The organism is Rhizobium sp. 05L429 (genome assembly GCF_056397645.1).
The window spans coordinates 1-57671 of sequence record NZ_JBFTNV010000037.1 but is presented as its reverse complement, the minus strand read 5'-3'; the positions used below and the strand labels follow the sequence as shown (position 1 = coordinate 57671).

Annotated in this window: 47 protein-coding genes and 3 pseudogenes (1 of these 50 running past the window's edge); 22 read left to right on the top strand and 28 right to left on the bottom strand. The window is 61.6% G+C overall.

Annotation, left to right across the window (positions count from 1 at the left end):
• From AC1DNW_RS29465 to AC1DNW_RS29440, 6 genes are all read right to left on the bottom strand, one after another.
• Nucleotides 1–594, bottom strand: partial view of an ATP-binding protein gene (locus AC1DNW_RS29465; protein WP_113299454.1) — the 5' portion only. 921 nt of this gene lie to the left of the window's left edge; only the first 594 of its 1515 coding nucleotides appear in the window; its start codon is at nucleotides 592–594; its stop codon lies off the left edge, out of view.
• Nucleotides 595–703: 109 nt separating this feature from the next.
• A complete protein-coding gene (locus AC1DNW_RS29460) occupies nucleotides 704–1879 on the bottom strand; it encodes an MFS transporter (protein ID WP_113310676.1) in 1176 nt (391 codons plus the stop codon).
• Nucleotides 1880–1978: 99 nt separating this feature from the next.
• Nucleotides 1979–2779 (bottom strand): glutamate racemase, encoded by an 801-nt coding sequence (murI, locus tag AC1DNW_RS29455; protein WP_477855244.1) that lies wholly within the window; start codon nucleotides 2777–2779, stop codon nucleotides 1979–1981.
• A complete protein-coding gene (locus tag AC1DNW_RS29450) occupies nucleotides 2760–3590 on the bottom strand; it encodes an RNA methyltransferase (protein ID WP_113310678.1) in 831 nt (276 codons plus the stop codon). Before AC1DNW_RS29450 ends, murI begins: the two co-directional genes overlap by 20 nt.
• An 8-nt stretch (nucleotides 3591–3598) precedes the next feature.
• On the bottom strand, nucleotides 3599–5632 hold the full coding sequence (locus tag AC1DNW_RS29445; protein ID WP_113310679.1) for an FUSC family protein: 2034 nt from the start codon (nucleotides 5630–5632) through the stop codon (nucleotides 3599–3601).
• 134 nt (nucleotides 5633–5766) lie between these two features.
• Nucleotides 5767–6309 carry a hypothetical protein gene (locus tag AC1DNW_RS29440; protein WP_113310680.1) on the bottom strand — a complete coding sequence of 181 codons (543 nt, stop codon included), beginning with the start codon at nucleotides 6307–6309 and terminating at the stop codon, nucleotides 5767–5769.
• Nucleotides 6310–6499: 190 nt separating this feature from the next.
• Here AC1DNW_RS29440 and AC1DNW_RS29435 point away from each other — a divergent pair, with 190 nt between their 5' ends.
• Nucleotides 6500–7711, top strand: coding sequence for an NADP-dependent isocitrate dehydrogenase (locus AC1DNW_RS29435; RefSeq protein WP_113299460.1), 1212 nt, complete (start codon nucleotides 6500–6502; stop codon nucleotides 7709–7711).
• Nucleotides 7712–8159: 448 nt separating this feature from the next.
• Nucleotides 8160–8789, top strand: coding sequence for a glutathione S-transferase family protein (locus tag AC1DNW_RS29430; protein WP_477855243.1), 630 nt, complete (start codon nucleotides 8160–8162; stop codon nucleotides 8787–8789).
• A gap of 63 nt (nucleotides 8790–8852) precedes the next feature.
• Here AC1DNW_RS29430 and AC1DNW_RS29425 read toward each other — a convergent pair whose 3' ends face one another.
• The gene (locus AC1DNW_RS29425; protein WP_477855242.1) at nucleotides 8853–9704 is read right to left on the bottom strand and encodes an AraC family transcriptional regulator; all 852 of its coding nucleotides are present in this window, start codon (nucleotides 9702–9704) and stop codon (nucleotides 8853–8855) included.
• Between the two features lie 126 nt (nucleotides 9705–9830).
• Between AC1DNW_RS29425 and AC1DNW_RS29420 the strand changes: the two genes are divergently transcribed.
• Complete coding sequence (locus AC1DNW_RS29420) at nucleotides 9831–10463, top strand: LysE family translocator (protein ID WP_477855241.1); 633 nt, start codon at nucleotides 9831–9833, stop codon at nucleotides 10461–10463.
• Nucleotides 10464–10569: 106 nt separating this feature from the next.
• On the opposite strand, the gene alaS is transcribed toward AC1DNW_RS29420, so the two are convergent.
• Both alaS and recA read right to left on the bottom strand, forming a co-directional pair.
• On the bottom strand, nucleotides 10570–13224 hold the full coding sequence (gene alaS, locus AC1DNW_RS29415; RefSeq protein ID WP_477855240.1) for an alanine--tRNA ligase: 2655 nt from the start codon (nucleotides 13222–13224) through the stop codon (nucleotides 10570–10572).
• A 153-nt stretch (nucleotides 13225–13377) separates the two neighbouring features.
• Nucleotides 13378–14469 carry a recombinase RecA gene (gene recA, locus AC1DNW_RS29410; RefSeq protein WP_477855239.1) on the bottom strand — a complete coding sequence of 364 codons (1092 nt, stop codon included), beginning with the start codon at nucleotides 14467–14469 and terminating at the stop codon, nucleotides 13378–13380.
• A gap of 229 nt (nucleotides 14470–14698) precedes the next feature.
• Between recA and AC1DNW_RS29405 the strand changes: the two genes are divergently transcribed.
• The gene (locus tag AC1DNW_RS29405; RefSeq protein ID WP_113310684.1) at nucleotides 14699–15643 is read left to right on the top strand and encodes a carbohydrate kinase family protein; all 945 of its coding nucleotides are present in this window, start codon (nucleotides 14699–14701) and stop codon (nucleotides 15641–15643) included.
• A gap of 30 nt (nucleotides 15644–15673) precedes the next feature.
• On the top strand, nucleotides 15674–16600 hold the full coding sequence (locus tag AC1DNW_RS29400; RefSeq protein ID WP_113299467.1) for a pseudouridine-5'-phosphate glycosidase: 927 nt from the start codon (nucleotides 15674–15676) through the stop codon (nucleotides 16598–16600).
• 74 nt (nucleotides 16601–16674) lie between these two features.
• Here AC1DNW_RS29400 and cckA read toward each other — a convergent pair whose 3' ends face one another.
• The gene (gene cckA / locus AC1DNW_RS29395) at nucleotides 16675–19278 is read right to left on the bottom strand and encodes a cell cycle histidine kinase CckA (protein ID WP_113310685.1); all 2604 of its coding nucleotides are present in this window, start codon (nucleotides 19276–19278) and stop codon (nucleotides 16675–16677) included.
• A gap of 287 nt (nucleotides 19279–19565) precedes the next feature.
• Here cckA and AC1DNW_RS29390 point away from each other — a divergent pair, with 287 nt between their 5' ends.
• Nucleotides 19566–20693, top strand: coding sequence for a flagellar biosynthetic protein FliO (locus tag AC1DNW_RS29390; protein ID WP_477855238.1), 1128 nt, complete (start codon nucleotides 19566–19568; stop codon nucleotides 20691–20693).
• 96 nt (nucleotides 20694–20789) lie between these two features.
• Here the strand turns inward: AC1DNW_RS29390 and dksA are convergent, their stop codons facing one another.
• Nucleotides 20790–21209 (bottom strand): RNA polymerase-binding protein DksA, encoded by a 420-nt coding sequence (gene dksA, locus AC1DNW_RS29385; protein WP_113299470.1) that lies wholly within the window; start codon nucleotides 21207–21209, stop codon nucleotides 20790–20792.
• Between the two features lie 277 nt (nucleotides 21210–21486).
• Here dksA and AC1DNW_RS29380 point away from each other — a divergent pair, with 277 nt between their 5' ends.
• The 9 genes and pseudogenes from AC1DNW_RS29380 (at nucleotide 21487) to AC1DNW_RS29340 (ending at nucleotide 28682) form a co-directional block, all read left to right on the top strand.
• On the top strand, nucleotides 21487–21981 hold the full coding sequence (locus tag AC1DNW_RS29380) for a SixA phosphatase family protein (protein WP_113299471.1): 495 nt from the start codon (nucleotides 21487–21489) through the stop codon (nucleotides 21979–21981).
• A gap of 74 nt (nucleotides 21982–22055) precedes the next feature.
• On the top strand, nucleotides 22056–23531 hold the full coding sequence (locus tag AC1DNW_RS29375) for a YcjX family GTP-binding protein (protein WP_477855237.1): 1476 nt from the start codon (nucleotides 22056–22058) through the stop codon (nucleotides 23529–23531).
• Nucleotides 23528–24607, top strand: coding sequence for a TIGR01620 family protein (locus AC1DNW_RS29370; RefSeq protein ID WP_113310688.1), 1080 nt, complete (start codon nucleotides 23528–23530; stop codon nucleotides 24605–24607). Before AC1DNW_RS29375 ends, AC1DNW_RS29370 begins: the two co-directional genes overlap by 4 nt.
• Before the next feature lie 212 nt (nucleotides 24608–24819).
• Complete coding sequence (locus AC1DNW_RS29365; RefSeq protein ID WP_113299474.1) at nucleotides 24820–25371, top strand: hypothetical protein; 552 nt, start codon at nucleotides 24820–24822, stop codon at nucleotides 25369–25371.
• A gap of 135 nt (nucleotides 25372–25506) precedes the next feature.
• On the top strand, nucleotides 25507–26130 hold the full coding sequence (locus AC1DNW_RS29360) for a flavodoxin family protein (protein ID WP_113310689.1): 624 nt from the start codon (nucleotides 25507–25509) through the stop codon (nucleotides 26128–26130).
• A gap of 318 nt (nucleotides 26131–26448) precedes the next feature.
• On the top strand, nucleotides 26449–27618 hold the full coding sequence (locus tag AC1DNW_RS29355) for a zinc-dependent alcohol dehydrogenase (RefSeq protein ID WP_477855236.1): 1170 nt from the start codon (nucleotides 26449–26451) through the stop codon (nucleotides 27616–27618).
• An 11-nt stretch (nucleotides 27619–27629) separates the two neighbouring features.
• Nucleotides 27630–27743: pseudogene (locus AC1DNW_RS29350) on the top strand (SDR family NAD(P)-dependent oxidoreductase); the annotation flags it as partial.
• 126 nt (nucleotides 27744–27869) lie between these two features.
• Nucleotides 27870–28085, top strand: a pseudogene (locus AC1DNW_RS29345) (hypothetical protein); the annotation flags it as partial.
• A 21-nt stretch (nucleotides 28086–28106) separates the two neighbouring features.
• Entirely contained in the window at nucleotides 28107–28682 is a 576-nt protein-coding gene (locus tag AC1DNW_RS29340) for a cysteine hydrolase family protein (RefSeq protein ID WP_113312279.1), read from the top strand.
• Nucleotides 28683–28699: 17 nt separating this feature from the next.
• Here AC1DNW_RS29340 and AC1DNW_RS29335 read toward each other — a convergent pair whose 3' ends face one another.
• The 5 genes from AC1DNW_RS29335 to folP form a co-directional block, all read right to left on the bottom strand.
• On the bottom strand, nucleotides 28700–29143 hold the full coding sequence (locus tag AC1DNW_RS29335; RefSeq protein WP_113301133.1) for a DUF421 domain-containing protein: 444 nt from the start codon (nucleotides 29141–29143) through the stop codon (nucleotides 28700–28702).
• Between the two features lie 7 nt (nucleotides 29144–29150).
• A complete protein-coding gene (locus AC1DNW_RS29330; RefSeq protein ID WP_477855235.1) occupies nucleotides 29151–29645 on the bottom strand; it encodes a hypothetical protein in 495 nt (164 codons plus the stop codon).
• 177 nt (nucleotides 29646–29822) lie between these two features.
• Nucleotides 29823–30350: a 2-amino-4-hydroxy-6-hydroxymethyldihydropteridine diphosphokinase gene (gene folK / locus AC1DNW_RS29325; RefSeq protein WP_477855234.1), complete on the bottom strand. Its 528-nt coding sequence runs from the start codon at nucleotides 30348–30350 to the stop codon at nucleotides 29823–29825.
• Nucleotides 30331–30699 (bottom strand): dihydroneopterin aldolase, encoded by a 369-nt coding sequence (gene folB / locus AC1DNW_RS29320; protein ID WP_113301130.1) that lies wholly within the window; start codon nucleotides 30697–30699, stop codon nucleotides 30331–30333. The genes folK and folB overlap by 20 nt, the downstream gene beginning before the upstream one ends.
• A gap of 133 nt (nucleotides 30700–30832) precedes the next feature.
• Complete coding sequence (gene folP, locus AC1DNW_RS29315) at nucleotides 30833–31726, bottom strand: dihydropteroate synthase (protein WP_113312277.1); 894 nt, start codon at nucleotides 31724–31726, stop codon at nucleotides 30833–30835.
• A gap of 102 nt (nucleotides 31727–31828) precedes the next feature.
• Between folP and AC1DNW_RS29310 the strand changes: the two genes are divergently transcribed.
• Complete coding sequence (locus AC1DNW_RS29310; protein ID WP_113301128.1) at nucleotides 31829–32458, top strand: DUF922 domain-containing protein; 630 nt, start codon at nucleotides 31829–31831, stop codon at nucleotides 32456–32458.
• 311 nt (nucleotides 32459–32769) lie between these two features.
• On the opposite strand, the gene AC1DNW_RS29305 is transcribed toward AC1DNW_RS29310, so the two are convergent.
• Nucleotides 32770–33090 (bottom strand): 2Fe-2S iron-sulfur cluster-binding protein, encoded by a 321-nt coding sequence (locus AC1DNW_RS29305; RefSeq protein WP_477855233.1) that lies wholly within the window; start codon nucleotides 33088–33090, stop codon nucleotides 32770–32772.
• Between the two features lie 202 nt (nucleotides 33091–33292).
• Nucleotides 33293–33664, bottom strand: a complete 372-nt coding sequence (locus AC1DNW_RS29300) for an Hpt domain-containing protein (protein WP_113301127.1) — start codon at nucleotides 33662–33664, stop codon at nucleotides 33293–33295.
• A 463-nt stretch (nucleotides 33665–34127) separates the two neighbouring features.
• On the opposite strand from AC1DNW_RS29300, the gene AC1DNW_RS29295 reads away from it, so the two are divergent.
• Nucleotides 34128–41126, top strand: a complete 6999-nt coding sequence (locus AC1DNW_RS29295; RefSeq protein ID WP_477855232.1) for an apolipoprotein A-IV repeat region-like domain-containing protein — start codon at nucleotides 34128–34130, stop codon at nucleotides 41124–41126.
• Between the two features lie 205 nt (nucleotides 41127–41331).
• The gene (locus AC1DNW_RS29290; protein ID WP_113312144.1) at nucleotides 41332–42198 is read left to right on the top strand and encodes a D-alanyl-D-alanine carboxypeptidase family protein; all 867 of its coding nucleotides are present in this window, start codon (nucleotides 41332–41334) and stop codon (nucleotides 42196–42198) included.
• Between the two features lie 62 nt (nucleotides 42199–42260).
• Here AC1DNW_RS29290 and AC1DNW_RS29285 read toward each other — a convergent pair whose 3' ends face one another.
• The 5 genes and pseudogenes from AC1DNW_RS29285 to AC1DNW_RS29265 form a co-directional block, all read right to left on the bottom strand.
• On the bottom strand, nucleotides 42261–42722 hold the full coding sequence (locus tag AC1DNW_RS29285; RefSeq protein ID WP_162748655.1) for a hypothetical protein: 462 nt from the start codon (nucleotides 42720–42722) through the stop codon (nucleotides 42261–42263).
• A 24-nt stretch (nucleotides 42723–42746) separates the two neighbouring features.
• Nucleotides 42747–43361, bottom strand: a complete 615-nt coding sequence (locus AC1DNW_RS29280) for an ABC-type transport auxiliary lipoprotein family protein (RefSeq protein ID WP_113312146.1) — start codon at nucleotides 43359–43361, stop codon at nucleotides 42747–42749.
• 23 nt (nucleotides 43362–43384) lie between these two features.
• Nucleotides 43385–44755, bottom strand: coding sequence for an MCE family protein (locus AC1DNW_RS29275; protein WP_477855231.1), 1371 nt, complete (start codon nucleotides 44753–44755; stop codon nucleotides 43385–43387).
• A 9-nt stretch (nucleotides 44756–44764) separates the two neighbouring features.
• Nucleotides 44765–45628 carry an ABC transporter ATP-binding protein gene (locus AC1DNW_RS29270; RefSeq protein WP_477855230.1) on the bottom strand — a complete coding sequence of 288 codons (864 nt, stop codon included), beginning with the start codon at nucleotides 45626–45628 and terminating at the stop codon, nucleotides 44765–44767.
• 4 nt (nucleotides 45629–45632) lie between these two features.
• A pseudogene (locus tag AC1DNW_RS29265) lies at nucleotides 45633–46799 on the bottom strand (MlaE family lipid ABC transporter permease subunit); the annotation flags it as partial.
• Nucleotides 46800–46901: 102 nt separating this feature from the next.
• On the opposite strand from AC1DNW_RS29265, the gene dgcA reads away from it, so the two are divergent.
• On the top strand, nucleotides 46902–47885 hold the full coding sequence (dgcA, locus tag AC1DNW_RS29260; protein ID WP_113312149.1) for an N-acetyl-D-Glu racemase DgcA: 984 nt from the start codon (nucleotides 46902–46904) through the stop codon (nucleotides 47883–47885).
• Here dgcA and AC1DNW_RS29255 read toward each other — a convergent pair.
• Together AC1DNW_RS29255 and AC1DNW_RS29250 are read right to left on the bottom strand one after the other, a co-directional pair.
• A complete protein-coding gene (locus tag AC1DNW_RS29255; RefSeq protein ID WP_477855229.1) occupies nucleotides 47837–49057 on the bottom strand; it encodes an MFS transporter in 1221 nt (406 codons plus the stop codon). The two genes, dgcA and AC1DNW_RS29255, sit on opposite strands and share 49 nt — an antisense overlap.
• A 199-nt stretch (nucleotides 49058–49256) precedes the next feature.
• Entirely contained in the window at nucleotides 49257–50069 is an 813-nt protein-coding gene (locus AC1DNW_RS29250; protein WP_477855228.1) for a UDP-2,3-diacylglucosamine diphosphatase, read from the bottom strand.
• A gap of 295 nt (nucleotides 50070–50364) precedes the next feature.
• Here AC1DNW_RS29250 and AC1DNW_RS29245 point away from each other — a divergent pair, with 295 nt between their 5' ends.
• On the top strand, nucleotides 50365–52689 hold the full coding sequence (locus AC1DNW_RS29245) for an NADP-dependent malic enzyme (RefSeq protein WP_477855227.1): 2325 nt from the start codon (nucleotides 50365–50367) through the stop codon (nucleotides 52687–52689).
• A 42-nt stretch (nucleotides 52690–52731) separates the two neighbouring features.
• Here AC1DNW_RS29245 and AC1DNW_RS29240 read toward each other — a convergent pair whose 3' ends face one another.
• Entirely contained in the window at nucleotides 52732–53265 is a 534-nt protein-coding gene (locus AC1DNW_RS29240; protein WP_477855226.1) for a ribonuclease H family protein, read from the bottom strand.
• A gap of 198 nt (nucleotides 53266–53463) precedes the next feature.
• On the opposite strand from AC1DNW_RS29240, the gene AC1DNW_RS29235 reads away from it, so the two are divergent.
• Entirely contained in the window at nucleotides 53464–54549 is a 1086-nt protein-coding gene (locus AC1DNW_RS29235; protein WP_477855225.1) for a DUF2865 domain-containing protein, read from the top strand.
• 30 nt (nucleotides 54550–54579) lie between these two features.
• Here the strand turns inward: AC1DNW_RS29235 and AC1DNW_RS29230 are convergent, their stop codons facing one another.
• Nucleotides 54580–55434: a LysR family transcriptional regulator gene (locus AC1DNW_RS29230; protein WP_113312152.1), complete on the bottom strand. Its 855-nt coding sequence runs from the start codon at nucleotides 55432–55434 to the stop codon at nucleotides 54580–54582.
• A gap of 134 nt (nucleotides 55435–55568) precedes the next feature.
• On the opposite strand from AC1DNW_RS29230, the gene AC1DNW_RS29225 reads away from it, so the two are divergent.
• Entirely contained in the window at nucleotides 55569–57113 is a 1545-nt protein-coding gene (locus tag AC1DNW_RS29225; protein ID WP_477855224.1) for an MFS transporter, read from the top strand.
• Between the two features lie 32 nt (nucleotides 57114–57145).
• Here AC1DNW_RS29225 and bluB read toward each other — a convergent pair.
• A partial coding sequence (gene bluB, locus AC1DNW_RS29220) for a 5,6-dimethylbenzimidazole synthase (RefSeq protein WP_477855223.1) occupies nucleotides 57146–57671 on the bottom strand: 526 nt, incomplete at its 5' end.

The window sequence follows — 57671 nt, the reverse complement described above, 5'->3', positions numbered from 1 at the left end:
CAGGAAGTTCGAGGCTTCGGCCGCGACGTTCTTCGCAAGCTTTGCAAGGCGCTGCGTGGCGATGACGCCCGCAAGCCCGCGTTTACGTCCGCGGCACATCAGGTTGGTCATGGCACCGAGCGAAGCCTTGCGCGCATCTTCCGACACATCGCCGGCGACCGAGGGCGCAAACATCTGCGCTTCGTCGACCACGACGAGAACAGGATACCAATATTCGCGATCGGCATCGAACATGCCGTTGAGGAAGGCGGCAGCTGCCCGCATCTGCTGCTCGATATCGAGACCTTCCAGCGTCAGAACGCAGGATACGCGGTGCTGGCGGATACGGTTGGCAATGCCGGCAAGCTCGGCCTCGGTGCGCTCACCGTCGACGACGACATGGCCGTAGCGGTCGGAGAGCGTGACGAAATCACCTTCGGGATCGATGATGACCTGTTGCACCCATTGGGCTGACTGTTCCAGCAGACGGCGGAGAAGATGCGACTTGCCGGAACCGGAATTGCCCTGCACGAGCAGACGCGTCGCCAGTAGCTCCTCGATATCGAGCGTCGCCGGAGCGCCGGACGCCAGTCCCATATCGATGCCAACCTGCACGTCCAATTCCCCTTACAAATTCCCGGCCCGTCTCTAGCAGATTCGCAGGCACTGTTGTCGTCAAACCGTCAAGAACCCACAGGGAAAGTCAACCTTGGGAAATAGCGCTTCACACCGCCTCGCGCTCGATAAGGTCGCCTGCCATCTCCGTCTGCGTCGGGATCAGCAAACGGGTGCAGAGCAGGCTGACGAAAAGCGGTACCAGCAAGACCGCAAGCCCCACACGCAAGCCCAGGAGTTCGCCGAGAAAGCCGATGATCGGCGGCCCGATGAGAAAACCGCTCAGGGCTGCGAAGGAAAGCGTCGCAACGCTTGAAGCGGGCGGGCGGTCGGTCAGCGAGGCAACTGCCGTCACCGCAAGCGGAAATCCGACCGAAACGCCGACACCGACTGCTGCAAAGCCCAGCAGGGCAAGCGGMGTCGCCGGCGCAAAGAGAACGACAAGCATGCCGGCAAGCGAGGCGATGCCGCAGCCGCGGGCAATGGCAACCGCGCCGAAACGGCCTTTCATGTAATCACCGCTGAAGCGCCCCGCCGCAACCATGAAGGCAAAAACCGAATAACCAAGGCCGGTTTGCGCGCCCGCGGCATTCATGACATCGCGGAGGTATACCGCCGACCAATCGGCGATCGCACCCTCAGTCATCGTCACACCGAAGACGAAGGCGCAGATCCCGAGCAGGGCAAGACTGGGCGGCTTGAAGCCGGTCTTTACCTGCGAATTCTCCTCGTGGTGACTTTCAGGCAATTTCGGCAGGCGCAGGCTGGTAATCAGCCCGGCCGGCAGGACGACGATCGCCGTGATCAAGATCGACCAGTGCGGTGAAAGCCCGATGGCTATGGCACCAACACCGATCAGGCTGCCGACCATGATGCCGAGGCTCCAGAAGCCATGGCAGCGGCTCATGATGATCAGCCCCGTCGCCTTCTCCGTCACATCGGCCTCGACATTCATGCCGAGTTCTACCGTCGAGAGCGCGACCCCGACGATCATCAGGGCAAAGAATAGAAGCGTGGTGCTGGGCGCGAAGGCCGGCAGCGAAACCACCGCAAGAAAGAAGATGAAACCATAGATGATCGCCATACGCCCGCCGATGCGCGAGACGAGGCGGCCGGCAAACGGCAGGGTGATCAGCGTGCCGATCGGCAATCCCAGAAGTGCGACGGCGAGATCGGCGGTACCGAGTTCAAGCTTCGCCTGAATATCAGGAATGCGCGGCAACCAGGCGCCAAAGGCTATCGGTTGCAGAAAGAAGATCAGCATGACTAGTCTTTGCAGYGGCACAGCCCACCCCTTTGCATCTTGAGCACCAAACACCCGCTCGCGATTCCCCGCGGAGATCTTGCGCGATGAGACAGATGAAATAAAGCGCGCAGTGCCTTCTCAGGCGCTCAGCCCGAAACCTTGCATCAGCCGCCGGGTGGCAAAATCGGGATTGCCAGATGTAAAGACGGCAAAGTCGAAATTATCCGGGTGAACCGCATCGGCCACCTGCGGCACCAACGTGCGGGCGCGCCGCGCAATGGCTTCCGCCGGATCCAGCCAGTCCACCGGCCAAGGCGCCAGCCTGCGGAATAGATTGGCCATGAAGGGATAATGCGTGCAGGCGAGCACGACGATATCTGTCTTGCGCCCGTCCTTTTCGACGAAACACTGCTCGATTTCGGCCGTCACAGCCTCATCGGAAACGGTATCGCCCCGGATATAGGCTTCCGCCATACGCGCGAGGTTTTCGGAACCCACGAGCCGCACATGGCATTGCTGCGCGAAGGACTGGATAAGGTCACGCGTGTAGGCGCGCTTGACCGTGCCGGGGGTGGCCAACACCGAAACGAGGCCGGAGCGCGTGCGCTCGGCGGCAGGCTTGATGGCCGGCACCGTGCCGACGAAGGTCATCTGCGGAAAGGCGGCGCGCAAGTCTGCGCCCACAAGCGTAAAGGCCGTGTTGCAGGCGATCACGCAGACTTCCGGGTCGTAGTCTTCGAGCAGCTTGGCGAAGAGCCCGATGATCCGCTCCTTCAATGCCTGCTCTTCCCAGCMGCCATAGGGAAAGCCGGCATCGTCGGCAATGTAGATGAAGCCGCGCTCCGGCATCAGCACGCGCGCCTCGCGCAGCACGGTCAGCCCGCCTATGCCTGAATCGAAGACGAGGACGGGTTTCAGCTCATTCGTCGGCGCTGTCATCGGTCGGGGCACCCTTGCCGGATCGAGAAAAACCGCCCGCGCGCGGCTTGTCGCGCGAAAAGCGGTCGAGGGAGGAGATGACGCCGCGCARCACGCTGATTTCCTGTTCCGTGAAGGCCCGGCGAGAGAGGACAGCACGCAGGTTGTCGACCATTTTCGGCTTTTTCGAGGATGGGTGGAAATAGTTGCGTGAATCGAGCGCTTCCTCGAGCTGATCGAACAAGCCGAAGAGCTGCTCCTTGGTGGAGGGCCGCTGCTCGAGCGCCTGGAACGGCACGGCCTCCAGATCCTCCAGGCTCGATTTCATCCATTCATAGGACATCAGCAGCACGGCCTGGGCGATATTGAGCGAGGCGAAGGCCGGGTTGACCGGGAAGGTGACGATCTCGTCGGCAAGCGCCACTTCCTCGTTGGTCAGGCCCCAGCGCTCGCGCCCGAAGAGGATGCCGGTTGCTTCGCCCGCCCGGAACCGGCTGCGCAGAGTTTGCGCGGCAAAGACCGGAGCGCGCACCGGCTTGTAATTGTCGCGGCTTCGCGCCGTCGTCGCATAAACGAAGTTGAGGTCGGCAATCGCCTCTTCCAGCGTGGCGAAAACCTGAGTGCCCTCGATCACGTGATCGGCCTTGGAGGCTGCGGCCTGCGCCTTCTCGTTCGGCCAGCCGTCGCGCGGATTGACGAGGCGCAGATCGACAAGACCGAAATTCGCCATGGCGCGCGCCACCATGCCGATATTCTCGCCCATCTGCGGCTCGACCAGAATGATAACCGGCCCTTCGGCCAGAAGTTGACGCTCGCTGTTCGTGCCCGCCATCGTATTTCCTATTCCTGATTTACGGGCGCAATAGCTTTGCTGGCCGTAAACGGCAAGTCCCGCGTCTCTGCGGGATAGAGCCGCTCCAGCGTCGAGCCGATCATTTCGACGGCAAGCCGCGTGCCTTCCCGCCACAGCGGCAGGTGGCGGCCGGTCGGCCGCATCTGCTTGCGGATGACGAGGAAACATTCCGAGCCGCGTGGTGCAGCCGCGTCCAGAACGCCGATATCGTCAGCGATCCTGCGCTTCAGATCGTCGTCGACGGCATCGGCCGTGTGGTTGCGGGCCAGAATGCGCGACCAATAGGTGATCGAAAGGAAGATCGCCAATGTCTGGCGGATCTGTCCCGGCCTGGTGACAATGGACCAGGTGGAGCCGAGAGGGCGCGCGGCGAGCGTAATGTCGCGGTAGCAGGCATCGACCTTCTGCGAGATGACGATGAGTTCCGGCTGGCTCTTGTTCGATACGGCCGACAGCAGCTCCTTCAGGGTGTCGAACCACTTGGCGACCGCCGTATCGAGTGCCCCGCGCGTGCGTGCCGGCAGGACGAGGAAGGCAACCAGCGTTCCCGCGATCGCGCCGATGACCGTTTCCTCAAGTCGCAGTTTCAGGAGATCGAAGGTCAGGACACCCATCATGCCATAGACCAGGCAGAGCACGATCGAGATGAAGAAGGTCATCGTCGCATAGGAACTCTGCAGGAAGTAGAAGGCGAGGAAGACGCAGACGATCGAAACGGCAATGGCAATACCCATCTGGTGGGAAAGCAATGAGGCCAGCACCAGGCCGAAGGCGATGCCGAACAGCGTGCCGATCGAGCGCTGCAGCGCCTTGATGGCCGTGTCGCCGCGCGAATTGGTATTGCTGAAGACGAGGAAGGAAGCGAGCACCGCCCAGAACCAGCGCTCGCGCGACAGCGCCAGCCCGAGCGTCATGGCAATCGCCGCCGCCAGCGTGATCTGCAGGGCAGAACGCATCACCGGGTTCTTCAGCGAGAAATCGACTGCCGTGGGCGTGCTGACCTCCTCGACAGAGGCGATCTCGGCAAAATCCGTCCCGCGCCCGGTATCGATCGTTTCGATGAGCTGCCGGCGCGCCGCTCCGAGCCAGAGCAGTGCCCGCGCCGTCTCGCCCTGCGGCTGGCCTTCCATATCGGCGACTGCCTTTTCCTGCGCAGACAACACTGCCTTGTCATCCTCGATGACGGCATGGATGAGCACAAAGGATGGCGCACTTTGATAGCTCAGCACGATGGCGCTTTCAGCCGCCAAATGCGCATCGAATAACCGGATCGCCAGTTCCGCGGCCGGAGCGGAAGCGCCATCAAAAACGCCGCCCGGCGGGCGCGGAATGAAGCTCTCGGCCATCAGCACTACTTCTTTCAGCCGGTCTTCCAACTGGCGCAGTTCCTGCCGATCGGCCTCATCGACCTTTCCATCCGCTGCAAGGGCAGCGAGCTTGAAGAGGATCTGATTGATGCGGCCCCGCACGCTCTCCAGTGAACGCAGCAGGTCGCGCCGCCAATTGTCGGGCAGAAGCACCGCCCTCACCCAATGGCTAACAAGCGCCGAGACAACAGGGCCGATCAGGACGACAGGCAATTCCCCGATCGTCGGGTGGAAGTAGGAGCCCATGAAATAGGAGGTGAAAGCGAACATGCCGATCGCAAAGCCACGCGGGCCGTAAACGCGCGCCACCGAGGCGAGGAAAATCACCACGAGGAAGATGAAATCCGAGAGGACGCGATGCGATTCAAGCACGGCCGCAATGCCGACCACCAAGAGGCTCGCAAGACAGCCGAGCAGCCTTGTGATGAGCTGGCGCGTCGAGCCCTTGTCGCGCACGGCAACCCCGCCTTCGATCGACAGCACGATGCCGAGGCCAAAGGAGGCGATCGGCAGCGGCACGACAAGCATATGGATCAAAAGCAGGATCGCGAAGGACAGGACGATCGACAGCGTGACGCGCGAGCCCATGCGCAGGCGCGAAAGCGCCGGGTCGTTGGCGAGCAGCCAGTCTCGGAATTCAAATCCGGAAATCACCCTTGCCAGTCCTCATGCGCACCTGACGCGACGACACCCGAGAGCCAGATACCGTCGTCGCGGCAAAAATCAAATCACATCCGGCATCGCCAGCATGGTGATCCCTGGGCGTCACCGGTCGGCGATCCCCAGCTTCATTCGCCATTGGCGATCTGCACCATGGCTTCCTTCAGCGAGATCGGCCCCTGCCCCTCCTCGCCCTGGATCATGATGTCGTCGATGACGGCTTTGCTGTTCTCGTCGATCACCTCGAAACGCACGGTCGTGAGGGCATCCTTGTCGGGTGTGCCATCCATGCAGGTCGCCGCCTTGAATTTGACGGTCACTTCGGTCGTGCCGTTTGCCGGCTGGCCGCTTTCGATGGAAAGATCCTGCAGCGGGCAGGCATCCTGGCCGTTGACGATCACGTCGTAATCGAAGGGGGAGATGCCGTCTTCGTCGGCTGCCGGGTTCTGCGCAGCAGCCTTGTATTTGTCCCCAAAGTCCTTGCTGTAGAGCCGGTTTAGCGTGGCCTCGTCGAAAATATCGATCCAGTCGCTGTTGTCGCCCGCCCAGTTCTTCTGCGTGTCCTTCATGATCTCCTTGACCGGCGCGGTCGCGTCGGCGGCAGCCGAAACGCGCGGCAGGACAGACAGCGCGGCAATGAGGCCGGCGAACAGAACGGCGATCTTTTTCATGGCAAAATGTCCGGGACTCGGGGGCTTCTGTCGGCGAGACTAGCCATTTTCCCGCACTTGGCAATGGCGGCAAAAACGCATTTCGGCGGCCGTTATACTTTGCCTTCCCGGCTCACAATGCTATAGCGCTCCGGACCACATCACCCACCCGGGGACAGCCGTCCMTTTCCTAAGCTTACGAGGCAGATACATGAAGAAGATCAAGGTCGCCAATCCCGTCGCCGATCTCGACGGCGATGAAATGACTCGCATCATTTGGCAGCTCATCAAGGATAAGCTGATCCATCCGTATCTCGACCTCGACATCGATTACTTCGACCTCTCTGTCGAAAACCGCGACGCCACCAACGACCAGGTGACCGTCGACGCCGCCAACGCCATCAAGAAGTACGGCGTCGGCATCAAGTGCGCGACGATCACGCCGGACGAAGCGCGCGTCAAGGAATTCAACCTCAAGGAAATGTGGAAGAGCCCGAACGGCACGATCCGCAACATCCTCGGCGGCGTCATCTTCCGCGAGCCGATCATCTGCCGCAACGTTCCGCGCCTCGTTCCCGGCTGGACACAGCCGATCGTCGTCGGCCGTCACGCTTTCGGCGACCAGTACCGCGCAACCGACTTCAAGTTCCCCGGCAAGGGCAAGCTGACGATCAAGTTCGTCGGCGAAGATGGCACCGTCATCGAGAAGGAAGTCTTCAACGCACCGGGCGCCGGCGTCGCCATGGCCATGTACAACCTCGACGAGTCGATCCGCGAATTCGCCCGCGCCTCGATGATGTATGGCCTGATGCGCAAGTGGCCGGTCTACCTGTCGACCAAGAACACCATCCTCAAGGCMTATGACGGCCGCTTCAAGGACATCTTCGAAGAAGTCTTCGAAGCTGAATTCAAGGATCAGTTCAAGGAAGCCGGCATCACCTACGAACACCGCCTGATCGACGACATGGTCGCTTCCGCGCTGAAGTGGTCCGGCGGTTACGTCTGGGCCTGCAAGAACTATGACGGCGACGTCCAGTCCGACACGGTCGCTCAGGGCTTCGGCTCGCTCGGCCTGATGACCTCGGTCCTCTTGACGCCCGATGGCAAGACGGTTGAAGCCGAAGCCGCTCACGGCACGGTTACCCGCCACTACCGCCAGCACCAGAAGGGCCAGGAAACCTCGACGAACTCGATCGCTTCGATCTTCGCCTGGACCCGTGGCCTCGCGCACCGCGCCAAGCTCGACGACAATGCCGAACTCGCCAAGTTCGCTGCCACGCTCGAAAAGGTCTGCGTCGACACCGTCGAAGCCGGCTTCATGACCAAGGATCTGGCGCTGCTCATCGGCCCGGATCAGCCGTGGCTCTCCACCACCGCATTCCTCGACAAGATCGACCAGAACCTGCAGGCCGCGATGGCCTGAGCCCTGCTCGGATGAACGATCGAAAAACCCGGCCTCTGCGCCGGGTTTTTTGTTGTCTGTCAGGTGTCGGCCTTGGCGTCTAAATTAGCAGATGCTTTAAGAATTAAGCCTCGCGTAAGTTGCAATGGCTATCAATTCGCTCGCCTAGGCATGGAGGTTCTGATGGCCAAGAAGAGTTTTGTCCCCGAATTCCTGCAACTTGTAAGGCTCCTTGCGCGACGCGAGGGGCAGGATATGATTGTTTTTTATCTTGATCTTGCTTTGCTTGAGACCCAGACCCAACATTACAATCAGCGTTGGCGATTGCCTTCCGGTCAGACTGCCGCCGGCGACGCACCGACATCGACCGAGATCATCCGCCGTGCTGCTCTGAAGACGCCGCCTGCACCAAAGGTTGAAATCTCCCGCGCCAATGCTACGAAAAGAGCATGGGAAAGAGGAGAACAGGATGACCGAGGAAATCACCTTCTACACCAACCCGATGTCGCGCGGCCGGATAGCGCGGTGGATGCTGGAAGAAACCGGCGTACCCTATCGTACCGAAATCCTGACATTCGGCGGGACGATGAAGGAGCCGGACTATCTGTCCGTCAACCCGATGGGCAAGGTACCGGCCATCCGTCACAGGACGACGATCGTGACGGAATGCGCGGCGATCTGTGCGTATCTTGCGGACACGTTTCCGCAGGCAGGGCTCGGCCCGCAGCCCGATGAACGGGCCGATTATTACCGCTGGATGTTTTTCGCCGCCGGGCCGCTGGAAGCTTCCGTTACGCTGAAGGCGCTCGGCTTCGAAATCCCGCAGGAGCGGCTGCGCATGGCTGGCTGCGGTTCCTTCGGCGATGTCATGGGTACGCTGGAAAAGGCGGTTTCGGCCGMCTCTCCCTATATCGCCGGCAAGCGCTTCACGGCGGCTGATGTCTATGTCGGCTCGCATGTCGGCTGGGGCCTTGCCTTCGGTGGCATCGAGAAGCGCCAGGTTTTCGTCGACTATTTCGGCCGCCTTGCCGGACGCGATGCCTACAAGCGGGCAACCGCGCTGGATGACGAGGCGGCGAAAGCCATGCAGGCGGCCTGAAAGCAATTCCAGCAAAACTGTGCAGCGGTTTTGCGTCCGGAATTGCGTAGGAAAAAAGCCAAATCAGGCGAGAGGCATATAGATATCAGTCCGTAGCTCGGTCGGCGCGACTTCGCGCGGATTGTTGAGATACTCCTCGAACATGACCTTGTCGCGGATCTGTCGACCCGAGGCTGGCAGCCACTGGGCGTAGAGCCACTGGTAGGCCTTGTACATATCGGCATAAGGCCCCTTGTGGTGCAGCACGGCGTAGTCACCGCCTTCCACCATGCGCCGCTCCAGCGGGGTGTTTGCCGTCGTCTCTTCACCTGCCGTGACACAGGCGACGGAGCGCAGCTTCTCGGCCTGCACGAGATCGGGATCATCGAGATAGACGCCGATCATTCGCATCTCGGGTTTTGCGAGCCCGCGGGCATACAATGTGCCGAACAGCGTCTCGAAGGCCTTGCCGATCTCCATATAGGAGCCGGTATGGGGAACGCCGACCAATTCGAGCGGCGGGATGGTTTTCAGGCTTACGTCAAACATGGCAGGTGCCTTTCCGGAGGTTGAGGGTTCGAAGACTGTATGGCTTCCCTCTTTCCGATAGCGTGCCGGCGGCATTCCATAGACCGCCTTGAAGATGCKGTTGAAGGATTGGAGATTGGGATAGCCTGATCGCTTCGCAATCTCGCTGACATCAAGGTCCGTGCGGACGATATCGCCCGCCGCGCGATGCAGCCGCAGCCGCTTGACGGTCGCCGCCAGCGTCTCGCCATAAATCGCCCGGTAGATCCTGTGCCAGTGATAGCTCGACAGGCAGGCGATCTCGGCCAGCCGCTCCATATCCAGATCCTCGTCCAGATGGTCGTGGATATAGGACGAAACCCGTCTCAGACGGTTCTCGTAGAGCGCCCAGGCCGTTTCACCCACCATGTCAAACCCTTTGCTGTTCGATCGGCCATAACAAAGCATAACCCGATTTGACAAATCCTGCGGACTTGAACCTTCGGCGAATCCGGCGTAGAGCGGAATTCCGGCTCAAACCCATGAGGAAGACTGATGCCGGATTTTTCCACATTGATACTTTTCGCCGCCGCAGCGCTGGTGCTGACCGCCACGCCCGGCCCCGACATGCTGCTGATCGCCTCGCGCAGCATCAGCCAGGGACGCGCTGGCGGATTTCTGACCTATGCGGGCATCTCACTCGGCACCTACTGCCACGCCCTTGCCACAGCTTTCGGGCTTTCCCAGCTCTTCATGACCGTACCTGCCGCCTTTGAAGCCGTACGCTGGGCCGGCTGCTGCTATCTGCTTTATCTCGCCTACAAGACCATCCGTTCGGAAGGCACAGCCTTTGCGCCGGCTGCGACGCTGAAGCGCCTGTCGGGCAGGCGCATCTTCTTCGCTGGCCTAGCAACCAACTCGCTCAATCCGAAAATGGCGCTCTTCGTCATCGCGCTATTTCCGCAATTCGTGAATGCAGAGAGCGGCTCCATGACCGCGCAGATGCTGGTGCTTGCCAGCGTCCTGAACGGCATCGGCCTCGTCGTGAATGGTGCCGTCATTATCCTCGGAAGCCAGATCCGTTCACGGCTTGGCTCGATGCGCCGTTTCCCGAAGCTGCCGCAATATGCGCTGGCAACTGTCTTTACCGGGCTCGCCTGCCGTCTCGCGCTGCAGACCAGAAACTGACCGCCCTGCAGTCACCTGTCTAAGCACGCGCGCCGAAGACAAAACCGGCTGCGAAATCCAGGATCTCGCAGCCGGTTCTGATGTCAAACTGTTGTCAGGCCAATGATCAGCCGGCGAGCGCAACCGCAACGGCCTCGAGCGCCTCGTCGGCCTTGGCTCCGTCAGGGCCGCCGGCCTGGGCCATATCCGGACGGCCGCCGCCGCCCTTGCCGCCGAGCGCGGCGGATGCGACGCGCACCAGATCGACGGCACTGAAGCGGCCGACGAGATCGGGCGTCACGGCGACGACCGCACTGGCCTTGCCATCTTCGGAAACGCCGATCAGCGTCACCACGCCGGAGCCGATGCTGGCCTTGCCGTCATCGGCGAGGCCCTTGAGATCCTTAGGGTCGACGCCAGCTATGGCCTTGCCGAGGAACTTGATGCCGGCAATCTCGCGCACGGCATCGGCAGAACCACCCTGCCCGCCGCCCATGGCGAGCTTGCGCTTGGCATCGGCCAGTTCCTTTTCCAGCTTGCGACGCTCATCGATCAGCGCCTCGACGCGCGTCAGCACTTCTGAAGGCTGCACCTTCAGCGATGCGGCGAGCGTCTTCACGCGGTCGTCCTGCTCGGCGAGATATTCGCGAGCCGATTCACCGGTCACCGCTTCGATACGGCGGACACCGGCACCAACGGCGCTTTCGCCGAGGATACGAATGAGGCCGATCTGGCCGGTCGCCGACACATGCGTTCCGCCACAGAGTTCGATCGAATAGGGCCTGTTGGCCTTGGCGCCATGCAGACCCGTGCCCATTGAAACGACACGCACTTCATCGCCGTATTTCTCGCCGAAGAGCGCCATCGCGCCTTCCTCGATCGCATCGTCGACGCTCATCAGGCGTGTCGTAACAGGCGCGTTCTGCAAAACGATCTCGTTGGCCATCTCCTCGACAACCTTCAGCTCMTCTGCCGACATCGGCTTCGGATGCGAGACGTCGAAACGCAGGCGCTCGGGCGCKACCAGCGAACCCTTCTGGGCGACATGGGTGCCGAGCACTTCGCGCAGAGCCTCATGCAGCAGGTGGGTCGCCGAGTGGTTGCCACGTAGCCGCGAACGGCGCGCATGATCGACCGTCAGCACGACCGCATCGCCGTCCTTGAACACGCCTTCGATGACCGTGCCCAGATGCACGAAAAGGCCTTCGCCCCGCTTCTGCGTATCTGAAATCTCGATCTTGCCATGGTCGGACGAGATCACGCCGGTATCGCCCATCTGGCCACCGGATTCACCGTAGAATGGTGTCTGGCTGACGACGATCTGCACCTTGTCGCCGGCCTTGGCCTCGGTCGCAACAGCGCCATCCTTGACGATCGCCTGCACCACGCCTTCAGCGGTTTCGGTGTCGTAGCCCAGGAATTCGGTCGCGCCGTGCTTTTCCTTGAGCTCGAACCAGACGGTCTCCGTCGCCTTCTCGCCGGAGCCGGCCCAGTGCGAGCGTGCCTCTGCCTTCTGGCGCTGCATCGCATCGGTGAAGCCGGAAATGTCGACGCCGATCTCGCGGGCGCGCAGCGCATCCTGCGTCAGGTCGAGCGGGAAGCCATAGGTGTCGTAGAGCTTGAAGGCGGTCTCACCGTCAAGCATATCGCCCTTGGAAAGGTCCGTGGTCGCGTCGGAGAGAAGCGAGAGGCCGCGCTCCAGCGTCTTGCGGAAGCGGTTTTCTTCGAGCTTCAGTGTTTCGGAGATCAGCGGCTCGGCGCGCACCAGTTCCGGATAGGCGCGGCCCATCTCCTGCACCAGCGTCGGCAGCAGCTTGTACATCAGCGGCTCCTTGGCGCCGAGAAGCTGCGCATGGCGCATGGCGCGGCGCATGATGCGGCGCAGCACATAGCCGCGGCCTTCATTAGACGGCAGAACGCCATCGGCGATCAGGAAGGCCGAGGAGCGCAGATGGTCGGCGATGACGCGGTGGCTGGCACTGCCCTCAGCCTTAGCGCCCATCGTATCCTCGATGGTGGCGATCAATGTGCGGAACAGGTCGGTGTCGAACACGCTCTGGACACCCTGGAGAACGGCGGCCATGCGCTCCAGGCCCATGCCGGTGTCGATCGACGGACGCGGCAGCGGATTGCGAACGCCGGGCTCGGTCTGTTCGAACTGCATGAAGACGAGGTTCCAGAACTCCAGGAACCGGTCACCATCCTCTTCCGGCGAGCCGGGAGGGCCGCCCCAGACATTCTCGCCCTGGTCGATGAAGATTTCCGAGCACGGGCCGCAGGGGCCGGTATCGCCCATCTGCCAGAAATTGTCAGAGGTCGGGATGCGGATGATCTTGTCGTCGGAAAAACCGGCGATCTTCTTCCACAGCGTCGCGGCTTCCTCGTCTTCGGAATAGACGGTCACCAGCAGACGGTTCTTCGGAAGGTCGAAGCCTTCGGTGACGAGCTTCCAGGCAAGCTCGATCGCATTCTCCTTGAAATAGTCGCCGAAGGAGAAATTGCCGAGCATTTCGAAGAAGGTCAGATGGCGCGCGGTATAGCCGACATTGTCGAGGTCGTTATGCTTGCCGCCGGCGCGCACGCATTTCTGCGAAGTCGTTGCCGTCGAATAGGGACGCTTTTCGAGACCGGTGAAGACGTTCTTGAACTGCACCATGCCGGCATTCGTAAACATCAGCGTCGGGTCGTTGCGCGGCACGAGCGGGCTCGATGAAACGATCTCATGGCCGTTCTTCTTGAAGTAGTCGAGGAAGGTCGACCGGATATCGTTCACACCGCTCATTTCATGCCCTTCGATGCTGCCAGCAGGCAGGTAAAACCAAATTCATCGGCTTTTATCGTTCGACCTTGCCACTGTCCAGCGAACAAACAAAACCGGCCGCATTCTCGTGAAGGAATGCGGCCGGTACGAATGTGCTTCAGTGGTCAGGGCGAATTACATGTCGCCGGMATCACCTGCATCGTCGCCGGCGTCAGGGCCGCCATTCTGTAGGAAGCGGTCGGCAATCAGGCCGGCGTTCTGGCGCAATGCCGTTTCGATCTCGCGGGCGAGATCCGGATTGTCGCGCAGGAAAGTCTTGGCGTTTTCGCGGCCCTGGCCGAGGCGCTGGCTGTTATAGGAGAACCAGGCGCCCGATTTCTCGACGATGCCGGCCTTGACGCCGAGATCGACGAGTTCGCCGGTCTTGGAGACGCCTTCGCCATACATAATGTCGAATTCGACCTGCTTGAAGGGAGGCGCCATCTTGTTCTTGACGACCTTGACGCGCGTCTGGTTGCCGATCACCTCTTCGCGCTCCTTGACCTGGCCGATGCGGCGGATGTCGAGGCGAACGGAGGCGTAGAACTTCAGCGCGTTACCACCAGTTGTCGTTTCCGGCGAACCGAACATGACGCCGATCTTCATGCGGATCTGGTTGATGAAGATCACCATGGTATTCGACTTGGAGATCGAAGCCGTCAGCTTGCGCAGCGCCTGGCTCATCAGGCGAGCCTGAAGGCCTGGCAGGCTGTCGCCCATTTCACCTTCGATTTCGGCGCGCGGCGTCAGTGCGGCGACCGAGTCGACGACGAGGACGTCGATGGCGCCGGAACGCACCAGCGTATCGGTGATTTCAAGCGCCTGCTCGCCTGTGTCCGGCTGGGAGATCAGGAGGTTCTGCAGATCGACGCCAAGCTTGCGGGCATAGACCGGATCGAGAGCGTGTTCGGCGTCGACGAAGGCGCAGATGCCGCCCTTCTTCTGGGCTTCGGCAATGGTCTGCAGAGCGAGCGTCGTCTTACCAGAGCTTTCCGGACCGTAGATTTCGACGATGCGGCCCTTCGGCAGGCCGCCGATGCCGAGCGCGATATCGAGGCTGAGCGAACCCGTGGAAACTGTTTCGATCTCGACGATGCTCTCGTTCGAACCGAGTTTCATGATCGAGCCCTTGCCGAACGACCGCTCGATCTGTGAGAGTGCCGCTTCGAGCGCCTTGCTTTTGTCCACCGATTTGTCCTCTACGAGCCGCAATGAATTCTGAGACATTCGATCCACCTTTAGGTTATTGACGCTGCTCAAGCAATGTCGCCGCTGATGCGAAGTTTGTACCTGATTTGTTCTTATTTCGCAATGGGGTTGCAAATAATTGAAAGAAAAAGGTAAAACGGCCTGTGTTCTATTTTTGTTTTATCGATGCAAAGCAACGGCTTAATAAGCCACCGGGGCTGAATGCGGGTATTTCGGAGCCTATTCGATTCGCTTTGGGAGAGCAGAAATGAGCGGCAAGATTCTCGTTCTCGGTGGCGCCCATATCGATCGTCGCGGCCGCATTGCCGGCGAGACGGCACCCGGCGCCAGCAACCCCGGGACATGGTTCGAGGAACCCGGCGGCGGTGGCTTCAATGCGGCCCGCAATCTGGCTCGACTCGGCTTCGACGTGACGATGATTTCGCCGCGCGGCGGCGACCCGATCGGCGAGACGGTGAGCGAGGCGGCCGACCTTGCGGGGATAGACGACCGMCCCTTCGTCTTCCTCGACCGCAAGACGCCGAGCTATACGGCGATCATTGAGAGGGACGGCAATCTGCTCATCGCGCTGGCGGATATGGAGCTCTACCGCTTCTTCGTGCCGCGGCGTCTGTCGATCCGCTGGGTGCGCGATGCCTTCGCCGCTACCGATTTCATTCTCTTCGACGCCAACCTGCCGGAGGAAACGGCAGCTGCGATCGTCGCAAGGGCAAAGGCGCTCGGCAAGCCGGTGGCGGCCATCGCCATCTCGCCGGCCAAGGTGGTGCGCCTCCTGCCCTGCCTCGACGGCATCGACTATCTCTTCCTCAACGAGGCCGAGGCTGCAGCCCTTGTCGGCCACCGGCCGGAGGATGCTGCCGCTTGGCCGTCCCTGCTCGGTGACATCGGCGTCAGCGGCGCGGTCGTCACCCGCGGCCAGCGCGAGCTCGTCGCCTTCAATGACCATCGTGCGCTCGTCCTACAGCCGCCGATCTCGGAGACAGTGGCCGATGTCACCGGCGCCGGAGATTCTCTGGCAGCCGGCACGCTCTCGGCCCTCATGCGTGGCCTGCCGCTGGAAGAAGCGGTGCGCCATGGCACGGCTGCAGCCGCCCTTACTGTCCAGTCACGGCACGCCGTGAACGAAAATCTCTCGCCGGATCTTATCCGCGACATGCTTTCGCTTGTCCCGGCGGCGAGAATTCTGCAATGAAGCGGCACCATCGATAAAGGGACACCGATCATGACCAAACCCATTTCGCCCCTGCTGCCGATCTCCTATTCGAAGGAAGTGGCCGCCGCCAAGCAGCGCGGCGCCCCGATCGTGGCGCTCGAATCGACCATCATCACGCATGGCATGCCCTACCCCGGCAATATCGAGATGGCGCGCAGCGTCGAATCGATCATCCGCGATCAGGGTGCGGTTCCCGCCACCATCGCTGTCATCCACGGCACACTTCATATTGGCCTTGAGGCCGCTGAGCTCGAGCAACTCGCCCAGGCGAAGGATGTCTTGAAGGTGTCGCGCGCCGATCTCGCCTTCGCCATCGCCGAGCGCCGCACGGGTGCGACGACGGTCGCCGCGACGATGATTGCGGCAGCGCGGGCCGGCATCAAGGTCTTTGCGACAGGCGGCATCGGCGGTGTCCATCGCGGTGCTGAAGAAACCTTCGATATCTCGGCTGATCTCGAAGAACTGGCCCGCACCGGCGTCATCGTCGTTTGCGCCGGCGCAAAGGCGATCCTCGATATTCCGAAGACGCTGGAAGTGCTGGAAACCCGCGGCGTGCCCGTCGTGACCTATGAGAGCGATGAATTCCCGGCCTTCTGGTCGCGCGCCTCGGGCATCCGCAGCCCGCTCACCCTGAACAGCCCGGCAGCGATCGCCAATTTCCAGACGACGCGCGAACAGCTCGGCATCGACGGCGGCATGCTGATCGCCAATCCGGTTCCGGAAGCCGACGAAATCGCCCGCGAGGAAATGGAAATCTACATCGAGCGCGCCCTCGACAGCGCCGAACGCGACGAAGTCACCGGCAAGGCGGTAACACCTTACCTGCTGAGCACGATCTTTGACCTGACGGACGGGCAGAGCTTGAAGACGAATATCGCGCTGGTGGAGAACAATGCGCGGCTTGCGGCTGAGATTGCCGTGGCGCTTGGAGAATAAGGATTGATGGGGCGGGCTAGACCCGCCCCGTTCCTGTAGACGTGTCGTGCCGGGGGACACCCCCCGCAAAAGCTTTAGCTATCCAGCGTTTCCTTCACTGCCACCGCCAGCTGCTTCAGCGAAAACGGCTTCGGCAGAAATCCGAACTTGGCCTCCGGCGGGAGGTTGCGGGCGAACGCATCCTCGGCATAGCCGGAAACGAAGATGAACTTCATATCCGGATATTTCTTGCGCAACTCGCGCAGCAGCGAAGGCCCGTCCATTTCCGGCATCACGACGTCGGAGACGACGATGTCGACCTTGCCTTCCAGCTCTTCCATGATTTCGAGGGCTTCGACGCCGGACCCAGCCTCGTGGACCGTATAGCCGCGCGTCTCCAGCATGCGCTTGCCGCCACGGCGCACCGCTTCCTCATCTTCCACGAGCAGGATGACAGCCGAGCCGGTCAGGTCTTCCGGCTGCTGGGGCTGGACCAGTTCGACAATCTGTGCGCCGCCGGCTGCAACTGCCTGATCAGCGGCTTCCCCTTCGGCCGCAACTGCCGGCTCGACGATATGGCGCGGCAGGAAGATGCGGAAGGTCGTGCCTTTGCCGACTTCCGATTCCGGCTGAATATAACCGCCGGACTGCTTGACGATGCCATAGACCATGGCAAGGCCGAGACCGGTGCCTTTGCCCACATCCTTGGTCGTGAAGAACGGCTCGAAGATCTTGTCCATGATCTCGGGCGCAATACCGGTGCCTGTATCGGTCACCTCGATCAGCACCATGTCTTCATGCGGCATGTAGGAATAGTTGAAGGCGGCGACCTCTGCGGCCGGTAGATTGCGGGTCCGCAGCGTCAGCGTGCCTCCATTGGGCATGGCGTCGCGGGCATTGACGCTGAGGTTGATCAGCACCTGCTCGAATTGCGAAAGATCGGTTTTGACCGGCCAGAGATCGCGGCCATATTCCACGTCGAGCTTGACGTTGGTGCCTGAAATCAGCCGGTCGACCAGCATGCGCAGGTCGCCGACGACATCGGTCAGGTTCAACACCGTCGGCCGCATCGTCTGCTTGCGCGAGAAGGCGAGAAGCTGGCGAACCAGCACCGCCGCGCGGTTGGCGTTGCGCTTGATCTCTATCAGGTCGGCGAAGCTCGCATCGGCAGGCCGCGCCTGTAAAAGCAGGTGGTCGGAGGACAGCAGGATTGCTGTCAGCACGTTGTTGAAATCGTGCGCGATGCCGCCGGCGAGCGTGCCGACCGCATTCATCTTCTGCGTCTGCGCCATCTGCGCTTCCAGTGCCTTCTGCTCGGTCACCTCGACGGCATAGACGATGGCCGCCTCCTCGGGCGCCTCGTCGCTCTGGTCGATGACGGCATTCACGTAGAAGCGGAAGAAACGCGCATCGTCCGTCGGCGTGCGGGAATCGATCGGCGCGATATCGCCCTGCCGGTCCTTGGCGGCGGCGAGTGCCGCGGCAAGCTGCGGCCGGTCGCTTTCCTGCACGATCGTTTCCATCAGCGCACCGCGCTCCAGGTCGTCACGCGAGACGATATTGGAGAAGAGCTTCAGGAAGGGCGCATTGGTGCGCAGGATCTTGCCATCGCCATTGACGGAGGCGATCGCCATCGGCGTGTTGTTGAAGAAGCGCGTAAAGCGCATGGCAGCCGCAGAAGCAGATTGTCCGTTCTCGCCGTCCTTGTCGCGCGTCAGCACGATCGTCCGGCTTTCACCGGGCGCCCCGTCGCGCATGGAGGTGACGCGGTGGATGATCTGCACCGGCAGGCTCTGGCCGTTCGTTTTGCGCAGGTCGAGTTCGAGCGTCACGGTCTTCTTGAAGCCCGGCTCGGCCTGCACGGACTGGATCAACGCCAGCCCCTCGCCCGCCACGAGATCGCCGATGTTCATCGAGCCCGGCATGAATTTGGTGAGGTCGAGGCCCAGCCATTCGGCAAGCGTCGCATTCAGATAGAAGATCTCGCCCTTGCGTCCGGCGGAGAAGAAGCCTGCCGGAGCGTGGTCGAGATAATCGATCGCGTTCTGCAATTCCTTGAAGAAGCGCTCCTGATCCTCGCGTTCGGCCGTGATATCGGTGATCTGCCAGATCTGCAGCGGCTTGCCGTCGCCCTCTTCCGGCGTCAAGAGACGAGCTTTCAGGCGGTACCAATGGGCGCCGGCGCTGCTTCCGGGGCCGACGGCACGCAGCAGGCGGAATTCCTCCCGGCCTTCGCGGCCTTCCCGCAGGCCGTTCACCAGCCGGTAGAGCGCCTCGTTCGATTCGCGGTGGCGCGACAGCAACGTCTCCAGCGTCTGCACCTCGGTCGCCTTGCGGGCGCCCGTCAGCGCCCCATAGGCGGCGTTGGCGTAGACGATGCGGCCCTTGTCGTCGGTGATCAGCGATCCATCGGGGTGGCTGTTCAAAAAGGCGCGCGCCAAGCTGTCGGACTGGCGCTGCGGCATCACCTCGATGAAGCCGATGACCGAGGATACCAGGAAGAAGATGCCGACCATGGCGAGCACGCCGAGACAGCCGAGCACCAGCTCGTTGCCGAGCGAATCCTTGAAGAAGACAAAGGCCGCGGCCGCCGCAATCAGCACGATCGCCAGCAGGATGATGCGTATTGCCGTGCCAGAACGCCCCCCACGATCCACAAGCGGCGCGTTATAGTCGTCGACCTGACGCGATTTCGTCATTTATTCCTCGCATGAGCCCTTCCGGCTGCGTGCGTACACCGATACGCAGCAGGAATCAGGCAGTCTATCCCTTCTTATCAACTTGCTGCGCCCTCAAAAACAGCAGGCTTTCATCAGACTGCTTGAATTCACAGGCAAACGCGCCAGTTTGCCCCTGACCCCGTTCTATCAAATAKGTTGCACAACACGAAATCGCGTTCGGCGGCGACTGGACAGACCCGCCAGCTCTTGCCTAAGGAGCGGAAAAGTCGTCTGTTGTGCCATAATGCGAAATGGAGTGAGTGCCTATGTTCGATGATGTTGTAGGAGCTTACGGTAGCCGCTTCCTGCTTGCAGCCGGCGGTGTCGGTATTGCCCTCATCCTGCTCATCGCCATCCTGTGGTTCATGCGCAACCGCGCGCCCTCGCCCTTCGTCCGTGGCGGCCGCAACCGCCAGCCGCGCCTTCAGGTTCTCGATGCCGCCGCTGTCGATGCTCGCCGCCGCCTGGTGCTCGTGCGCCGCGACAATGTCGAACATCTCGTCATGATCGGCGGCCCCACTGATATCGTCATCGAAAGCCGCATCCTGCCGGAACCCGAAGTCGAAACGGCTGCCGAGTTCCGCCCGCAGCCGGTCGAGGAACGCCCAGTCGTCCAGGAGCGGGCCGTCATCCAGCCGCGCCGCGAACCGCAGCAGCCGGTCGCCGCTTCCGTCGCGCCGGCTGTTGCTGCAAGCGCCGAACCCGATTTCGAAACCTATACACCGGCGCCGACACCTGCACCTGTCGTCATCGCTCCCCCAGTCATCGCCCCGCCGGCCGAGCCCATCCGCCAGCGGCCCGAACCCCTGGTCGCTCCGGCCGTTGCCCCGCCCATGTCCGCTCAGCAAATGTCCGCTCAGCAAACGCCGGGCCAGCCGATGTCCAGCCAGCCGGAACGTTCCGCTCCGCAGATGTCGGCTCCGCCCCTCACAGCCGAGCGTGACGGTCTGCAGCGCCCGCCACAGGTTCAGCCGCGCCAGCCCGAACGTCCCGTTCCGCAGCCGATGCCGGATGCGGCCAACGCCGCCGATATCCTCGATGCAGCCCGCCAGCGCGTGCTGCCGCAACAGCGCATCGAACCGGAGGTTTCCACGCCGCCCGTTTCGCGCGGTGCACCGGTCGCAACGGAAGACGGCGGCGCGCAATCGGCCGCCATCCGCCGGGATTTCCAGCGCGTCCTCGATGAGGAAATAACCGGTAATGTCGCCGCAGATCGCGTGGCTCCCGCGCCCAATGCGCAGCAGGCGCGCCCTGCACAGCAGCCCGTCTCCTCTCAGCCTGGATCAATGCCGCGCCGCGACCCCGAAATGGCACCGATCACGGGCGCTGATGCAGCACTTCAAAAGGAAGTTGCCCGCATCTTCGGCGAAATGAGCGTCAACCGAGACAAGTAAAGCCGCGGCCTAGGGGCCCGGAGCGAAGAGCGCCAAAACCAAAAAGGCACCGCGATCGTCTCGCGGTGCCTTTATTCTTTGCCGGTCTTGAAACGATTATTCGTCCCGGTAAACCTTTTCGCGGCGCTCGTGGCGTTCCTGCGCCTCGATCGACAGCGTGGCGATCGGGCGGGCGTCGAGACGCTTGAGGCCGATCGGTTCGCCGGTTTCCTCACAATAGCCGTAGGTGCCATCTTCAATGCGCTGCAGCGCTGCGTCGATCTTGGAGATCAGCTTTCTCTGACGGTCACGGGCGCGAAGTTCGATAGCCCGGTCGGTTTCAGAGGATGCACGGTCTGCGAGGTCAGGATGGTTTGCGCTTTCTTCTGCCAGATGGTCGAGAGTTTCGCGCGCTTCTCTAAGGATGTCGTTTCTCCACGCGACCAGTTTGCCTCTGAAGTAAGCCCGCTGGTTCGTGTTCATGAACTCCTCGTCTTCCGAGGGAGCATAATTGCTAAGATCGATCTTCTCACTCAACGCGATTCTCCTGAAGAACATCTCATCTGGCCGGGTGTATATCCCAAGCGCTAGCCGTGATTCAAGCCAAAATAGACAGGTAAACAGATTTTTAAATCTGTCACAAATTTTAGCTAACAGTCTATTTTCCCATCATTATTCCGAACAACAATTTTTGCTTCGCCTTCAAAATGCCGTGTTGGGACCGTGCTTTTGCGCCGTTGGGAGCCTTCGGACGGTTGACGTTGCCGGATCGCAACCGCTACTGAAAAGGCTCCGTTAGAAGCTGGATTTGCCCATGGCCGCCCTCCTGCCTCCGCCCAACCGGATCTATCTCCTCCGTCATGCCGAAGCCGCGTGGGCCGAGCCCGGACAGCGCGATTTCGACCGCCCGCTGAACCAGAAGGGTTTCGGCGATGCCGAGATCGTCGCCGACCGCGCCGCCGACAAGGGCTACCGTCCGGACGTCCTGATCAGCTCGACCGCGCTTCGCTGCCGTGACACCGCCGAGGCCGTGCATCGCGCCATGGGCGAAACGCTCGACATGCGCTTCGTCGACACGCTCTACAACGCCTCGGTCGATACATATCTCGAAATCATCGATGCGCAGGATGCGGGCACCGTCATGCTCGTCGGCCACAACCCGACCATGGAGCAGGCCCTGCAGGCGCTGATCGGCCAAGAGGCGATGGTCGCCGCGTTGCCGACCGGCTTCCCGACCGCAGGTCTTGCCGTCATCGATCACGATGCGTCGGCCTCTATCTGGCGACTGGTCGATTTCGTTATCGATTAGAGCTTTTCGCGCCGCTTCTTTTTCAGGCAGCGGCCCTTCCCTATATTGCAGGCAGTGCCATCAGGGATTCCGATTTGCCGCCACGCCTGACATCCTTTGCCGACGATGCGCTGATCGCGCTGGACAATCTTGCAGACCGCGCCAGCGGTCTGGTCAATCCGACCATCCGGCTCGGCGTCACCGGACTTTCCCGTTCCGGCAAGACGGTCTTCATCTCCTCGCTGGTCCACAATCTCCTGCACGGTGGCCGCCTGCCGCTGTTCGAAGCGGTGCAGTCCGGTCGTGTTTCGGCTGTGCGTCTGGAGCCGCAGCCCGATGATGCCGTGCCGCGCTTCCAGTACGAGGATCATATCCGCGCGCTGGTGAAGGAGCGCATCTGGCCGGATTCCACCCGCGCGATTTCCGAGCTGCGCATCACGCTCGATTATCAAAGCGCCAGTTCCTGGACGCGCATGTTCTCGCCCGGCCGGCTGTCGATCGATATCGTCGATTATCCCGGCGAATGGCTGCTCGACCTGCCACTGCTCGGCAAGGACTTCCGTACCTTCAGCGAGGAAACGATCGCACTTGCCGCAACCGGCATCCGCGCCGAACTGTCGAGCGACTGGCTGGCCTTGACGAAGGTGACAGACATTACCGCCTCGGCCGATGAAATGGTGGCCCGCGACCTCGCAACCAGCTTTGCCGAGTACCTGAAGGCCTGCAAGGCCGACGAGCGCTCGCTTTCCACCCTGCCGCCCGGCCGCTTCCTGCTGCCTGGAGATCTCGATGGGTCGCCTGCCCTGACCTTCGCCCCGCTTGCCCTGCCCGCGGACGGAAAGCCGGAGCGAGGTTCCCTTTGGGCGATGATGGAGCGGCGCTACGAGGCCTATAAGTCCGTCGTCGTCAAACCCTTCTTCCGGGAGCATTTCGCAAGGCTCGACCGGCAGATCGTGCTGGTCGATGCGCTGCAGGCCATGAACCGCGGGCCTGAAGCCGTGCAGGATCTGGAACGGGCGCTGAMCGATGTGCTCGCCTGCTTCCGCCCCGGCAACAATTCCGTCCTCTCCTCGCTGCTTGGCCGTCGCATCGACCGCGTTCTGGTCGCCGCCACCAAGGCTGACCATCTGCACCACGAAAGCCACGACCGGCTGGATCGCCTGACGCGCCGTCTCGTCGACCGCGCCATCGACCGTATCGGCATGGCCGGCGCCGGCATCGATGTCATGGCGCTAGCCTCCGTGCGCGCCACGCGGGAGGCAACTGTGCGCCGCGACGGCAACGACCTGCCCGTCATCGTCGGAACACCCATCGCAGGCGAAAAGATTGCCGGCGAGATCTTCGACGGCGAGCGCAAGACGGCGATCTTCCCTGGCGATCTTCCGGAAAATCCCGAATCCCTGTTCGAGCGCATCGAGGCAGGCGACGCCTCGGTCGAGCTGCCCGACGTCAATGTCGTGCGCTTCCGCCCGCCGCAGCTCGAGGAAACCGGCGGCGGTATCAAACTCTCCGTGCCGCATATCCGCCTMGACCGCGCCATGCAGTTCCTGTTCGGAGACCGCCTCGCATGAGCAAGCCGCCGATCGACCAGCCCAATCATCCGCGCCGCGCGCCCGCCGCCTTCACCTACGAGGAAGAGAACTCCGCGCCCGAAGCCCCGCGCACGGAACGTCGCAAGCCCGCGAGCTTCACCGGTGAGGTGGTGCTGACGCCTGACGAGGAAGATCCCTTCCTCAATCCGGAACAGGATCTGAGCCCGCTGCCGGTCGCAGCACCACGCAAGCGCCGCACTTCGTTCGCCAGCATCGCCGCCGGCGCTTTCGGCATTCTTCTGTCGCTTGCCTTTGGCCTCTGGACCGATCGGTTGATCCGCGATCTCTTCAGTCGCGCCGACTGGCTGGGTTATACCGCGCTTGCTGTCTTGGCGATCGGCATCCTTGCCGTCATCGCTATCGTCATCCGGGAAACGGCGGGCATGATGCGGCTTGCCGCGGTGCAGATCATCAAGGCCGAAGCCGATGCCGCGATCGTTGAAACCCGGCCAGCGAAGGCTCGCGCGGTTATCGCTCGCCTGACGGGCCTTCTCGGCAACAAGCCCGAGACGGCAAAAGGTCGAGCCACGCTCAAGGAAACCGAGGGCGAGGTCATCGATCCCCCGCACCTGATTGCACTTGCCGAGCGCGAACTGCTCGCCCCGCTGGACCGGCGAGCTCGCGCGCTGATCGTCAACTCTGCAAAGCGCGTCTCGATCGTCACGGCCGTCAGCCCGCGCGCCATCGTCGACCTGCTCTATGTCCTCTATGAATCGGCGCGTCTCATCCGTGCCATGGCCGAGCTCTATGGCGGTCGTCCCGGCACGCTCGGCATGCTGAGATTGATGCGCGATGTTCTCGCCCACCTTGCGGTGACCGGCTCGATTGCCGTCGGCGACAGCCTCGTGCAGCAGGTGCTGGGCCACGGGCTTGCCTCGAAGCTCTCGGCCCGACTCGGCGAAGGCGTCATCAACGGGCTGATGACGGCGCGCATCGGCATTGCCGCCATGGATCTCTGCCGTCCGCTGACGTTCCGGGCGTTGAAACGGCCGGGAATCGGCGATTTCATCGGTGACCTGACGCCCTCGATGACCGCGCGCAATGGTAATTCCTAAGCAAGACGCCAGATTTTGACATATTCATGCCTTTTTGCTTTGGACGCAAAAAATTCAAGCGGATTCAATGTGCTAAAGGCGCGACCTCAGAATCCTTGCCTTGCGAAAGCCCCTGTATTCCCACGCATTTCGGCGCCTCGGAAAGAAAGCATTAACCATTCTCCGGCAAAACTTCGTGCCAGTTCCCGAGTGGTGTTTGCCAAGGAAAATCCATGTACTCGCGCAAGTTTCTTTTTGTATGCGGCCTGGCCGCCGCGGCATTGTCTCCGGTGGCAGACGTCACGTCCAATGCCTCTGCGGCGACCCGCGACAAGGCCTTCTTCGAATCCGTCTCCGGTACCTGGAAGGGTCCGGGCGAAATCGTCGCCGGCAAGTACAAGGGCACGAAATTCACGTGCAATCTTGTCGGATCGCCGGCCGATGATTCCCCCGCCGGCATCAAGCTCGACGGTACCTGCCGCGTCGGCGTCTTCAAGCAGCCGATGAGCGCCGTCATCTCGCAGTCCGGTTCCACCTACAAGGGCAAGTTCCTGGACGGCGCTGAAGGCAAGGGCCTCGATATCGTCTCCGGCGCCGTCACCAACGACACCGTCGTCGTCGGCATCAATCGCTCAAAGCTGAACGGCGCGATGATTGCCCGCGTTCGCGACGACAAGACCATGAACGTCACCGTTTCGGTCAAGGTCGAAAGCCAGATGATCCCTGTCATCGGCTTGACCCTGACCCGCCAGGTCGATGAAATGGCTGTCGGCTCGATCGAGTGAAGAAATTGCCATAAGTCTCTGATTATGAACAAGTTTTCATGAGGCGGCGGTTTTCCGCCGCTTTTGMGTTTCAGGCGTGGGGAACCATGAGCATCGTCCCAGGTTGTGTGCGAACGAACAACGTGGAGATCGATCGTGCCCCTCAAAGCCGTTGCCCTCAATGCCACCCTGAAATCGAGCGGCGGTGAGCCCTCCTCAACCGACCGGATGCTGTCGCTCATTGCCGAGGCAATGCGCAAGGAAGACGTCGAGACCGAAACGATCCGCCTCGCCGATCACAACATCCTGCCCGGTGTCACCTCCGATGAGGGACCGGGCGATGCGTGGCCCGATATTCGCAAGACGATCCTCGACGCCGATATCCTCATCCTCGGCACGCCCATCTGGATGGGCCAGCCCTGCAGTGTCGCAAAGCGCGCCTTGGAACGCATGGATGCATTTCTGGAAGAAAAAGATGAGCAAGGCCGCATGATCTCTTACGGACGGGTCGCGGCCGTCGCCGTTGTTGGCAATGAGGACGGTGCCCATCATGTCTCGGCGGAACTCTATCAGGCGCTGAACGATGTCGGCTTCACTATCCCCGCCAATGCTGTGGCTTACTGGGTGGGCGAAGCCATGGGCAGCACCAATTTCGTCGATCTCGACGAYGTGCCTGAAGTGGTCACGACGACGGTCGACACGCTGGCGCGCAACACGGTTCATCTGGCCGGGCTGCTCAAGGAGAAGCAGTATCCAGGCGAGGACGATAGCGGTAGCTGAATATTGGATCCGCCAAAAACACATGCGGCCGACAACATCCGAAGACATGAAAAAAGCCCGCTTTTGCGGGCTAATTTCGATTGTTTCAAAGGTTATCGGCTGTTTTTGTTGATCTGTTCGCCAGCCTTGACGTGATGTTCGTGTGAACGGCCTTGGTTTGCCACGATAGATTCTCCTTGAGGGATTTTGAGACAGCTTGACTGCCGTCTCGATAAAAGAACCTCCCGGCCCTTCATGGTCCTCACCTTAATATTTCGTGATTGCGTTGGGATCATTTCCGGCAGTGAGCAGTTCTACGACGGAGAAAAGGAGAATGTGATGAAGGCGCTCACTTGGCACGGCAAGCATGACATACGCTGCGAAAGCGTTCCCGATCCCGAGATCGAGGATGGCCGCGACGCGATTATCAAGGTCACGGCCTGTGCGATCTGCGGCTCCGATCTTCACCTCTTCAACGGCGTCATGCCCGACATGCACAGCGGCGATATCATGGGCCATGAGACGATGGGTGAGGTCGTCGCACTCGGCAAGGACAATAGCAATCTCAAGATCGGCGACCGCGTCGTCGTTCCCTTCACCATTTCCTGCGGCGAATGCTTCTTCTGCAAACGAGGCTTCTTTTCGGGCTGCGAACGCTCCAATCCCGATCCCGCCAAGGTCACAAAGATGTGGGGGAATTCCCCGGCCGGTCTGTTCGGCTATACGCATCTGCTTGGCGGCTATAGCGGAGGACAGGCGGAATATCTGCGCGTACCCTATGCCGATGTCGGCCCGATCAAGGTTCCGGACGGGCTGACGGACGAGCAGGTTCTCTTCCTGTCAGACATTTTCCCCACGGGCTATATGGCAGCGGATTTCTGCAACATCCAGCCGGGCGATACGATTGCCGTCTGGGGCTGCGGCCCGGTTGGTCAGATGGCGATCAAATCTGCTTTCATCCTCGGCGCCGAACGCGTCATCGCCGTCGATACCGTGCCGGAGCGGATGGCGCTTGCGCAGGCCTCCGGCGCCATCACCCTCGATTTCCACGATGAAGATATCTACGACAGGATCATGGAGCTGACGCAGGGACGCGGCGCCGACGCCTGCATCGATGCGGTCGGAACCGAGGCCGATGCCTCGGCAAGCTGGGATTCCCGCCTCGACCGCATCAAGGTGGCCACCTTCATGGGCACGGATAGGCCCCATGTCCTCCGTCAGGCGATCTATTGCTGCCGCAACTTCGGCACGGTCTCCATCGTCGGCGTCTATGGCGGCTTGCTTGACAAGATCCCGATGGGCTCGGCGATCAACCGCGGCCTGACTTTCAAGATGGCCCAGACACCGGTGCAGCGCTACCTGCCGCTGCTGATGGAGCGCATCCAGAAGGGCGAGATCGACCCGTCCTTCATCATCACCCACCGCGCATCGCTGGAGGATGGCCCTGACCTCTATAAGACCTTCCGCGACAAGCAGGACGGCTGCATCAAGGTTGTCCTCAAGCCATAAGGAGAAGCGACATGGCTGATATTGCTTCGATAAAGGCTTTCGCCGTCGTTACAGGGGCGTCCACCGGCATCGGTTTTGAACTTGCCAAATGCGCGGCGCTGGATGGCTCTGATGTCATCATCGCGCCGCCGTCACTCCCGCCGGGATCTTGGCCCATCAACATGCTAAAATGCCGGCCGGGCTCGCGTGTAAAGTGAGGCGTTTCCATCGCCAAGCAAGCAACGGAGATCAATGACATGAACGAGACCAACAAGGGTACGGAAACCAGGAGCCTGCGGATCGCCAAGGAATATCTGCGTCTCGGCGGACACCGCCGCTCCAAGATCGACGACAACATCACCACTGTACGCCAGTGGGAGAAGGATCCGCCCGAGGCCGAACGCTTCTGGCAAGAACAGGTGCAGTCGCTTTCTGCAACTGACCGCAAGCAGGTCGAGGATTTTCTGCCCAGCATCAATTCGCCCTGAATGCTTGAAGCTGCAGATTCCATGCCCGACAACTGGATCCATCTCTGCATCGATATGCAGAGGATGTTCGCGGAGCAGACGCCCTGGCATGTGCCATGGATGGCGACGGCGTCGCCACAGATCGTTGAACTCTCGGGACGGTATGCAGAGCGAACGGTTTTCACACGTTTCGTTCCCCCGCCGAACGCTGATGCCATGCCCGGCATGTGGAGGAACTATTACGAAAAATGGCCAATGATGACCGGCGAACAATTGCCGTCGGAACTTATGGATACCGTGGCCGATCTGAGGCCCTTCGCACCGCCTGCCCGCTTCTTCGACAAGCGAACTTATTCTCCCTGGATCGACGGGCGGCTACATGAAACCCTTGCGCGGGAAAAGGTCGAAGCCATCGCCATTACCGGCGGCGAGACCGATATTTGCGTGCTCGCCGCAGCCCTTGGCGCAATCGATCTCGGCTATCGCGTCATTCTGTTGAAAGACGCCGTTTGCAGCAGCGCGGACGAAACCCATGACGCTACCCTCGAATTGCTGGGCGGCCGCTTTTCGGTGCAGGTGGAGATTACCGACACAGATGCATTCCTCTCCGGTCTCTGACCTGCCTCTATCCCTTCTCACTCCTTCGGAATGATGCTGATGTTGCCGCTCACTTCGAGAATTGCAAACCGGATATCTTTGACACTTGCGATGCCCTGCTGTGTTCTTGCGGCCTGCATCACATCGTCTCTCTGAAGTCTCGAACCCTTGAGGGCAGCCTCGTCATAAACGCCGTTGGTAACGAGGACGGTTGGAGCGCCGTCGATCAGTCTGGCCGTCCGGCGCGACCAGCGCTTCAGGTAGGAAAGCGCGATGTCGGTCGTAAACAGCGTCAGGATCAGCAGTACGGAATTGGTGATCGAGAAATCGTCGCCCAGCATGGCCTGCTGTGTCGTTTCCGAAATCACCAGCACGATGACGAGATCGAAGGGTGTCATCTGCGCCAGCGTGCGCCGGCCCGACAGCCTGATAATCACCAGCAGGGTGAAATAGATAGCGACACCGCGAATGACTGCGTCCATTGGCACCTCAAGGCAAGATGAGGACCGAACGTTCGATGACGTCCTGGTCTATACCGATGTGGAAGGAATGCAGCCCCGGCTTCTGTGTATGAAGCCTCAGGATCACCTGGCTCGTCGCGCCAGGATCGGCGGGAAAGACATAGCCGATACGGCMGTTCTCGTAGTCTGCCGCTTTCTGCGGCGGGTCGATGCCTTCGACGGAGAAGATCGTCAGAAAGTCTGGATCGACAACGAGCCTGCGGTCCGAAGCCGACGGCGAAAAAAAGACGCGCAGTTCGTCGGGCGCATTCCAACGCGTGATGATCGGAAGCTCGAGGCTGCCGCCGGCAAGCTTCAATTCCTGCTGGGAGAGAAGCCCGCCGCGCCCAAGCGCTCCGAAAAGCGCGGCAACGAGAATGGCGGCAAAACCAAGCCACGCCCAACGCTGTGCACGCCAGACGCGCTGCTGGAAGCGAGTATGATCCTCGATACCTTCGGGAAGGCTGCTGCTCGTTTTCGGCATGTCAGTACCTGAACGAGCAGCCTTTCCGGCTGCTGTTGAATTGCCTCATGATGCCTCCGGCTCAGTCGCCATTCTGAGTTAGCGCGGCCGGTGCAGTCGGCAAGACGTTATGAACACAAGGAAAAGCTCCGGGCTTGCGGGCAGTTCAGGTCCAGCAGCTTGCGCTCAATAGCCCCTTCAAGTCTTGCGCCACCAGTCGCGGCTCTCGTCGGCGATCTCGATCCCCGCGATGTCGGCGCCGGCTAGCCAATCAGCAACCGTCCTCCCCCCGACCACCAGTTCGGGCGCGATATCCGCAAGCGGCATCAGCACGAAGCCCCGCTCCGTCATTCGTGGATGCGGCAGTTCCAACCGCGGCGCATCCTGCTCCACGCCTTCATAGGTCAGCACATCAATATCGAGCGTGCGTGGCCCCCAGCGCTCGATGCGCTCGCGCTTCATGTCCCGCTCGATCGAGAGGCAGAGATCGAGCAGTGCTTCCGGAGCAAGGCGTGTTTCCACCGCCGCGCAGGAGTTGAAGAAATAGGACTGGTCCGTCTTGCCCCAGGGCGGCGTGCGGTAAAGCCGCGAGACGGCGGCCACCCGGCAGTCCGCGTTGGCGTCCAGTACCGCAAGTGCTGACGCCATGGACTTGACCGGATCTCCGATATTGCCGCCGAGGCCGAGCGTTGCGAGACGGAATGGATTATCGGGCACGATGCTCAACTGTCACCTGCACGAAATCGAGCACGCCGGGGATCGGCGCATTCGGCTTGCGCACGGTGATCTTGGCCCTGATGATCTGCGGGAACTTCTTGCTGAGCCCCTTGGCGATATCGAGCGCCAGCGCCTCGATCAGGTAGCGCCGCTGGCCGACGACGATCCCCTCGATGATGGTGAAGGCGGTGCCGTAATGAACGGTCTCGTGTATGGAGTCGCTTTCGAGCGCGCTGCCCGCCTCCACCTCCAGCTCGGCATCCACGAAAAAGCGCTGGCCGAGGAACTCCTCCTCGTCATGCACGCCGTGGCGGGCGAAAAAGGCGCAGTTCTGCATCAGGATCGTATAGGTGCTCATGACGGCCTCCCCTAAAGCATGTCGTGCAAAAGTGTATAGCGGTTTGCGATGACGACATGCGAAACAAAGACTTAAAGCATGTCACGTAAAAGCGCGTAGCGGTCTTGCGATATCGACATGCGGAAACAAAGACTTAAAGCGTGGCAAGCGGATCTGAAGCATCGCGACACGCTTTGGAAGCGTCGTTCCGGGCGGCCAGCATAGCATCGGCCACGGCAAGCGCATCCCTGTTGATTGCGACATTGTGTACCCGGAAAACTGCCGCGCCTTGAATCCGCAGCAGCGCGCTAGTCGCGGCCGTCGCCGCATCGCGCTCCGCCGGTTCGCGGCCGGTGACCGCGCCGAGGAAGCGCTTGCGCGAGGTGCCGGCAAGAAGCGGCAGGCCGAAGCGGTGCAGTTCTTCGAAACGCGCCATCAGTTCCAGATTTTCACGCGGCGTCTCCTTGGCAAAGCCGAAGCCCGGATCGAGCACGATACGGTCACGCAGGACGCCGGCGGCAGAGGCGATCTCCAGCGAGCGATCGAGAAAGAAGACCTGGTCCTCGATGATATCGGCAAGCTTCTGCCGGTCGCGGCCGGTATGCATGATGCAGAGCCCTGCCCCGGTCTCGGCCGACAGCGCGGCAATGGCCGGCTCCTTCTGCAGGCCGAAGACGTCGTTGACGATATGGGCGCCGGCACCGATGGCAAGCCGCGCCGTTTCCTCGCGATAGGTATCGATGGAAATCAGTGCTTCAGTACGGCGGCTGAGCGCCTCGATGACGGGCAGGACACGCGCCTGCTCCTCCGCCGGACTGACGGAAGCCGCATCCGGTCGCGTCGACTCGCCGCCGATGTCGAGGATCTCGGCGCCGTCTGCGATTGCCTGCAGCGCGTGCTCGACGGCCCTGTCGACCGTCTGGTAACGCCCGCCGTCGGAGAAGGAATCCGGCGTCACGTTGACGATCGCCATGATCACCGAGCGTTTGTGAAGCTCGATCTCGCGATCATGGGCCACACGCCAGAAACTGCTATCGAGCTGCTTCACCAGTCTAATCCCGTCGCTAGCCAAAAAAGCCGCTATCCGATATTGCTCTTGCGGTGGCTATGCCCCAAGCTCCGCCAAACTTCAACACAGGTTCAGTTCAGAATGCCGCTTGCGTTGCGTTATATGCGCCTTCCCATCGCCCTTTCCATGATTGCCTTTTTGCTCTGCGGCCCCGCGGCTGCCGAAGTCGTTGCAACGAAAAGCTATTCCTATTTCAACATCAAGGGAAAGACGGCCGACGAGCTGGACGATGAACTGAGCCGCCGCGGCCCGACGGCGAACGGCTCTTCCGCCCGCCATCCCGGTGCTACCAAGATCCGCTTCGGCGGTGAGGCAACCTATATCCAGGAAAATGGCCGCTGCCGCGTCGGCAACGTCAAGGTCACCGTCCACACACAGATCATCATGCCGCGTTGGGCCAACCGCAAAGGCGCAAGCCGCGAGCTGTCGATGATCTGGGATGCGCTGTCGAGCGATATCAGGCGCCACGAGGAGCGCCATGCCGAGATCGCCCGAACCCAGGCGCGCGCCATGGAGCGCGAACTCAAGGCACTGCCTTGGCAGCGCAATTGCGAGGCGATGCAGGAACTCGTTTCGGAGAAGTCGGCTCGCGGAATAGAGGAGCATGACAAGCTGCAGGCCCGATTCGATCGCGTCGAGGCGGTCAATTTTCAGAATCGCATGCTGAGATTGCTCAACAACAGACTCAAGGGCAAAGGCGGCGAAAGATAAGCCCCTTTTGCCCTTAACACGAGCCGAGATCGTTAGCTGCACAATGAAACTTGTGCGAAACTTGTGCGCTTCCCAGCCTTTTATCGATCATTTTTCATTCTGGTGGACTCAACCGGAACGCGGTAATATGACTATATTCGAAAGTGCAGTAAGGCAGCTGGCTTTCGTGATTGTGTTCTCCTGGCGCGTTCCGAAGCCGCGGGTGTTCCTCCCTCATCCGTAGGTAATGCGCCCGCCTCGCCTCGCTCGCCTCTGGCGTGCGAGGCTTTCTTTTTGGCAAGAGCCCGACTTTTTCAGGAATATGAGAGTTTTTAAGCCTGCCGTTCCGGCACGTGCACGGTGAGGCCGTCATAGGCAGCCTTCATCCTGATCTGACAGGAAAGGCGTGAGGTCGGACGCACGTCAAAGGCGAAGTCCCGCATGTCCTCTTCCATCGCTTCCGGCGGACCGACAACCTCGGTCCACTGTTCGTCGACATAGACGTGACAGGTCGCACAGGCGCAGGCGCCGCCGCATTCGGCCTCGATGCCGGGAACGGAATTGCGGACAGCATTCTCCATCACGGTGGAACCTTGATCGACATCGAGATCGAAGCGCGTTCCGTCAAAGGCGACGATGGTAAGTTTGGGCATCAGGATTATTTCCGGTCTTTGTAGCAGGTGGGCGGATTTTTCTTCCGACAATTCGGCGCATCAGTCAACATTGCCGGATCGCCCGAGCCTCGCAGATTGGCCAGGACTGCGCCATTCTCTATGCGTCATGGGGGAAGTCGCAAAAAGACCCGCCGTTCCCTAATGGAACAGCGGGCCTAGGTTAGCCCCTACCTGCCCTGCCTTATCCGCGGCAGAGTTTCAGAATGAAATTTTCGGCGTCGACAATGGCCGCACCCAACGCAGCCATGGCGGTCGCGTCGCCATTGTTCTCTTCCACGGCTTCCGCAGACTGCGAAACCCGGAAGGCGCCGACGGAGCTTGCTGCACCCTTCAGGCGGTGTGCCGCTGCGCCCACCTTGGTTGCCTCGCCGCTTGCAATGTCCTGCAGGCAGGCGCGCGCCTGGCGCGCAAACATCTGGAGAACTTCGATTTCCACCGTCTTGTCGCCCATCGTCTGGCGCGCAAGATGGACAAGGTCGATCGGCCTGATCTTGGAGGGCGAAGGGCCCTTGGAATTATCAGGTGCTTCGAACGCAATACTCACTGCTGCCATTTGCCAATTCTCCGGTCTTATATCGCCCGCGGTTGCATCTGTTGTGCGGTCGGAGAATGGCGATCACGTTAAATTCCGGCGCATTCAGGGCGAAAATCTAACCGTATGGTTAACGTCCCTTAAATATCGCTAAAATATCGGCTTTTAGGCCGCTTCCAAAATTTAAAGGTGTTAACAACGGGTTAAGAGGGGTGGAAACGCAAGGGTTCATTAATTGTGTAGGCAGCCCAGATGTGTCACTACGATACTGTTGAGGCGGGCTCATGCCGCGCGCCTTTGCCGACAGAGTGGATAATGGTAGTGTTTTGATACCTTTCGTTTGAAAAATCGGCTATCTACTCTGAAATGACATGCTTATCCGTCCGTCCTGGATGGAAGGCTGGCACGGCAAAGGTTCTTTCCGGGCGAAGGCGGTGGCCCGGATGCGCTGCCGGTCTGGCCGGGAATTGCGAGGCATATCGGAATGGCGAATAACAAGTACAATGAATCGATAGAGGACAAGGCGTTCAAGGCATTGGACGAGGCGCTTCAGATCGATTTCGGCCAGGAGAACGTGCCGTCTCGCCGCGGTAACGCGCCCCACGCCCCGGAGGCTAATGTGACTGACCCATCCAATGCCCGTAATCAGTCCCAGGAAGAAGCACAACGCCGCCGAGGCCGCGCTGCCCGCACAGGCGACCAGCAGGCTCGGGCACCGGCCTTCGCCCCCGCTAATGATGCCAGCCGCAATTCACCCGCCTCGCTTCTGAAGTCGCTGGAAAACGGCTCCAGCCGCCCTGCCCTGCGCATGGCCACTTTCATTTCCATCCTGTGGGTCATCATCGGCCTCGGGCTGATGTTCATGCTCTATGGGCCGCAGATCTCGCAGATCCGCTCGCTGACCGATCTTGCCGCTCTACCGGGCGTGATCGCCGGCGTCGTCGGCATCATCGTGCCTGTCATGATGTTCTATGCCTTCGCCATCATGATCGCGCGCGCCCAGGAAATGCGCAACGCCGCCCGCTCCATGGCTGAAGTTGCGCTGCGCCTTTCCGAACCGGAAACCATCGCCTCCGAACGCATCATGACGGTCGGCCAGGCCGTGCGCCGCGAAGTCTCGGCGATGAACGAAGGCATCGAGCGCACCATTGCGCGGGCCTCCGAACTCGAAACGCTCGTGCATTCCGAAGTGAATGCGCTGGAACGTTCCTACGCGGATAACGAACTGCGCGTACGCGGCCTCGTCCACGAGCTCGGCTCCGAGCGCGAAGCGATCGTCAACCATGCCGACCGCATCCGCTCCTCCATCGCCGGCGTCCACGACCAGCTCAAGGAAGAGCTGTCGCTTGCGACAGAAGAGATCGCCATCCGCCTTGCGACCTCGGGCGAAGCCTTCGCCTCGCTGATCGATACGCGCGCTGCCGCGATCATGGAGAAGTCGGACAGCGCCATGCAGTCGCTCGGCACGCTTTTGGCCGCCAAGACCGATACGCTGCTCCATACGCTGACCGCGTCCGGCCTTGCGATTGGCAATGAATTCGACAACCGCCTCGACTCGCTGACCAACACGATCAACGAACATGGCGAGCGCCTGCTCACCCAGTTCGAGACGCGCGCCTCGACGATGGATGCGAGCACCGAGCGCCTGAATGCCGCGCTGCAGGAGCGCACCCAGCAGCTCAACGAAATCCTGATCACCCGCACGCGCGATATCAATCAGAGCCTGACATCGGGCGAACGCACCATCGGCGGCACGCTCGACGACGTGCTCTCCAGGCTGAACGCCGCGCTCGACGAAAAGGGTGCAAGTTTCCGCCAGAGCCTGCAATCGACGGCCGACGATGCCGTCATGGATCTCGACGTGCGCTCCGGCTTCTTCGAGGAACGTCTGCAGACGACCGTTGCCCAGCTTTCGACCGCCTTTGACGAACGCGTCTCCGAATTCACCGATGCCTTCGACAAGCGCGCCGGCTCGCTCGACACCAAGCTCATCGAAAGCCTCACCCGCATCAACGAGACGCTGTCGGGCAACGCCGATTCCATCGATAACATCCTCAATTCCAATATCGATCGTCTGAGCATCTCCATGAGCGAGCAGTCGCTCACACTGGCGACCGCCTTTGCGACCGGCCAGGAAGTGCTGGAAAGCACCCTTGCCAGCCGTTCGGAGGAGATCACCTCGGCGCTGACGACCCGCACCGGCGAACTGGGTTCGGCGCTGAGCAACGCCACGTCGGAAATCTCGCTGGCGCTCGCAACCGGCACGTCCGAACTGCAGAACAACCTCGCCGCCCGGGCAATCGAATTCCGGGATACGCTGCAGACKACCACGACCGAAATCGCCACTGCCGTCGATAGCGGCACCGAAAAGGTCACCGGGGCATTCGGCGGTCGCGCCGAGGAACTGAGCAGCGTTCTCGCCGCTCGTGCTGCCGAGATCACCGATGCGCTGAAGACTGCCCATACCGGCCTCGACAGCGTGATGGCGGAACGCGGCGGCGCGCTGATCGGCGCCCTTGCCGACCATCACACCCGCTTCGACGAAGCGCTCACGAGCCGTTCCGACGCCATCATCAATGTCGTGTCGGGCACGCATGACCGCCTCGCCGAGACGCTCGACGAGAAGGCGATGGCGCTGGCGATCTCGCTGAACGAGACGCAGTCGCGCATCGAGGACACGCTCTCGACCCATTCGGAATCGCTCATCAGTGCCGTTTCCGGCACCAATGACCGCCTCGCCGAAACGCTGCAGCAAAACCAGGCCCGCATCGAGGATACTTTCGCGGCCCGGTCCGAGTCCTTCTTCAATGCCATCTCCGGTACGCATGATCGCCTCTCCGATACACTGGATGAAAAGGCGATGGCGCTTGCCATCTCGCTGAACGAAGGCCAGGCCCGTATCGAGGATACGCTTGCGACGCGCTCGGAAGCCATCATCGATGCCGTCTCCGGCACGCATGAGCGTCTCTCCGAAACGCTCGACGAAAAGGCGATGGCGCTTGCCATCTCGCTGAATGAAGGTCAGGCCCGTATCGACGATACGCTTGCGACCCGCTCGGAGGCGCTGCTCAGCGCCGTTTCCAGCACTCATGACCGTCTCGCCGAGACGCTTGATGAAAGGGCGATTGCGCTCGGCATCTCGCTGAACGAGGTGCAGTCGCGCATCGAGGATACGCTCTCGACCCATTCGGACGCGTTCATCAGTGCCGTTTCGGGCACGCACGACCGTCTCGCCGAAACGCTCGACGAAAAGGCCATGGCGCTTGGCATTTCGCTGAACGAGACGCATTCGCGCATCGAGGATACGCTGTCGACCCGGTCGGAAGCGCTCATCAGCGCCGTCTCGGGCACGCATGACCGCCTCGCCGAAACCCTTGATGAAAAGGCGATGGCGCTTGCCATCTCGCTGAACGAAAGCCAGAGCCGACTGGAAGACACGCTGACGGCGGGCGCCGACGCTCTCGTCAATGTGGCCACCGGCACGCATGACCGGATCGCCGCATCGCTCGGCGAAAGCCAGTTCCGCATCGAGGAAGCGCTCACCAGTCGCGCCGAATCCATCGTCCATGCCGTCACGAACAGCGCCGACCGCCTGTCCGATACACTTGACGAAAAGACCATGGCGCTCGCCATTTCGCTCGATGACGGCCAGAGCCGCTTCGAATCCGCGCTCGAAAACCGCAGCAACGCCATCATGGACACCGTTGCCAGCGCCGAGGAGCGTGTTGCCGGCGCCTTTGCCGACCGCACGGAAGCGATCCGCGCTGCCTATACGGGCAATCAGGCGCGTCTGGAAACCGCGCTTGCCGAGCACACCTCCACCCTGTCCGAAGCCCTCGATGCCGGCAGCGCCCGCATGGAAGGCATCATCGGCGGCATGACGGGTCGCATCGAGGTTGGCATGACCGACGCCCAGCTGCGTATGGCCGCCCTTGCCAACGATGCCGCGAGCAACGTCGAAGGTGGCCTTGCCGCCGCCCATGAGCGCATCCGCGCCACASTTGACGATCGCACCAATGCCATCAACCTGACCCTGAGCGAGGCCCATAACCTCATCAACGACACGCTCTCCGAACAGGCGACCTCGATCGGTACGTCGGTTGCGACGAGCATCGGCATGCTCGAAATGTCGCTGGAAGATCGCGAGGCTGCGATCCGCAATGCGATCGACAAGAGCGCACAGACACTCGAGGATCGCATGCGCGAGGGTGCCGGCCATATTGCCGGCCGCTTCCAGGAAGCCGCCAACACGATCTCGCGTTCCGCTGCAGATTTCTCCGGCCATCTCGACCATTCCGTCGACAATCTCACGGGCCGCTTCACCGAGACCGGCGCCCGCGTCGAAGCCGGCCTTGCCGCCATCGAGGCCCGCATTGCCGATGGCGTCGGCGGCGTGGCCGATAAGGTCGATGCTGCCGGCAGCCATCTCTCCGGCGTGCTCGAGGACGGCATTTCGCGCCTCGGCGCGCTCGGCGACGACACAACGCAACGCATCGCCGCAACCCTCGGCAGCAGCGCCGCAAACCTGACGCATGCGCTCGACAGCCGCACCGCCAGCCTGACCGAGGCCCTCGACAGCCGCGCCGCCAGCTTGACGGAAGTCTTCGACGGCCGCAGCGCCAGCCTGACGGAAGCACTTGATGTCGGCAGCGCCAACCTGACCCAGGCCCTCGACAGCAGCAGCGCAAACCTCGCGCATGCTCTCGATAGCCACAGCGCCAATCTCACCCAGGCTCTGGACAACCGCCGGGCGCATCTTGCCGAAACGCTCGACAGCGGCAGTGCAAACATGGCGCAGTCGATCGACGGCCGCACCTCGGCGCTGAGCGACATGATGGATCGCGGCAACGAGCGTATCACCGAACGCTTGTCCACCATGGACCGCGCTCTGACCGTCGGCCTCGAGGCCGTCAACCGTACGATCGAAGGCAAGGCCGCCGGTCTGGCTGCAAGCCTGCGCAACGCCGTTGCCGAAGCTGCCGAAGGCATGGATGGCGAAGCCACCAAGTCCTCGGAACTGCTCAGCCGCACCGGCCAGCAGTTCGCCGAAGCCATGGACGAGCGCTCCTCGCAGATCGTCAACCGCGTCGCCGAGGCACAGAGCCGCCTCGCCGGCCAGGCTGCCGCCGTTGCCCAGACCTTCTCCGAGGCCGGCAATGTCATCGTCAACAAGGTGGCGGAAGCAGAAAGCATCGTCAGCACCCAGGTCAACGCCATCAATCACGCGCTCGCCGATGCCGGCCAGACGCTGGAAGCGCATGGCAACTCCATCCGTTCGACGCTGACGGATGCCGGTGGCCAGATCACCTCGAGCATGGCTGATGTCGACCGCGCGCTCGAAGCCCGCACCAGCATCATCCGCTCCAGTCTGGAGCAGCGTGCCCGCGAAATCGACACGACGCTCACCGATATCGACAGGGCGCTGGAAGCACGCGGCAACTCGATCCGCGCAACGCTCGACGAGCGCACCCGTGACCTCAACTCCATGCTGGCCGGCCGCTCCACCGAGCTGACGCGCATCCTGGACGAGACGGCCCGGCCGATCATCGACCGCTACACCGATGCCGGCCAGGAAGCTGCCGCCCGCATCACCGCCGCCGCAAGTCTCAGCGCCGAACGCCTGCGTGCAGAAAATGACGCTGTCACCCAGGCCATCACAGCGCGCGCCGAAAACGTCGCCAATGCCGTCGCCGCCATCGAGAACAGCCTGACGAGCAACGTCAACGGCCTCGTCCAGCGCATGTCGGAAAGCAGTGCGGCAATGGCTGTCATGATGACGCGCGCCGCAGACGAGCTGACCGGCGTCGACGGCCGTCTCAGCGACACGACCTCGCGCTTCACCGACTCCGCCGCCAAGGCCGCCGAAATGGTCTCTGCTTCCACCCGCCTTCTCGAAGGCAAGGTCGACCGCCTGTCGGATATATCCGGCCAGACGCTCGCCCAGGTCGGCAGCATTATCGGCCGCTTCGACGACCACTCGAAGGTCCTGGGCCAGGCATCGCATCTCCTTGCCGCAGCCCAATCCGGTCTCGTCTCTACGCTGGAAGAGCGTGAAGGCGCTCTGCAGACCCTCGCAGCCGGGCTCGTGCAGCGTTCGGCCGAAATCGAAAAGACCATGCGCGGCCTCKGCGGCATGATCGAAACGGTCTTCGAACGCGCCGAGCAGCGCTCCAACCAGGTCACCGGCACGCTGCGCCAGAGCGTCCAGGCCTCCTTCGCCGATATCGGCCGGGTGCTCGCCGATACCGAAAAGCGCGCCGAGGACGCCGCCTCCACCATGCGCGACGCGATCAACCGCGCCGGCGAGGAAGCCAATGCCACGATCGACACCAGCTTCGCCAATGTCGAGCGACGCTCCGGCGATCTTTCCAACCGCCTGCGCGGCGGCCTGACGGCTTCGCTGTCGGAAGTCGAACGCATGCTCGGCGAGGCAGGCCGCGCCTCCGACAATGCAGCACAAAGCCTGCGTGAATCGCTGCGCGATGCGATCGACGAGGCGGTCGGCCGCTTCTCGGGCGCCACCGAAGAGATCCGCCGCTCGGCAACCGATATCCGCAACGAACTCGATGCTACCCGCGCCGAACTGAAGCGCGGCGCCTTCGACCTGCCGGAAGAAGCCAAGGAAAGCGCGTCCGCCATGCGCCGCGCCGTCGCCGAGCAGATCAAGGCCCTGCAGGACATCTCGCAGATCGTCGGCCGCTCCAGTCAGCGCCTGGAGCTCTCCGAGCCGGTCGCCCGCACGCTGGCACAGGCCGAGCCTGCTCCGCGTGTTGTCCAGCCGGTGATCCCGACTGCACCTGCCCCGCAGCCGGCACCAACGGCGCGCCAGTCGATCGAATCCATGGGTCTGCGTGGCACCATCACACCGACCCCGGCGGCAGCGCCTGCGCCCGCTCCGGCTCCTGCTCCGCAGCGTCCGGTTGCCCAGGCCCCCCAGCCAGCTCCGACCCCGGCTCCGGTTCGCCAGGAAGCTCCGCGCACGGAACCCACGAGCGGCGGCTGGATCAGCGATCTTCTGCGTGGCGCCTCGCGTGACGAGACAGAGGAAGCACCGCGTGCCCCGGCCCGTCCGGTAGTGGAAGCCGCCGCTCCGGCCCCTGCTCCCACCCAGCGCGCCAATGACAGCCGCAACCCGCGCCATGTCGTTGAATCGCTGAATTCGCTCTCGGTCGATATCGCCCGCGCCATCGATCATGATGCCTCGGTTGACCTGTGGCGCCGCTACCAGCGCGGCGAGCGCGACGTCTTCACCCGTCGCCTCTACACGCTGAAAGGCCAGCAGACCTTCGACGAGATCAAGCGCAAGTATGACCGCGAACCGGAATTCCGCACCGCTGTCGACCGCTACATCGGCGATTTCGAAAAGCTGCTCGCCGATGTCGCACGCACCGATCCGAACCGCACGGTAACGCAGTCCTACCTGACCTCTGACACCGGCAAGGTCTATACGATGCTTGCTCATGCGGCAGGTCGTCTGAGCTGAGTTGTCGGGCCGTAAAGGGCACGTCATGGGATAGTGAGACAAAAGGGGTCATCTGTGGATGGCCCTTTTTTATTGCCCCGGCTCCTTCATTCCGTCACAAACATTCCCGATCCGCATCCACCAGATTGGGTCGCCAGATCCGMCAGACCCTCGCCAAGCCACTTGCCAAGCCAGTAGCTTGCCACGACAGAGACAGTAGACATTGATGACCAAGACGACCTCCCGGCTGATGGCCGCCGCCTTCTCGTCCGTATTTCTTCTGGGCGCGTTCATTCAGGCCGAAGCCGGCCAGGCAAGCTTCCTCGTGGATGCTCAGACCGGCCAGGTTCTGGAGGCGTCCAATCAGGATGATCTGAACTATCCGGCGTCGCTCACCAAGATGATGACGCTCTACCTCACCTTCCAGGCGCTGCACGACAAACGCCTGACTTGGGACCAGAAGCTCACCATGTCGGAAAATGCCGAGAGCAAGGAACCCTTCAAGCTCGCTGTCGGCGCCGGCCGCAAGGTCACCGTCAAGGAGGCCGTCGAAGGCATCGTGGTCCTGTCGGCCAATGATGCCGCTGTGGCGCTTGCCGAACAGCTCGGCGGCTCCGAACAGGCCTTCGGTACTCTCATGACGGACAAGGCCCGCCAGCTCGGCATGAAGGACACCGTCTTCAAGAATCCGTCGGGCCTGCCGGATCCGGAGCAGGTCACCACGGCTCGCGACATGGCCACACTCGGCGTTTCGCTGATGCGTGACTTCCCCGAGGAGTTCAAGCTCTTCTCCATGCGTGGCTTCCAGTTCCGCGGCATGAAGCTGCGCGGCCACAACAATCTCATGTACCGCTATAGCGGTGTCGATGGCATCAAGACCGGCTTCACGGATGCTTCGGGCTACAATGTCGTAACGTCAGCGGCAAAGGACGGGCGCCGCGTCGTCGGCGTCGTCATGGGCGAAAAGACCGCCAGCCTGCGCGACGACAAGATGGCCGGCCTGCTCGACAGCTACCTGCCGTCCGCTTCGACCGCCACGGCCTCGGCAACGGGCGGCACGCCGACGATGACGGATGCTCAGCCAACGAAATGAGGCGACGAGCGCAAGCTCTCTGGTGTTTGATTGTTCGCCGATGGACGTTCAATGTCAGTGGATCACTGCAATCGGTCGTTTCGGGAAAGAAATCGTTGCTGTTCTTTCTGGAGTTCGTTCTTCGGAATGCAGCCGCGCAACCACCCATAGTTCATGGCGGAGCCAGAAAACGCCGCCTTGCTCGATTCCGGGCTACCTCTTCGTACCGTCCATTGAAGAAGCGAACCTGGCAGAATACCGGTTTTTTGGCAGCCAAATCGCACGCATTCGAATTGGATCGATTTGTCTGCTGGGGTGCAGCTGAAGCCGAGAGCGCGGAGTTTCGTGGCCATCGTGGCCTCTTTTCCGTTTACTTCCGAAACAAGCCTTTCGACAAACGCCTTGTACTCGTTCATGGCAAGAGGCGGTGAAGCGGATGTATTGCTCGTAGCATCCTGGGCTTGCACACCGCTCCAGCCTTCAAGGAAGGCCAGGAGCGCAAAAGCCACATTGCGCGTTATTCCAAGCTGCGATCGACGAGCCAAAACCCCACCTCCGGCTCCCGCCTATTAGATTGACTTCAGCGTCCAGCCAACAATCTGGTCGGTGACCGATGTAAAGGCACGGCCCAATCCCTTGACGAAGCCCACGTTGTCGCCGCCGGCCGGAGCAGTGGCCCGGAAGACCTGCTGGGCACGCACTGTGCCGTTTCGATCGTTGAGGATCTTGGCGGAAATCTCCACCACGGCCTTGTTGCCAGACGCTGCGTCGATCTCGAAGGAGCGGATGTCGGTGACGACCTGATAATCGATCGCCAGTCCCTGCCCCGGCTTTCCGACGCCGCCGAGCTTGCCGGAATTCTCGAAGGCCTGGACGAGCTTCGACTGCACCATGCGCGGCAGCGTGTCGCTCCACTGGGCGCGCGACAGATACTGGATTTCGGAGGGTGAAACGCGGATGACGATCTGGTCGCTGTTCAGCGCCTTCAACGCCGTCGGATCGGCAATCAGGATCTGCCGGGTCTTGGCTGATGGACCGGTACCATCCACAGTGGCTGCAGAGAGATCAAAGGTGTCGTTCTTCGCCGCCGTCCCGCAGCCCGCCAGAAGCGCTGCCGTCAGCGGCAAAATAATCGCCGTCCCACGGATCCAGGAACGGCGCGACATCGAATGCGATAAACCCATATTACGCTACCTCTGAATTCCGTTTAGYGCCGCGTGCGCCCGTCATATTGTTTAACCGTCGGTCCGCCGAAAATGATCCGTTGCGGGTTCTGGTCGAAATTGGTGATGGCATTGTTGAGGTTGTTCGCGGTCCCGCGCAACTCGTTGATCAGCGTCTCGACATCACGCAATCCGCTGCCCGAGAACTTCTGCAGATTGTCGGCGATCGGCCCGATGCGGGCATTGACGTTGTCGGCGACCTTCTTGAACGATTCCAGCGTGGCGCGCGCCTCGGTGAAGAGCGAATTCGTATTGTCGGAGCCCAGCAGCGCGTCGACCTTGATGAGGATACCGTCGACGCGGGTCGAAGCAGAGTTCAGCTTGTTCGCCATCTGCTGGACGTCCTGGATCGTTTGGTCGATATCCTTGCGGCGGTCCGACACGGTGTTGGTCACGTCGCGGATGGAGGCAACGGCGGCGCGCGCATCCTTTGTCGCCTGGGCAATATCGTCGACAGAACCCTTGACCTTATTGGCGTCGATGGCGGCGACCAGCGTATCGACACGATCGAGCGTCACCTGCGCCTTCTTGCCGAATTCGTTATAGGTCGTGACCGTCTGATCGAATTTGGCGACCAGGCCCTTGAGATCGCCCGAGGCGTCGGCCACGTCGCGGCTCACCTTCTCGGCATTGGCCAGGATCGTGTTGATCTTCTTCGCATCGACGGCCTTCACCAAATCCTCGACGGCAGCAAGCGTCGAATCCACACGGCCTGAAACGTTCCGAACGGTGTTGGAGAGATCGCCGACACTCTGCAGGAAGCTGTCGATATTGCCGGAATTCTTGGCGAGCGCATCCGAGAAGGTCTCGGCATTCTGCAAGGTCTTGGTCAGCGGTCCGCGCGCATCGCGCACGAAGCCCTGCACGTCACCGACGGCATCATTGGCGCGGTCGAGGATCTTGTCGGCCGTTGCAAGCAGGTTGGTCACGCTCGACTGGTCGGCGACGATGACGGCGCGCTTGCCGCTTTCCAGCGCCTGCTGGAGAATGTTCTTGTCTTCCTTGCGGCCGCCCGAGAGCTCGATATAGGCCGCACCCGTCAGGCCCTGGATTTCAAGGGCTGCCTTGGTGGAGGGATAGATCGGCGCATCCGAGCGCACCTCGGTGAAAGCCAGCGAATATTGCGGATCGTCGGCATCGATGGACAGCGTCTGCACCGAACCGACCTGGATACCGTTGAATCGAACAGGCGAACCGACGCTCAAACCGTTGGCAGAGCCCGGAATGCGCACGATCAGCTCGGCCATCGGCCCGCTGCGGCCATATTCGGCCATCCAGTAGACGAAGCCGAATGCGGCCGCGATCACCAATACGGTGAAAAAACCGACGATCGTGTAGTTGGCTTTGGTTTCCATCGTCTCCGGTCACTTCCCGCTGTCATGCTGCGCCCGGGCCGCCGGCGCGTCGTCCTGCGGCACGATCGAACGCGCGCGCTTGCCCTTGAAGTAGGCCTGAACCCACGGATCGTCGTAGGCCAGCATGTCGTCGATCGTTCCTTCCACCATTACCCGCTTCTTTCCAAGCACGGMAATACGGTCGCAGACGGAAAACAGGCTGTCGAGGTCGTGGGTCACCATATAGACGGTTAATCCCAGGCTATCGCGCAGATTGGCGATCAGCTCGTCGAATTCCGCCGCACCGATGGGATCGAGGCCGGAAGTCGGCTCATCGAGAAAGACGAGTTCGGGGTCGAGGGCCAGTGCGCGGGCGAGCGCCGCGCGTTTGATCATGCCGCCTGAGAGTTCGGAAGGATATTTGTCGGCAGCGTCGGCGGCGAGCCCCACCATGCGGATCTTCAGATGCGCCAGTTCATCCATCAGCGTAACAGGCAGATCCAGATACTCGCGCATCGGTACCTGGATATTCTCCTTCACCGTCAGCGAGGAGAAGAGCGCGCCCTGCTGGAACAGCACGCCGAGCCGCATGTCGAGCGCATTGCGCTCCGGTTCATCCAGTTCGTCGAAATCCTGGCCCAGGATCTTGATGGTGCCGGAACGGCGCGGCAGCAGGCGGAGCACCGTGCGCATCAGCACCGATTTACCGGTGCCCGAAGCGCCGACGAAGCCGAGGATTTCACCGCGGTAGATATCGAGGTTGAGCTTGTCGAGAACCACTTTAGGCCCGAAACCGACCGTGACGTCGCGCGCCGACAGCACGACATCGCGTTCCGCTTCCCCGGCCTCGTTTCTGGTCGATTCGATTGGTTGCTGATCCACGCCGCCCGCCATGTMAGAAATCAATCGCTGCATAGAACATCGCAAAAAGTCCGTCCATCAGGATGACGACGAAAATCGCCTTCACGACGGCGGCCGTCACATGCTGGCCAAGCGATTCGGCACTGCCGCCAACCTTCAGGCCCTCAACGGCTGCGACGATGCCGATGACCAGCGCAATGAAGGGCGCCTTGATCATGCCGGCCAATATGGTCGAAAGCGTCACGGCCTCATGCAGGCGCGACAGGAAGGTGGCAAACGTAATGCCCGAATAAAGATAGGCGACCGCAGCCGCACCCCCGAGCGAGGCGAAGTTGGCAATCACCGTCAGCAGCGGTAGAGCGACTGTCAGCGCCACCAGCCGCGGGAAGATCAGCACGCCGATCGGGTTGAGGCCCATCACCTTCAGCGCGTCGACTTCCTCGCGCATCTTCATGGAGCCGATTTCGGCGGTGATGGCGCTGCCCGAGCGGCCGGCGATMATGATGGCGGTCAGAAGCACGCCGATTTCACGCAGCTGAAGAATGCCGACGAGATCGACGACAAAGATCTCCGCACCGAAATAACGAAGCTGGAAGGCGCCCTGCTGCGCGATGATCGCGCCGATCAGGAAGGACATCAGGAGGATGATCGGAACGGCGCGCACGCCCATATGGTCGATCTGGTTGACGATCGAGGCCGGCGAAACGCCGCTGCCGCGGCCGAACTTCATCTGCGCGCCGCGCACCGCCGATCCCAGGATATACATGGCGGCCGCCACATTGTCCCAGACATCGAGCGTCATCCGGCCGATCGGCGCGAAGATAAGCTGGGCGATCGAGAGCTTTTCCTTCTGCTCCGGCTCCTGCTTTTCAGGATCCTTGGAGAAGGTAGCGATCAGCTCGTCTATATGCTCGTTCGTACCCTCGAAACGAACCGCGCGGCCGGCCGCTTCCTGCTGTTTCTTTAGCCGGCAAAGTAGCCAGATGCCGGCCGTGTCGATATCGGTGACACTGGAAAGATCGAGCGTCAGGTCGCCGCTGTTGCTGCGCGCCAGTTTCTCGAAATCCTGCAGGACGAGGTGGATGTTGGCGCTGCGCCAATTGCCTTCAAGATGCACATGCTGCCCCGAGCCCTCGGCTCGGTCGTCCACATGCAGCGAGGCGGCGTTGCGTTTCTCGGACTTCAAATGACTTGTGTCTTTCAATGCTTGCAGCGACAGTTCCGACTCGCGAACCTTATCGTTCGCCGCCCAGCGCGTTAATATACAGAAGCACCGCGCAATTTCCATGCTCGCAGGAGAGCAATTATGCCGCGTCACCTTGATATCCAGATGAATTCATTCCCGATTGCCGGCACTTTCACCATTTCCAGAGGGGCGAAAACCTCCGCCGAGGTGATTACCTGCACGCTGAGCGAATCAGGCAAGAGCGGGCTTGGCGAATGCGTGCCCTATCGCCGCTATGGCGAGACGATTGAAAGCGTGCTCGCGCAGATCGAATCGGCCCGCCCGCTGATCGAGGAAGGCATTTCGCGCGCCGAACTTTTGCATGCCATGCCACCCGGTGCGGCGCGCAACGCCGTCGATTGCGCCCTTTGGGATCTGGAGGCCAAACTGTCAGGCAGGAGCGTCGCCTCCCGCCTCGATCTCAGGCATCTGAAGCCGCTGACCACGGCCTATACGATCTCGCTCGGTGAGCCCGACGTCATGGCAGCGCAGGTCCGCACACATGCGCAGCGCCCGCTTCTGAAGGTCAAGGTCGGCACCGGCGACGATGAAAGCCGTATCCGTGCGGTGCGTGAGGCGGCCCCCAATGCGGCCATCATTCTCGATGCCAATGAGGGCTGGCCGGAGGATCGGCTGGAACATCATCTGCGTATAGCGGCCGAAGCCAATATCGCGCTGGTCGAACAGCCGCTGCCGGCCGGTCGCGATGACATGCTGGCCGAGATCGCCCGCCATGTTCTCATCTGCGCCGATGAAAGCGTGCATCACACCGGCGATCTCGCAAGCCTCGCCGACCGCTATGACGCGATCAACATCAAGCTCGACAAAACCGGCGGCCTGACTGAGGCGCTGGAAATGAAGGAAGAAGCGCAGCGGCTCGGCTTCTCCATCATGATCGGCTGCATGGTCGGCACTTCGCTTGCGATGGCGCCCGCCGTTCTGTTGGCGCAGGACGCCGATTTCGTCGATCTCGATGGTCCGCTGCTCCTGGCCCGCGATCGCGAGCCCGGCCTGAATTATGCTGGCTCCCTGGTATTCCCGCCCGAAGCCAACCTCTGGGGCTGAAGGTAATAGGCGATGATGACAAGGGTGAGCCCGAAGGCGGCGACACAGGCCATCACGTAATAGCTGTAGAGGCCGAGCGCGGCGTAGATATAGCCTGACGCAATGGTCATCAGCCCCGAGGCCATGCCGATATAGAAGAAATAGRCGCCCTGGGCTGAAGCTTCCTGCGTCTCCTGCACCGTGTCGATGATGCGCCGCTGCACGCCGGTATGCACGAAGGCATAGGTGAAACCGTGCAGGCACTGCAGCGTGAAGAAGCCGAGAAAACTCGTCTCCGTCGGAAAGAACACCCAACGGCAGACGCTGACCGCACAGCCGAAGCGGATCAGCGTCCAGGCATTGAAGCGGCGGTTGAGGCGTCGGGAGAGGAAGAAGACCGTCACTTCCGAGGCAACGCCGGCACTCCAGAGAATGCCGACCTCTGTTCCCGAGAAGCCGAGATGGTGCCAGTAGATCGAGGAAAAGGCGTTGAGCAGCGCGTGGCTCGCCTGCTGGATCGAAACGCCGAGCAGCAGCAGGAGCAGATGCGGTTCCCTCAGCCCGCTGCCTGTCGTCGCCGGAAGGTTGATCGGCTGGCCGCGTCGCCGTGTCGGTCCGATGCGTGGACAGAAGATCGCCATGGCGATGGTCAAAATGAAGCCGAAGATCATGATTGGCAACACCATGCCGCCACCCCAGCGGCCGACCAGTTCGCCGCCGAGCATCGTCGAAACGATGAAGGCGATGGAACCCCAGACGCGCATCGAGCCATAATCCAGCCCCCAGCGGCGCACGCCTGATATCACGATGGATTCGACGACTGGCACATAGGGCGCGAAAGTGGCACCCTGCAGCGCAAAGACGATCAGCACCGACCAGAAGCTCGACGTCCAGTAGAGCGCCACCGCCGTCAGCAGCGATAGCGCCCCCGACCATAAGAGCACATGTGCGCGCTCCGGCATGCGGTCCGCAAAGACAGCCACGATCGGCGCGACGAGAACGCGCACGATCATCGGCACGGCCAGGATGGTGCCGATCTGATGATCGTTGAACTGGTGGGTCGAAAGMCAGACGGGGAAGAAGGGCAGGACGATACCGTTGACCAGCAGCGGCGCGCTGTAGCAAAGCGCGCTGAGCAGCCGGAAGCGCGGCGGCGCTCCCTCACCCGTCGAGGGATTTTGTGCGGGAATCATGATGGACCTGAAGGAAACTGTGCGTTGCCTAACACATCCAATCAAGCACGACTATGGCGAGAAATAGCCCAATCGAAACGATTAAAAAAAATAAACCAAAACGATTTAAAAAATAAATAGGGCCCGTCGCCAAGCGGCAACGGGCTAAATTCCTGGGTGTACCGGCAGAAAGCCCGCCGGCACGGTACGCGCGCAATATTCAGGCGGCCTGCGGGGCGAAATCACCCTCTTCAAGCAATTCGATGGAGGTCAGTGCCGGCACGTTGCTGGTCAGCGCGCGCCAGGTGATGAGTTCGAAAGTGCCGTCTTCATGCTCGACGATTGCCGTGCAGCTTTCGACCCAGTCGCCGGTGTTGATATAGCKGATGCCTTCCATATCCTCGATCACGGCGTGATGGATATGGCCACAGATGACGCCGTCGGCGCCGCTCTTGCGGGCTTCCTCGGCAACCACGCGCTGGAACTCGCCGATGAAATTGACGGCATGTTTCACCTGCAGCTTGGCCCAGGCCGAAAACGACCAGTAGGGCATGCCGAGACGGCGGCGGATCGCGGCAAGCACGATATTGATGCGGATCGCCGTGTCATAGGCCCAGTCGCCGAGATAGGCGAGCAGTCGGGCGTTGCGCACAACGACGTCGAATTCGTCGCCATGCAGGACGAGGTACTTCTTGCCGTCGGCGCCGTCATGGATGATGCGGTCGACGACTTCGATGCCGCCAAAATGTGTGCCCGGAAAGGCGCGCAGGAATTCGTCGTGATTGCCGGGGATATAAACGACGCGCGTACCCTTGCGCGCCTTGCGCAAGAGCTTCTGGACCACGTCGTTGCAGACCTGCGGCCAGTACCAGCTGCGCTTCAGGCGCCAGCCATCGATGATATCGCCGACGAGGTAGATCGTGTCAGCCTCGTGATACCTAAGGAAATCCAGCAGAAAATCTGCCTTCGCAGCCTTGGAGCCGAGATGCACATCGGAAATGAAGAGGGTGCGGAAGCGCCGGGGTTCCATCATGTCTATCACAAGCCTTTCCGCTCGTGTCCCATCGTTCTTCGTCTAGCCTTCCAAAATCAGACTCGTGTATCAGGAAGATGACAAAACGCAGGAAAGCCCTGCGAAGCCGATCAATCCACCGGTCAGAGCGTCCCTGGTGAAGTGCCGCAATCCGATCAGGGAAGGCTCTAATGTCAGCTCCCCTTTACCGTCCGGGTCAAAAAGTTCCCCTGCGGCCATTTCCGTACTGTCCAGGCCGGTCGATTGATGTATGGAGGAGTCTTCAAAAGACTTTGAAGGACGATTGGAAGCGGCGATGGATCACCAGGAAAAATCCCAGGAAAAAGCCAAGACGGAAACGAATCTGACGGGCGGCAGCCTCGACGAACAGGCGCTTTTCTTCCACCGCTATCCGCGCCCCGGCAAGCTGGAAATCCAGGCGACCAAGCCGCTCGGCAACCAGCGCGACCTGGCGCTCGCCTATTCTCCCGGAGTTGCCGCTCCCTGTCTCGCCATTCGTGACAATCCGGAACAGGCGGCCGACTACACGTCCCGCGCCAACCTCGTCGCCGTGATTTCGAACGGTACTGCCGTTCTCGGTCTCGGCAATATCGGCCCGCTTGCCTCCAAGCCGGTCATGGAAGGCAAAGCCGTTCTCTTCAAGAAATTCGCCGGCATCGACGTCTTCGATATCGAAGTGGATGCTGCAAGTGTCGAGCAGATGGTTTCCACCGTCGCTTCGCTGGAGCCGACCTTCGGCGGCATCAACCTCGAGGACATCAAGGCACCGGAATGCTTCCAGATCGAGAAGCAGCTGCGCGAGAAGATGAAGATCCCGGTCTTCCACGACGACCAGCATGGCACCGCGATCATCGTTGCCGCCGCGATCCTCAACGGGCTGGAACTCGCCGGTAAGAAGATCGACGAGGTCAAGATCGTCGCCTCCGGTGCCGGTGCGGCGGCACTTGCCTGTCTTAACCTGCTCGTGACGCTCGGCGCCAAGCGCGAAAACATCTGGGTCCACGATCTCGAAGGCCTCGTCTATGAAGGCCGCGTCGAGCTGATGGACGAGTGGAAGGCAATCTACGCCCAGAAGAGCGACACCCGCACGCTCGCCGACAATATAGGTGGCGCCGATGTCTTCCTCGGCCTGTCCGCTGCCGGCGTGCTGAAGCCGGAACTGCTTGCGCAGATGGCCGACAAGCCGCTGATCATGGCGCTYGCCAACCCGACGCCGGAGATCATGCCGGATCTCGCCCGCGCCGCGCGGCCCGATGCGATGATCTGCACCGGCCGGTCGGACTTCCCGAACCAAGTCAATAACGTCCTCTGCTTCCCCTATATTTTCAGGGGCGCGCTGGATTGTGGCGCCGAGACGATCAACGAGGAAATGAAGATGGCCGCCGTGYGCGCCATCGCKGCCCTCGCCCGCGAGGAGCCTTCGGACGTCGCCGCCCGCGCCTATTCCGGCGAAACCCCTATTTTCGGCCCTGACTATCTCATCCCCTCGCCCTTCGACCCGCGTCTCATCCTGCGCATCGCGCCTGCCGTCGCCAGGGCCGCTGCCGAAAGCGGTGTCGCGCGTCGCCCGATCGCCGATTTCGATGCCTATCTCGACCAGCTGAACCGCTTCGTCTTCCGCTCCGGCTTCATCATGAAGCCGATCTTTGCGGCCGCGAAGACGGCAGAGCGCAAGCGCGTCATCTTCTCCGAAGGCGAAGACGAGCGCGTGTTGCGCGCCGCCCAGGTGCTGCTTGAAGAAGGCATTGCCGAGCCGATCATCATCGGCCGTCCGCAGGTCATCGAAACGCGCCTGAAGCGCTACGGGTTGCGCATCCGCCCGCTACAGGATTTCGAGGTCATCAACCCCGAGGACGATCCGCGCTTCCGCGAATATGTCGATCTTTATCTGCAGCTGGTCKGCCGCCGCGGCGTCATCCCGGAAGCCGCCCGCACCATCGTGCGCACCAACACGACCGTCATCGGCGCCCTGGCGTTGAAGCGCGGTGAAGCGGATGCGCTGATCTGCGGCCTCGAAGGCCGTTACGAGAAACATCTGCGCGACGTGCGCCAGATCATCGGCAAACGTAAGGATGTCTGTGATTTCTCAGCCCTCAGTCTGATGATCTCGCAGCGCGGTGCGACCTTTTTCACAGACACCTATGTGACCTTCAATCCGACAGCCGAGGAAATCGCCGAGGCGACGGTGCTCGCTGCCGAGGAAATCAAGCGTTTCGGCATCACKCCGCGCGCCGCCCTCGTCTCGCATTCGAACTTCGGCTCGCGTGAATCCGAAAGCGCTACCAAGATGCGCAATGCGCTGCAGTTGGTGCGCGAGGCGGCCCCCGATCTCGAAGTCGACGGCGAAATGCACGGTGAAAGCGCGATCTCCGAGGAGCTGCGCCGTCGTGTCATGCCGCACACGACGCTGCATGACGAAGCCAACCTGCTGGTCTTCCCGAACCTCGATGCGGCCAACATCACCCTCGGCGTGGTCAAGTCGATGACCGACGGATTGCATGTGGGCCCGATCCTGCTCGGCACGGCAATGCCCGCCCATATCCTGGCGCCGTCGGTGACCTCGCGCGGCGTGGTCAACATGGCGGCGCTTGCTGTCGTCGAGGCATCGCAGCCGGCTTGAGCCGGTTGCCCGTTCTCATTTGAAATCAGGCCTATCTCAAAATCAGGGACTCCGTATCGACCGGCGTCCCTGATCAGCCAGCGCATCGGCGCGCTCATTGCCATCGGTGCCTGAATGGCCCTTGCACCAGGCGATACCTATCATCGGGTTCTGCGTTAGCTCGACATCGAGGGCCTTCCAGATCTTCGCATCTGATATCACCCGGTTTCTGKCCTTGCCGTTCGGGTTGCTTTTCTTCCAKCCATTGTTTCTCCAGATCGGACGCCAGCCGTTGCAGCCTTCCACGGCATAGACGGATTCCGACCAGATGACCGCCGCTGCATCAGCTGCTGTGCGGTTGATCCATATTGCCGCCTCGAGCACCGCGGTCACTTCCATCGTGTTATTGGCCGTATCCTTTGCGCCGCCGAAGCCGGATGCGATTTCGACGCCATCGCGATAGGCGACAAAGGCCCATCCCCCGTGGCGGGAGCCGGGCTCAAAACAACCGTCCACGAAAACGTGAAGTCCGCCTCGGGCATCCGGTATTGCCCAAGTCGTTTCCGCGGCGGCAGCTTCGTCAGAAATATCTGTCATGTCAGCTGTTTAGCTATGAACCTTTTTCCGGGCGGGTGCAGGAGAGATTGKAATGGAACCATCAGGCTTGCTGGATAAGGTCGCAAAAATGCGCTAGGAATTACTCCGAGCTTATTAAGGGAAATACGTTAAGACAAAGCGCGGTGGATTGAAGCCGCAATCGACAGATAAATGCTTTTCTCTTTCCGGAACGACGTCGTGAAGCGCCGAAACCTGTATCTCGTTTTCTATCTGGCATTCGCGGCTCCTGCGGTGGCGCAGACCAATGCGATCTGCGAGGATCTGCGCGGGCGCCTTGCCGACTTGCCGCAATCGATCGGCAATAACGGCCTGGAGATGCGCCAATATGCGGGCGCGCTTGCCGAACAGAACCTGGAATTGCGTAAGGTGCGCGGCGATCTGCGTCGGTATGGCTGTACCTCAGGCAGCATGGTGGTCGTCGGCGGCRAGAATGCCGGCTTCTGCACCGAGCTCGAGCAGGCTGAAGTCAAGATGGTGGACAATATCAGCTTCCTTCAGGATCGCCGGAACGAATTGCGCCAGTCCGGTACGGATGCGGCCMGCGAGGGCCTGATGGCCGCACTCGAGGACAATGGCTGCAACAGCGACAGCTTTGGCGAACCCGCTCCGAGMGACGTCTATGCTCCAGCTCCGAGCATCGAAGAGCAGGCCATGCGCGGCGACACGTTCATTCCGCTCGGCGGCGGCGAGCACTATGGCCTGCCGCGCGCCGAAATGCTCTCGCCTGTCAGCACCATCTGCGTGCGCACCTGCGACGGCGGCTTCTTCCCGATCAGCAACAACGCCACTTCGGTGGATTTCGGCCGCGATGCGGCGACCTGCTCGAAGATGTGCCCAGGCGTCGAGACGGAGCTCTTCTATCGCGACGTTTCCAGCACCGAGACCTCGAACATGATCTCGACGGCGACGGGAACGCCCTACAGCGAGATGAAAAACGCCTTCGCCTACAAGACCCGCGCGCCCGGCGAAAAATCCGCCTGCTCCTGCAATCTGACTGCCTATTACGAGCAGATGCGCAAGAGCCAGGCTGCCTATGCGCCGGCACCCGAACCGAAGGGCTCGATTACGACGATCAAGACGGAAGCCCCGAAGGCCGCGAGCGCGCCGCCTGCCCCGCAGCCGCAGGTGGCGGATCGTCCCTATGACCCCGCCGGTAACAAGGTCCGTCAGGTCGGCCCGCAATTCCTCGCCGGCGATCAGGGCAAGATCGATCTCGCCAATCCTGCAACATCGGGCCCGCAGCCCCAACAACAGCAGCAATAGGGTACGATCTCGGCCGTCGGGACAGCGTCTTCAGTTTGAGGCGCGATGCTCCCTGAACGCTGCCGCCAGCGTGCGCAGTGCCGCGCGCGATTTGGCATCCGTCAGCGTCGAGTGCAGCACGACCTCCGAGGATGGTAGCGACGGCAGGCCGAACCGCTCGCTGACCTCGACCGTACCGACGGGTGCCAGGCGATAGGAAAAGGTCGAGACAGCAAGCCCGGCCGAAACGGCTGCTGTCACAGCCGAAGAGCCGCCGCCGAGGAAGACTTCCGCCCAGGGAATGCCCGCCGCATCGAGCGCCCGGGTGCAGACATCCCGCACCCTGCAGTTGGGCGACAGTGCTGCAAGACGCAGCGGCTCACCGCGGCGATATTCGAATTGCGGCGTTGCGAACCAGCCGAAATGCTCCGGTGCCAGAACCTCGCCGTCGCGCCGGTCCTCGTCCCGACGGACGATCGCCGCATCCAGATCGCCGCGGTCGAAGGCTGCAAGCAACTCGCAGGAATTGTCGAGCCGGACCTCGATCGTCAGCCCCGGATCATGGGCATTGAGGCGCGCAAGCAGCGTCGGCACTTCCGGGCCGGCGACATGGGCCGCAATGCCCAGCCTGAAATGACGGCGCGACGAGGAAAGTGCGGCGACCGCCCGGTCATGGGCCGCGAGGAATTCCCGTGCGGCATCAAGAAATACCGCGCCCTGTGCGGAAAGCCGCACCAGCCGCGGCGTGCGCTCGATCAGCCGGTGGCCGAGCCGCTCTTCCAGCCGTTTCAGCTTGACGCTGATCGCGCCCTGCGTGCTGCCAAGCTCACTGGCGGCGCGGGTGAAGCTCTTGTTCTCGGCGATCGTCACGAAGGCCTGAACGGAATCGACATCGAGCATGGTCATGGCATCTATCCGAAATTGTTGTGTCTGAAATAGTTAATCATCCAATTCTGTAATGTTCAAGCTCTGCTTATGCTGACGCAAATGGACGACATCGGATGTCACCGTTGTATGTCTCAACGTCGAAAGGCCAAAGCATGACCCCTGCCTCCCCTCCTTCCTCACGTTTCAGAGGCATTATCGCCCTGATGGCCGCTTGCCTCTCCTCGCTCATGTTCGGCCTTGAAATATCGAGCGTCCCGGCAATTCTGCCGACGCTTGAAAAGGTGCTGCATGCCGATTTCAGCGCGCTGCAATGGATCATGAACGCCTACACGATTGCCGTCACCACCGTGCTGATGGCGGCCGGCACCTTTGCCGATCGTTACGGCCGCAAGCGCGTCTTCCTCATCGGCATTACCGCCTTCGGCCTCACCTCGCTCGTCGCCGGCCTTGCGCAGGATGCCTCGCTGCTGATTGCTGCCCGCTTTCTGCAGGGTATGAGCGGCGGCATCATGCTGATCTGCCAGGTCGCCGTTCTCTCCCATCAATTCCGGGAGGGCCGCGCCCGCAGCATGGCCTTCGGCTGGTGGGGCATCATCTTCGGGATCGGCCTCGGCTTCGGCCCGATCATCGGCGTTGCCATCGTGGCAGCCGCCGGCTGGCAATGGGTGTTTCTCATTCATGCGGTCCTTGCCGTCATCACCATAGCCCTCGCTGTGACAGGCATTGAGGAATCGCGCGACCCGGGTGCGGGACGGCTTGATATTGCCGGCATCGCCACCCTTTCACTATCGGTCTTCTGCCTCGCCTTCTTCATCACGCAGGGGCCGGCCCTGGGCTTTGCCAGCCCCACGGCACTCGCCATTATCGCTCTTTGCGCGGTAAGCCTTATCGCCTTCGTCATTGCCGAGTGGCTGAACCCGCGGCCCATGTTCGATGCCTCGGTCTTCCGCATCCGCACTTTCTCGGGTGCGATAATCGGCTCGGCTGCSATGAACATCAGCTTCTGGCCCTTCATGATCTATCTGCCGATCTGGTATCAGGCCGGCCTCGGCTACGGCAGCCTTGCCGCCGGTCTCTCGCTGCTGGCCTATACGCTGCCGACCCTTGTCGTGCCGCCGTTTGCCGAGCGTCTTTCGCTCCGCTACCGGCCGGGCCTCGTCATTCCCGGCGGTCTCTTCACCATCGGCCTCGGCTTCCTGTTGATGAAGTCTGGCAGCGCCGCCACCGAGCCAAGCTGGCTGACCATGATGCCTGGCGCCCTGCTCTCAGGCATCGGATTGGGCTTCACCAACACTCCGGTCAGCAATACGACGACGGGTGCCGTCTCCAGCGATCGTGCCGGCATGGCCTCCGGTATCGACATGAGCGCCCGTATGATCTCGCTCGCCATCAACATCGCCGTCATGGGCTTCATCCTCTTCAACGGCGTCTTCTCGCATCTGAAGAGCGTCCTGCCGTCATCGATGGCGGCGGACGATCTCCGCTTGGCTGCCGAACGCATTTCCGCCGGCAATATCGCCTCCCTGCCCGATATCCCGGCCGCGACGGTGCATGATGCGCTCGTCCAGGGATTCGGCGCAGTCATGCTCTACGGCGCCGTCGGCGTCTGGCTGATGGCCGCCGCGAGCTTCCTCGTCTTCGGCCATTGGAAAGCCCCTGTTTGCGCCAGGGAATGCGATAGCCAGCCAGCCCAATGATGCAGACCCGCGCCGGCTCAACCCGGCGCGGTCTAGCCTTCAACCTGCCCCCAGCCGTCATGGAAGACCAGTTCTTCCAGCGGCATCCTTTGCCGCCAGCCTTTGACCGCCAGTTCCGGCTGCTCGTAGAGCCGTTCGACGAAGCCGGCGCAGAGCCAGCCCACCACCTCGATATGATCGGGAATGCCGAGGATTTCCTTCAGGTCGCCCTCGCGAAAGATGCTGACCCAGCCGATGCCGACGCCTTCCGCTCTGGCAGCAAGCCACAGGTTCTGGATGGCGCAGACGGTGGAATAGCTGTCCATACGCGGATTATGCGTGCGCCCCAGTACCACGCTGCCGCTGCGGGTAGGATCGCAGGTCACGCAGATGCCGAGTGGCGCCTCGACAATGCCTTCGAGCTTCAGCGAACGGTATTTTTCCTGCCGTTCGCTGTCGAACATGCGGGCCGCTTCCTCATTCGCCTTCATGAAAGCATCGCGCACCCGCGCCCTGACCTCGGCACTCTTCACCAGAATGAAATTCCACGGCTGCATGAAGCCCACGGCTGCATGAAGC

What these genes read in the sequence shown, in the direction of transcription:
- AC1DNW_RS29370 (WP_113310688.1), top strand. Translation starts at nt 23,528, where the DNA reads ATGAGCAAGCCGCCGATCGACCAGCCCAATCATCCGCGCCGCGCGCCC.
- AC1DNW_RS29420 (WP_477855241.1), top strand. Translation starts at nt 9,831, where the DNA reads ATGCCGGATTTTTCCACATTGATACTTTTCGCCGCCGCAGCGCTGGTG.
- cckA (WP_113310685.1), bottom strand. Translation starts at nt 19,278, where the DNA reads ATGACGAAATCGCGTCAGGTCGACGACTATAACGCGCCGCTTGTGGAT.
- dgcA (WP_113312149.1), top strand. Translation starts at nt 46,902, where the DNA reads ATGCCGCGTCACCTTGATATCCAGATGAATTCATTCCCGATTGCCGGC.
- AC1DNW_RS29400 (WP_113299467.1), top strand. Translation starts at nt 15,674, where the DNA reads ATGACCAAACCCATTTCGCCCCTGCTGCCGATCTCCTATTCGAAGGAA.
- AC1DNW_RS29355 (WP_477855236.1), top strand. Translation starts at nt 26,449, where the DNA reads ATGAAGGCGCTCACTTGGCACGGCAAGCATGACATACGCTGCGAAAGC.
- AC1DNW_RS29390 (WP_477855238.1), top strand. Translation starts at nt 19,566, where the DNA reads ATGTTCGATGATGTTGTAGGAGCTTACGGTAGCCGCTTCCTGCTTGCA.
- folB (WP_113301130.1), bottom strand. Translation starts at nt 30,699, where the DNA reads ATGAGCACCTATACGATCCTGATGCAGAACTGCGCCTTTTTCGCCCGC.
- AC1DNW_RS29230 (WP_113312152.1), bottom strand. Translation starts at nt 55,434, where the DNA reads ATGACCATGCTCGATGTCGATTCCGTTCAGGCCTTCGTGACGATCGCC.
- AC1DNW_RS29300 (WP_113301127.1), bottom strand. Translation starts at nt 33,664, where the DNA reads ATGGCAGCAGTGAGTATTGCGTTCGAAGCACCTGATAATTCCAAGGGC.
- AC1DNW_RS29365 (WP_113299474.1), top strand. Translation starts at nt 24,820, where the DNA reads ATGTACTCGCGCAAGTTTCTTTTTGTATGCGGCCTGGCCGCCGCGGCA.
- AC1DNW_RS29335 (WP_113301133.1), bottom strand. Translation starts at nt 29,143, where the DNA reads ATGGACGCAGTCATTCGCGGTGTCGCTATCTATTTCACCCTGCTGGTG.
- AC1DNW_RS29340 (WP_113312279.1), top strand. Translation starts at nt 28,107, where the DNA reads ATGCCCGACAACTGGATCCATCTCTGCATCGATATGCAGAGGATGTTC.
- AC1DNW_RS29310 (WP_113301128.1), top strand. Translation starts at nt 31,829, where the DNA reads ATGCCGCTTGCGTTGCGTTATATGCGCCTTCCCATCGCCCTTTCCATG.
- AC1DNW_RS29380 (WP_113299471.1), top strand. Translation starts at nt 21,487, where the DNA reads ATGGCCGCCCTCCTGCCTCCGCCCAACCGGATCTATCTCCTCCGTCAT.
- AC1DNW_RS29305 (WP_477855233.1), bottom strand. Translation starts at nt 33,090, where the DNA reads ATGCCCAAACTTACCATCGTCGCCTTTGACGGAACGCGCTTCGATCTC.
- AC1DNW_RS29440 (WP_113310680.1), bottom strand. Translation starts at nt 6,309, where the DNA reads ATGAAAAAGATCGCCGTTCTGTTCGCCGGCCTCATTGCCGCGCTGTCT.
- AC1DNW_RS29280 (WP_113312146.1), bottom strand. Translation starts at nt 43,361, where the DNA reads ATGGGTTTATCGCATTCGATGTCGCGCCGTTCCTGGATCCGTGGGACG.
- AC1DNW_RS29290 (WP_113312144.1), top strand. Translation starts at nt 41,332, where the DNA reads ATGACCAAGACGACCTCCCGGCTGATGGCCGCCGCCTTCTCGTCCGTA.